The 57,671-nt window shown below is 41.1% G+C and carries 51 protein-coding genes, 4 tRNA genes, 1 other RNA gene and 1 pseudogene (1 of these 57 running past the window's edge); 29 read left to right on the top strand and 28 right to left on the bottom strand.

Annotation, left to right across the window (positions count from 1 at the left end; all coding sequences use genetic code 11):
- On the bottom strand, positions 1–817 hold the 5' portion of the coding sequence (locus HLH16_RS05755; RefSeq protein ID WP_171528613.1) for a diguanylate cyclase. The gene continues 443 nt to the left of window position 1, outside the view; only the first 817 of its 1,260 coding nucleotides appear in the window; the start codon lies at positions 815–817; the stop codon falls past the left edge of the window.
- Between the two features lie 154 nt (positions 818–971).
- On the opposite strand from HLH16_RS05755, the gene pyrC reads away from it, so the two are divergent.
- The 9 genes from pyrC to HLH16_RS05710 all read left to right on the top strand — a co-directional run bounded on the left by pyrC (position 972) and on the right by HLH16_RS05710 (position 6,583).
- On the top strand, positions 972–2,006 hold the full coding sequence (gene pyrC / locus HLH16_RS05750; protein WP_171528612.1) for a dihydroorotase: 1,035 nt from the start codon (positions 972–974) through the stop codon (positions 2,004–2,006).
- Positions 1,991–2,650, top strand: coding sequence for a ribonuclease T (rnt, locus tag HLH16_RS05745; protein ID WP_131286586.1), 660 nt, complete (start codon positions 1,991–1,993; stop codon positions 2,648–2,650). The genes pyrC and rnt overlap by 16 nt, the downstream gene beginning before the upstream one ends.
- 20 nt (positions 2,651–2,670) lie before the next feature.
- A tRNA-Glu gene (locus HLH16_RS05740) sits at positions 2,671–2,746 on the top strand.
- Between the two features lie 396 nt (positions 2,747–3,142).
- The gene (locus tag HLH16_RS05735; protein WP_171528611.1) at positions 3,143–3,307 is read left to right on the top strand and encodes a hypothetical protein; all 165 of its coding nucleotides are present in this window, start codon (positions 3,143–3,145) and stop codon (positions 3,305–3,307) included.
- Between the two features lie 404 nt (positions 3,308–3,711).
- Positions 3,712–3,787 (top strand) — tRNA-Glu (locus tag HLH16_RS05730).
- A gap of 112 nt (positions 3,788–3,899) precedes the next feature.
- Positions 3,900–5,318, top strand: a complete 1,419-nt coding sequence (locus tag HLH16_RS05725; RefSeq protein ID WP_131286588.1) for an amino acid permease — start codon at positions 3,900–3,902, stop codon at positions 5,316–5,318.
- An 80-nt stretch (positions 5,319–5,398) separates the two neighbouring features.
- Complete coding sequence (locus tag HLH16_RS05720) at positions 5,399–6,292, top strand: hypothetical protein (RefSeq protein WP_171528610.1); 894 nt, start codon at positions 5,399–5,401, stop codon at positions 6,290–6,292.
- Between the two features lie 127 nt (positions 6,293–6,419).
- A tRNA-Glu gene (locus tag HLH16_RS05715) sits at positions 6,420–6,495 on the top strand.
- A 12-nt stretch (positions 6,496–6,507) separates the two neighbouring features.
- A tRNA-Glu gene (locus HLH16_RS05710) sits at positions 6,508–6,583 on the top strand.
- A gap of 234 nt (positions 6,584–6,817) precedes the next feature.
- On the opposite strand, the gene HLH16_RS05705 is transcribed toward HLH16_RS05710, so the two are convergent.
- The 6 genes from HLH16_RS05705 to HLH16_RS05680 all read right to left on the bottom strand — a co-directional run bounded on the left by HLH16_RS05705 (position 6,818) and on the right by HLH16_RS05680 (position 16,997).
- On the bottom strand, positions 6,818–8,062 hold the full coding sequence (locus tag HLH16_RS05705) for an NADH:flavin oxidoreductase/NADH oxidase family protein (protein ID WP_171528609.1): 1,245 nt from the start codon (positions 8,060–8,062) through the stop codon (positions 6,818–6,820).
- Positions 8,063–8,161: 99 nt separating this feature from the next.
- Positions 8,162–9,751 carry an ABC transporter ATP-binding protein gene (locus HLH16_RS05700; protein ID WP_171528608.1) on the bottom strand — a complete coding sequence of 530 codons (1,590 nt, stop codon included), beginning with the start codon at positions 9,749–9,751 and terminating at the stop codon, positions 8,162–8,164.
- On the bottom strand, positions 9,726–10,739 hold the full coding sequence (locus HLH16_RS05695; RefSeq protein WP_171528607.1) for an ABC transporter permease: 1,014 nt from the start codon (positions 10,737–10,739) through the stop codon (positions 9,726–9,728). Before HLH16_RS05695 ends, HLH16_RS05700 begins: the two co-directional genes overlap by 26 nt.
- The gene (locus tag HLH16_RS05690) at positions 10,739–11,803 is read right to left on the bottom strand and encodes a microcin C ABC transporter permease YejB (RefSeq protein WP_171528606.1); all 1,065 of its coding nucleotides are present in this window, start codon (positions 11,801–11,803) and stop codon (positions 10,739–10,741) included. The genes HLH16_RS05695 and HLH16_RS05690 overlap by 1 nt, the downstream gene beginning before the upstream one ends.
- A 32-nt stretch (positions 11,804–11,835) precedes the next feature.
- Positions 11,836–13,674 (bottom strand): extracellular solute-binding protein, encoded by a 1,839-nt coding sequence (locus HLH16_RS05685; RefSeq protein ID WP_171528605.1) that lies wholly within the window; start codon positions 13,672–13,674, stop codon positions 11,836–11,838.
- A gap of 29 nt (positions 13,675–13,703) precedes the next feature.
- Positions 13,704–16,997, bottom strand: a complete 3,294-nt coding sequence (locus tag HLH16_RS05680) for a LysM peptidoglycan-binding domain-containing protein (RefSeq protein ID WP_171528604.1) — start codon at positions 16,995–16,997, stop codon at positions 13,704–13,706.
- A gap of 218 nt (positions 16,998–17,215) precedes the next feature.
- On the opposite strand from HLH16_RS05680, the gene dnaQ reads away from it, so the two are divergent.
- The 3 genes from dnaQ (at position 17,216) to nudC (ending at position 21,171) form a co-directional block, all read left to right on the top strand.
- Entirely contained in the window at positions 17,216–18,628 is a 1,413-nt protein-coding gene (gene dnaQ / locus HLH16_RS05675) for a DNA polymerase III subunit epsilon (RefSeq protein ID WP_171528603.1), read from the top strand.
- A 126-nt stretch (positions 18,629–18,754) separates the two neighbouring features.
- Positions 18,755–20,398 (top strand): chemotaxis protein, encoded by a 1,644-nt coding sequence (locus HLH16_RS05670; RefSeq protein WP_171528602.1) that lies wholly within the window; start codon positions 18,755–18,757, stop codon positions 20,396–20,398.
- On the top strand, positions 20,398–21,171 hold the full coding sequence (gene nudC, locus HLH16_RS05665) for an NAD(+) diphosphatase (protein ID WP_171528601.1): 774 nt from the start codon (positions 20,398–20,400) through the stop codon (positions 21,169–21,171). The genes HLH16_RS05670 and nudC overlap by 1 nt, the downstream gene beginning before the upstream one ends.
- Before the next feature lies 1 nt (position 21,172).
- On the opposite strand, the gene HLH16_RS05660 is transcribed toward nudC, so the two are convergent.
- From HLH16_RS05660 to HLH16_RS05645, 4 genes are all read right to left on the bottom strand, one after another.
- Positions 21,173–22,060 (bottom strand): alpha/beta hydrolase, encoded by an 888-nt coding sequence (locus tag HLH16_RS05660; RefSeq protein ID WP_171528600.1) that lies wholly within the window; start codon positions 22,058–22,060, stop codon positions 21,173–21,175.
- Positions 22,050–22,733 carry a BON domain-containing protein gene (locus HLH16_RS05655; protein ID WP_171528599.1) on the bottom strand — a complete coding sequence of 228 codons (684 nt, stop codon included), beginning with the start codon at positions 22,731–22,733 and terminating at the stop codon, positions 22,050–22,052. The genes HLH16_RS05660 and HLH16_RS05655 overlap by 11 nt, the downstream gene beginning before the upstream one ends.
- 65 nt (positions 22,734–22,798) lie before the next feature.
- Entirely contained in the window at positions 22,799–23,230 is a 432-nt protein-coding gene (locus tag HLH16_RS05650) for a YraN family protein (RefSeq protein ID WP_502707639.1), read from the bottom strand.
- Positions 23,230–24,165, bottom strand: a complete 936-nt coding sequence (locus HLH16_RS05645; protein WP_171528598.1) for a penicillin-binding protein activator — start codon at positions 24,163–24,165, stop codon at positions 23,230–23,232. The genes HLH16_RS05650 and HLH16_RS05645 overlap by 1 nt, the downstream gene beginning before the upstream one ends.
- Positions 24,166–24,177: 12 nt before the next feature.
- Between HLH16_RS05645 and rsmI the strand changes: the two genes are divergently transcribed.
- Complete coding sequence (gene rsmI / locus HLH16_RS05640; RefSeq protein WP_171528597.1) at positions 24,178–25,017, top strand: 16S rRNA (cytidine(1402)-2'-O)-methyltransferase; 840 nt, start codon at positions 24,178–24,180, stop codon at positions 25,015–25,017.
- Between the two features lie 81 nt (positions 25,018–25,098).
- Here rsmI and HLH16_RS05635 read toward each other — a convergent pair whose 3' ends face one another.
- The 6 genes from HLH16_RS05635 to HLH16_RS05610 all read right to left on the bottom strand — a co-directional run bounded on the left by HLH16_RS05635 (position 25,099) and on the right by HLH16_RS05610 (position 30,972).
- Entirely contained in the window at positions 25,099–25,347 is a 249-nt protein-coding gene (locus tag HLH16_RS05635; RefSeq protein ID WP_171528596.1) for a hypothetical protein, read from the bottom strand.
- A 176-nt stretch (positions 25,348–25,523) separates the two neighbouring features.
- Entirely contained in the window at positions 25,524–26,768 is a 1,245-nt protein-coding gene (locus tag HLH16_RS05630; protein WP_171528595.1) for an FAD-dependent monooxygenase, read from the bottom strand.
- Positions 26,765–27,973, bottom strand: coding sequence for a 2-octaprenyl-6-methoxyphenyl hydroxylase (gene ubiH, locus HLH16_RS05625; RefSeq protein WP_171528594.1), 1,209 nt, complete (start codon positions 27,971–27,973; stop codon positions 26,765–26,767). Before ubiH ends, HLH16_RS05630 begins: the two co-directional genes overlap by 4 nt.
- 334 nt (positions 27,974–28,307) lie before the next feature.
- A complete protein-coding gene (locus HLH16_RS05620; RefSeq protein WP_171528593.1) occupies positions 28,308–28,544 on the bottom strand; it encodes a DUF378 domain-containing protein in 237 nt (78 codons plus the stop codon).
- 387 nt (positions 28,545–28,931) lie between these two features.
- The gene (gene pepP, locus HLH16_RS05615) at positions 28,932–30,263 is read right to left on the bottom strand and encodes a Xaa-Pro aminopeptidase (RefSeq protein WP_171528660.1); all 1,332 of its coding nucleotides are present in this window, start codon (positions 30,261–30,263) and stop codon (positions 28,932–28,934) included.
- A 79-nt stretch (positions 30,264–30,342) separates the two neighbouring features.
- The gene (locus HLH16_RS05610) at positions 30,343–30,972 is read right to left on the bottom strand and encodes a UPF0149 family protein (protein ID WP_171528592.1); all 630 of its coding nucleotides are present in this window, start codon (positions 30,970–30,972) and stop codon (positions 30,343–30,345) included.
- Positions 30,973–31,036: 64 nt separating this feature from the next.
- On the opposite strand from HLH16_RS05610, the gene HLH16_RS05605 reads away from it, so the two are divergent.
- From HLH16_RS05605 to ssrS, 3 genes are all read left to right on the top strand, one after another.
- Positions 31,037–31,588 carry a hypothetical protein gene (locus HLH16_RS05605; RefSeq protein WP_171528591.1) on the top strand — a complete coding sequence of 184 codons (552 nt, stop codon included), beginning with the start codon at positions 31,037–31,039 and terminating at the stop codon, positions 31,586–31,588.
- A 2-nt stretch (positions 31,589–31,590) separates the two neighbouring features.
- The gene (locus HLH16_RS05600; protein WP_067724073.1) at positions 31,591–31,875 is read left to right on the top strand and encodes a cell division protein ZapA; all 285 of its coding nucleotides are present in this window, start codon (positions 31,591–31,593) and stop codon (positions 31,873–31,875) included.
- A 100-nt stretch (positions 31,876–31,975) separates the two neighbouring features.
- A non-coding RNA gene (ssrS, locus tag HLH16_RS05595) (6S RNA) lies at positions 31,976–32,159 on the top strand.
- A 167-nt stretch (positions 32,160–32,326) separates the two neighbouring features.
- On the opposite strand, the gene HLH16_RS05590 is transcribed toward ssrS, so the two are convergent.
- On the bottom strand, positions 32,327–35,419 hold the full coding sequence (locus tag HLH16_RS05590; RefSeq protein ID WP_171528590.1) for a heavy metal translocating P-type ATPase: 3,093 nt from the start codon (positions 35,417–35,419) through the stop codon (positions 32,327–32,329).
- Between the two features lie 82 nt (positions 35,420–35,501).
- Here HLH16_RS05590 and HLH16_RS05585 point away from each other — a divergent pair, with 82 nt between their 5' ends.
- The 3 genes from HLH16_RS05585 to lon all read left to right on the top strand — a co-directional run bounded on the left by HLH16_RS05585 (position 35,502) and on the right by lon (position 39,091).
- Complete coding sequence (locus HLH16_RS05585; protein WP_171528589.1) at positions 35,502–35,882, top strand: MerR family transcriptional regulator; 381 nt, start codon at positions 35,502–35,504, stop codon at positions 35,880–35,882.
- Positions 35,883–35,930: 48 nt separating this feature from the next.
- Entirely contained in the window at positions 35,931–36,518 is a 588-nt protein-coding gene (locus HLH16_RS05580) for a 5-formyltetrahydrofolate cyclo-ligase (RefSeq protein WP_171528659.1), read from the top strand.
- Between the two features lie 146 nt (positions 36,519–36,664).
- A complete protein-coding gene (lon, locus tag HLH16_RS05575) occupies positions 36,665–39,091 on the top strand; it encodes an endopeptidase La (protein WP_171528588.1) in 2,427 nt (808 codons plus the stop codon).
- A gap of 246 nt (positions 39,092–39,337) precedes the next feature.
- Here the strand turns inward: lon and HLH16_RS05570 are convergent, their stop codons facing one another.
- Positions 39,338–40,294, bottom strand: coding sequence for a M28 family peptidase (locus tag HLH16_RS05570; RefSeq protein ID WP_171528587.1), 957 nt, complete (start codon positions 40,292–40,294; stop codon positions 39,338–39,340).
- Positions 40,295–40,452: 158 nt separating this feature from the next.
- Between HLH16_RS05570 and rlmH the strand changes: the two genes are divergently transcribed.
- From rlmH to HLH16_RS05555, 3 genes are all read left to right on the top strand, one after another.
- Positions 40,453–40,935: a 23S rRNA (pseudouridine(1915)-N(3))-methyltransferase RlmH gene (rlmH, locus tag HLH16_RS05565; protein WP_131213799.1), complete on the top strand. Its 483-nt coding sequence runs from the start codon at positions 40,453–40,455 to the stop codon at positions 40,933–40,935.
- A 215-nt stretch (positions 40,936–41,150) separates the two neighbouring features.
- Positions 41,151–41,927 (top strand): DODA-type extradiol aromatic ring-opening family dioxygenase, encoded by a 777-nt coding sequence (locus HLH16_RS05560; protein ID WP_171528586.1) that lies wholly within the window; start codon positions 41,151–41,153, stop codon positions 41,925–41,927.
- A 139-nt stretch (positions 41,928–42,066) separates the two neighbouring features.
- Positions 42,067–42,834 (top strand): DUF4377 domain-containing protein, encoded by a 768-nt coding sequence (locus HLH16_RS05555; protein ID WP_171528585.1) that lies wholly within the window; start codon positions 42,067–42,069, stop codon positions 42,832–42,834.
- A 70-nt stretch (positions 42,835–42,904) separates the two neighbouring features.
- Here HLH16_RS05555 and gdhA read toward each other — a convergent pair whose 3' ends face one another.
- Positions 42,905–44,251: an NADP-specific glutamate dehydrogenase gene (gene gdhA / locus HLH16_RS05550; protein ID WP_252151755.1), complete on the bottom strand. Its 1,347-nt coding sequence runs from the start codon at positions 44,249–44,251 to the stop codon at positions 42,905–42,907.
- A gap of 345 nt (positions 44,252–44,596) precedes the next feature.
- On the opposite strand from gdhA, the gene HLH16_RS05545 reads away from it, so the two are divergent.
- Together HLH16_RS05545 and nth are read left to right on the top strand one after the other, a co-directional pair.
- Positions 44,597–45,391: an RnfABCDGE type electron transport complex subunit B gene (locus HLH16_RS05545; RefSeq protein WP_171528584.1), complete on the top strand. Its 795-nt coding sequence runs from the start codon at positions 44,597–44,599 to the stop codon at positions 45,389–45,391.
- A 3-nt stretch (positions 45,392–45,394) separates the two neighbouring features.
- On the top strand, positions 45,395–46,090 hold the full coding sequence (gene nth, locus HLH16_RS05540; protein ID WP_214646621.1) for an endonuclease III: 696 nt from the start codon (positions 45,395–45,397) through the stop codon (positions 46,088–46,090).
- A gap of 2 nt (positions 46,091–46,092) precedes the next feature.
- Here the strand turns inward: nth and HLH16_RS05535 are convergent, their stop codons facing one another.
- From HLH16_RS05535 to HLH16_RS05520, 4 genes are all read right to left on the bottom strand, one after another.
- Positions 46,093–46,275, bottom strand: a complete 183-nt coding sequence (locus HLH16_RS05535; RefSeq protein ID WP_171528583.1) for a hypothetical protein — start codon at positions 46,273–46,275, stop codon at positions 46,093–46,095.
- A 96-nt stretch (positions 46,276–46,371) separates the two neighbouring features.
- Positions 46,372–47,031, bottom strand: a complete 660-nt coding sequence (gene adk, locus HLH16_RS05530; protein WP_171528582.1) for an adenylate kinase — start codon at positions 47,029–47,031, stop codon at positions 46,372–46,374.
- An 82-nt stretch (positions 47,032–47,113) separates the two neighbouring features.
- Positions 47,114–48,430, bottom strand: coding sequence for a DUF445 domain-containing protein (locus tag HLH16_RS05525; RefSeq protein WP_171528581.1), 1,317 nt, complete (start codon positions 48,428–48,430; stop codon positions 47,114–47,116).
- Positions 48,431–48,493: 63 nt separating this feature from the next.
- Positions 48,494–49,012 carry a hypothetical protein gene (locus tag HLH16_RS05520; RefSeq protein WP_171528657.1) on the bottom strand — a complete coding sequence of 173 codons (519 nt, stop codon included), beginning with the start codon at positions 49,010–49,012 and terminating at the stop codon, positions 48,494–48,496.
- 233 nt (positions 49,013–49,245) lie between these two features.
- On the opposite strand from HLH16_RS05520, the gene mrdA reads away from it, so the two are divergent.
- Positions 49,246–51,276 (top strand): penicillin-binding protein 2, encoded by a 2,031-nt coding sequence (gene mrdA, locus HLH16_RS05515; RefSeq protein WP_171528580.1) that lies wholly within the window; start codon positions 49,246–49,248, stop codon positions 51,274–51,276.
- Between the two features lie 3 nt (positions 51,277–51,279).
- A complete protein-coding gene (gene rsmD / locus HLH16_RS05510; protein ID WP_171528579.1) occupies positions 51,280–51,837 on the top strand; it encodes a 16S rRNA (guanine(966)-N(2))-methyltransferase RsmD in 558 nt (185 codons plus the stop codon).
- Positions 51,838–51,923: 86 nt separating this feature from the next.
- Here rsmD and HLH16_RS05505 read toward each other — a convergent pair whose 3' ends face one another.
- A complete protein-coding gene (locus tag HLH16_RS05505; RefSeq protein ID WP_171528578.1) occupies positions 51,924–52,118 on the bottom strand; it encodes a hypothetical protein in 195 nt (64 codons plus the stop codon).
- A gap of 244 nt (positions 52,119–52,362) precedes the next feature.
- Here HLH16_RS05505 and HLH16_RS05500 point away from each other — a divergent pair, with 244 nt between their 5' ends.
- Together HLH16_RS05500 and HLH16_RS05495 are read left to right on the top strand one after the other, a co-directional pair.
- Positions 52,363–53,097, top strand: a complete 735-nt coding sequence (locus HLH16_RS05500; protein ID WP_171528656.1) for a sulfite exporter TauE/SafE family protein — start codon at positions 52,363–52,365, stop codon at positions 53,095–53,097.
- Between the two features lie 199 nt (positions 53,098–53,296).
- A complete protein-coding gene (locus HLH16_RS05495) occupies positions 53,297–53,632 on the top strand; it encodes a hypothetical protein (protein ID WP_171528577.1) in 336 nt (111 codons plus the stop codon).
- Positions 53,633–53,808: 176 nt separating this feature from the next.
- Here HLH16_RS05495 and HLH16_RS05490 read toward each other — a convergent pair whose 3' ends face one another.
- The gene (locus HLH16_RS05490) at positions 53,809–54,396 is read right to left on the bottom strand and encodes a 1-acyl-sn-glycerol-3-phosphate acyltransferase (protein ID WP_171528576.1); all 588 of its coding nucleotides are present in this window, start codon (positions 54,394–54,396) and stop codon (positions 53,809–53,811) included.
- A gap of 337 nt (positions 54,397–54,733) precedes the next feature.
- On the opposite strand from HLH16_RS05490, the pseudogene HLH16_RS15910 reads away from it, so the two are divergent.
- Positions 54,734–54,997: pseudogene (locus HLH16_RS15910) on the top strand (copper resistance protein NlpE N-terminal domain-containing protein); the annotation flags it as partial.
- 212 nt (positions 54,998–55,209) lie between these two features.
- Here the strand turns inward: HLH16_RS15910 and gmtX are convergent.
- Together gmtX and HLH16_RS05475 are read right to left on the bottom strand one after the other, a co-directional pair.
- Positions 55,210–55,860, bottom strand: a complete 651-nt coding sequence (gmtX, locus tag HLH16_RS05480; protein WP_171528574.1) for a gamma-mobile-trio protein GmtX — start codon at positions 55,858–55,860, stop codon at positions 55,210–55,212.
- Between the two features lie 2 nt (positions 55,861–55,862).
- Positions 55,863–57,578, bottom strand: a complete 1,716-nt coding sequence (locus tag HLH16_RS05475; protein ID WP_171528573.1) for a VPA1269 family protein — start codon at positions 57,576–57,578, stop codon at positions 55,863–55,865.
- Positions 57,579–57,671 lie beyond the last annotated feature (93 nt).

The raw sequence follows: 57,671 nt of genomic DNA, 5'->3' as shown, positions 1-57,671 counted from the left end.
GAGTTTGCTGATAAAAAACTTCCATCATTTCATCGAAAGTACGACGATTTGAAATTTTCGTCAGTTGATCATTCTGACTCAAATGCAGTAATTCTGAATTATGAATGCGGTGAATTTTTTCACTAATCCTGGCTCGCATCGAATACAAATAAATCATCCGTTCACGTGCAAAAATCATATGACTAATGACATAACCCAGTACACAGCTGCCAGTAAGAATACGCCCCAGCACCATCGCATCAAAAGCAACATGCAACCCTAAAAATAATACAATGGTGAACATTGCTGCTGACAGGCCTGTCATCAACATGTGAAATGGTTTTACCCCAGTAAGAATATAGCCAAGAATATAAATAATACATAAGATAGCCATGGCTTGATGCTGTAGCGCAACCGTTTCAACCGTCACGGTCAACCATGACATGGAAACAATGGCCCAAAATTTAACCACCATCGCAGCATGGGCAAAATATGGACGCAGTTTAGGGAAATAAGCAAAGAAAAATAAAGCCAGTAAACATAAACCACCGTTCACCAGTGCCAACATGGTTTGCACGAAATCATGGACGAAATATTGCTGGTCGATAATCCAGTAGTCACTTGGAATCATGACCACCATAAAAACAAAATAGCTTAAAACACCTCCCCAGAGGTATTTTTCAATATGTTTACGCGCGCGTTCTAAATTTTTAGACCAAAATTCCTGTTCTAATTTTTTTGGAAAAACTTGCCCTACACGGCGACTTTGCTGCGTAATCAGTTCTTCTACTTTTTCTTTATCGTACTGTAATTTAGCCAGATTATACTTGTATTCCATTCGCAAGCATTATGTAGTTATTTTTTAGTTACTTAAAAGTAACACAATTTTATTATTAATATTTAAATATATATCGCCATTTGTCTTTAATTCTCGTTACCATTTTCACACTTTATAGATTATCATTTGTTTTATTTCTTTGATTGAAATGGCCTTGAATACAATCACTCTTCTCCAGCCAGATGATTGGCATGCTCACCTTCGTGATGGTCTTGCTTTAAAACGTACGGTTCCCGATTTAGCCAACCAGTTTGCACGCGCAATCTGTATGCCAAACACTGTTCCCCCTGTGAAAACAGTTGAAGAAGCGATTGCTTATCGTGAACGTATTTTGGCACATGTACCTGAAGGTGTTTCATTTGATCCACGTATGGTGCTTTACTTTACAGACTTCACCCAACCTGACGAAGTTAAAAAAATAAAAGAATCTGAACATGTCAATGCCATCAAGCTATACCCTGCTGGTGCAACCACAAATTCAGACAATGGTGTCAGCGATATTCGTAAAGTTTATGCTGTAATCGAACAGCTTGAAGAGCATCAAGTCCCTTTACTGCTTCATGGTGAAGTCACTCATAACCATGTTGATATTTTCGATCGTGAAAAACGCTTCCTGGATGAAGTCCTTTCTCCGCTCTTAAAACAGTTCCCTAAGCTTAAACTGATACTAGAACATATCACCACCAGTGAAGCTGCGCATTTTGTACTCGAACAAGACCGCAATGTTGCTGCGACCATTACCCCGCAGCATTTATTGTTTAATCGTAATGATATGCTTGTGGGTGGCGTGAAGCCGCACTTCTATTGTTTGCCGATTTTGAAACGTCAAACTCATCAGCAAACTTTACTTGAAGTGGCGACCAGCTCGAATCCTAAATTTTTCCTGGGTACAGACAGCGCACCGCATTCAAAAAATGCCAAAGAAAATGCATGTGGCTGTGCGGGTTGCTATAGTGCGCCTACCGCAATTGAATTATATGCTCAAGCTTTTGACCAAGTCGGTAAAATTGACCGTCTGGAAGGTTTTGCCAGCCACTTCGGTGCTGACTTCTATGGTCTGCCGCGTAATACCAACACCATTACTTTGGTTAAAGAAGAGCAAGTTATTCCGACAAGTTTAGACTACTTGGATGGTGAAAAAATTATCCCCCTATATGCGGGTAATACCATCCAATGGAGAAAAGTGTGACAGATGAAACCCAACCAATAATTGGTCAGCGTTTCCGTGGATTTTTACCTGTTGTTGTCGATGTCGAGACAGCAGGTTTTAACTCACAGACCGATGCCTTATTGGAAATTGCAGCAATCCCGATCATCTATAATGAAGAAGGTCTATTTGTGCCAGGCGAAGCCCATCACGCACATATCAATCCTTTTGAAGGGGCTAACTTAGACCGTCGCTCACTCGATTTTATTGGGGTTGATCCATTTAATCCGATGCGTATGGCCATGGCTGAAGATGAAAAAAGTGCCTTAAAACGTATTTTTAAATCTGTAAATGAAGTTCGTCGCCAGCAGAATTGTACCCATGCAGTTTTAGTCGGTCATAATGCGCATTTCGATCTCGGTTTTGTACAAGCAGCCATTGCGCGTACCGGAACTAAAAATCAAAATCCATTCCACAGTTTTTCGGTGTTCGATACCGTGACCTTGAGTGCAGTCATGTTTGGTCAAACCGTACTGGCAAAATCATGTATTCACGCTGGGATTGAGTTCGATGGTAAGGAAGCACACTCTGCTTTATACGATACTCAAAAGACTGCGGAACTGTTTTGCTATATTTTGAACAAACTCGCACCTCACCTACTTGACACTCTGGTGGCGGATCAATAAGATACCGCCATCTTCTAAACGTCCCTATCGTCTAGAGGCCTAGGACATCGCCCTTTCACGGCGGTAACCGGGGTTCGAATCCCCGTAGGGACGCCATCTATTATTTATCCTCGCTTTAATCCAATTTCTTAAAAGCATTCTATTCTTTAGATTTCGCTATATTGCTTAATACCCTATCTATGCTATGGATTATTTTAATTTCTATTAAAATATTTGATTAAAATAGCTTTCATTTTATTTTAATTCCCGAAGCCATATTCCAATTGCTAAAAACTTGACTGGCATATTCAAGCGGATAGTCAATAGTGTGAAAAACTGGCATAACGTGTAAATAATGATGAAACATTAGTTCTGAAATCGGTCGTCAATTTATGACTGATCTTACTTTTAAGTTCCAATCTTAAAAGTTTAACTCCTGAGCAGGTCGGTGCTCTTTTTTTATGTCAGTTTGCATGCTAACGTTACCGCCTCCCCATCAATACTGCCTCGATTATGTTGAAAAAAGTTTTTATTGTTTTAATGATTCTGCTCCCTTCGGCTGTATATATTTATCTTGCCAGCAAAGATGCAGAGCATGCCCAAGAATCCTCTTCTACAGCACCTAAACAAGCACCTGCACAAGAACAATCGCAAAAATACCAGACCCCAGATCATTAGAGGATGGTTTAAGTTGTTCTTTTGATTCATCTAGTTTTCTTATTAGATTTAGCAATGAGTCAGAAAAACGATTTATGTGAATATTCACCCAATCAACAATTAAAATAATTCTTTCAACTCTTTTTCTAAATTATGCAATCTCCTATACAACCTTCGCAGCATTCAGCTGCTGAGGGGCAAATCAGCTCGTTAAAAAGAGCCATGACCAAACGTCATCTCATTATGCTCTCCTTGGGTAGTGCAATCGATACCGGTTTATTTCTGAATGAAGTGCAGTTTTAAACTGCACTTTTTTTATGTCGATTTGTCATTTTTTATGCAATCAATTCAATATTTTAAAAATAATGCAATTACAGGTTTGACAGCCCCATTAAAAATCCATAATATACGCATCACCTCCTAACGACCCTATCGTCTAGAGGCCTAGGACATCGCCCTTTCACGGCGGTAACCGGGGTTCGAATCCCCGTAGGGTCGCCATATATATCGTGCTATACGATCATTCAAGCTTCAATACTTCTCATTATTGCATTGCAGATTTGTAGTTTTTCACTACAATAGCTCGCTTCATTTCTTTTTTTATTTTTCTCTTATGCAGTCATCTCATACTCCGAATGATGCTTCGCATCAGGGCAATTCTGCGCCTTTAAAACGCGCTATGAGTACTCGACATCTGGTTATGATTTCGCTTGGTGGCGCAATCGGAACAGGTTTATTTTTAGGTTCGGGTGAAGTCATTGCACAAACGGGGCCTGTAGGTGCCATCATCTCCTATGTATTAGGCGGTTTAATTGCCTATGCTGTAATGCTTTGCTTGGGCGAACTTGCGGTGCATATGCCCGAATCGGGTTCTTTTGGTACGTATGCACGCAGATACATTGGTCCGGGTACGGGCTATATGGTTACCTGGCTATATTGGCTCACCTGGACCGCCACCCTGGGAACCGAATTTACTGCCGCAGCCTTGCTGATGCAGGAATGGTTTCCGCAAATTTCGGTCTGGATCTGGACTATTGTTTTTGCAGCGATTGTTTTTGGACTCAATATGAGTTCAACCAAACTCTTTGCTGAATCTGAATTTTGGCTATCCTTGGTCAAAGTCGTGACCGTGATTAGCTTCATTATTCTAGGCTTATTGGCGATCTTCGGGATTCTCTCTTTCCAAGGTCACACCTCTGCGCCTTTATTCAGCAACCTGACCGCTCAAGGCTGGTTCCCTCAAGGCTTGTTTCCTATTTTTGCAACCATGCTGATTGTGAACTTTGCCTTCTCGGGTACAGAACTGATTGGTGTTGCTGCCGGTGAAACCAAAGACCCAGCCAAAAATGTCCCTAAAGCCATCAATGCCGCGATCTGGCGATTATTAATCTTCTTTGTCGGTACCATTGTGGTGATTAGTGCGCTGTTGCCACATCAGATGGCAGGATTAGGTGCTGAAGGTGTCAGTAGCAGTCCATTCGTGACGGTATTTACCTATATTGGTATTCCGCATGCAGAAGATATTATTCGCTTTGTGATTATCACTGCGCTTTTGTCAGCAGCCAACTCCGGTTTATATGCCGCTTCACGTATGATGTGGTCTTTATCTGACAAAAAACAATTACCGGCTGTATTCTCCAAAGTGAACCATCGCGGCATTCCATTTATCGCGATTATGGTTACCATGCTAGGTGCCTTACCGGGTTTACTGTCAGAACAGTTTGCACCTGAAACCATCTTCAAAAACTTGCTAGGTGTGGCTGCATTTACCATGGTTGTGGTTTGGATGAGCATTTGCTTGAGCCAGTTCAATTTCCGCCGTCAGTGGTATAAAGCAGGTCATACTGCAAAAGAATTGGGCTTTGCCGCACCCCTGTTTCCAATTGTGCCGATCTTAGGTTTTGTATTCTGTTTTATTACCTGTATCAGTATGGCAACTGACCCTGAAATGCTACCGGGCTTTATCGGCTGTTTAATCTTTATTGCAGCGTGTTATCTCAGTTACTATGTTTTCTATCGAAAGCAAAACTAACACATAAAAAGAGTGGTCAAGTACCACTCTTTTTTTTAAGCTAAATAAAGACAATGACATCTATAAAAATCTGATCCGGCATGAAAATCATTTTTATTCACGGTATGAATCAACAGAATTATGATCAAGCTTCATTAAAACAACATTGGTTAACTGCATTTCAGTCCGGTTTAAATCATTCACATCTCGATATTGACCTAAAATCTCTGGAGATCCGGTTTCCCTTTTATGGTGATTTACTCAGCAAACATCACTTATATAACAGCTTGGACTTAGAAACATTTTTACCAAAATCAATCTCACACCTGCATCTTCCCTTTCACTTGGGACAGAGCAGCTGTATTGTCCAAGAACATCAACCTTGCATCCATGCATTGCCTACATTTAATCCAGAACACTCTGAATCGTTTACTCAGCGCTTATCTGTTATTTCGGCACTCACCAAAGACCATGCATTCAGGGAATTATCCCTGTTCCTAAATCATTATCCCAAATTGCATGAAACCCTAATTCATAAATTTCTAATCGAAACTTACTTATACCTCTCCAATCCTGATTTTATGCATGAAGTTCATCACAGAATCATGTCTTACCTTCATCCGGAACCAGATCACATTATCGTGGCGCATTCATTAGGGTCTGTGATTACTTACAACCTGCTGCATCAATTCACAAATTTTAGAATCCAGCGCTTTATTACATTAGGTTCCCCCCTGGCATTTAAAGTCATCCAGGAAAAACTCATCCCCCCTATTTCCAGACCACCCCAGCTCCAAGGCGATTGGTACAACTTCTATTCACCTGAAGACTTTTTAACAGCTTTCCCCTTATCCGAACCCCCTTTTGATTTTGATCCCCCCATTATTAACCAAATGATTACGACGCTCATTCATAATCCCCACAGTATTACCGGCTATTTACAACATCCCGCTGTCATCAAAAGCATCGTGGATGTCTTAGCGTGTAAAAAATAGAGCATTTCAAAGTATATTTCACATATTTGTTTTATTTTTATTCACTTGACTGGGTTTTTAAAGATTATCGCTGAAAAAGGTTTGACAGGGTATCATATCCACCCTATTATACGCCCACCTCTGAAACGTCCCCATCGTCTAGAGGCCTAGGACATCGCCCTTTCACGGCGGTAACCGGGGTTCGAATCCCCGTGGGGACGCCAATTCATATAGATGACCCTATCGTCTAGAGGCCTAGGACATCGCCCTTTCACGGCGGTAACCGGGGTTCGAATCCCCGTAGGGTCGCCATATTCGAGATTGAAAAATCTCAACAAAAAAGCCTGATCATCATGAATCAGGCTTTTTTGTTTTTTAACACCATTAAATCTAAAATAGCCTTCTATCTTTTAATTTGAAAAATAATAATCTCTCAAAATATCTACATATAAAAAGCAGACCCGCCTTTCAAGCTATATTAGAGAAAGCACAATGGTCTGCTATAGAGTTTTTCAATCTTATTGAGCTAAAGCGTGGTAATAAAAGCTATGCACTACGACGTGAATTAATCCGTCCTTTAATCATTGCAGTAATATTGCCTTTGGCATACTTAAAGAAAACTTTCAGCGGTGACAGTTTCGGATTTGGACGTTTGCCTTGCGCAATATCTTTAAACTGCGCGGCATACCAGATAATTTCCATAATCGCCATTTTATCGACCATCGGGATACCGGTTTTAATTTTATCCACTGCGTAACGCACATCATGCCCAGCAATCAGTCGATCGGTTAAATCCGTTTCCACTGCCAATGGACGGGCGATCCCAATAAAATCACATGCGCCACTGTCCAGTGCCGCATTCATCCCTGCAACCGTACGAAAGCCTCCTGTCACCATTAAATGGCATTTCACCTGTTGACGAATCTGCTCGGCAAAATCAAGGAAATAGGCTTCACGAGCAATGGTACTGACTTTACGTTTATCTGCTTTAGCACCCGCCATTGCAGGGGCTTCATAAGTACCACCAGAAATCTCGATCAGATCGATTCCTGCTGCATCAATTGCTTTAAAGACTACAACCACTTCATCTTCAGTAATGCCACCACGTTGGAAATCAGCTGAATTGAGTTTGACTGAAATGATAAATTGATCCGAAGTGACCGCACGTACCGCTTTATAAATTTCCAACAGGAAGCGCATGCGATTTTCAATCGGGCCACCCCATTGATCCTGACGTTTATTGGTCAAGGGCGATAAAAACTGACTGATGAGATAACCATGCGCACCATGTAATTGCACGCCTTCAAAACCGGCTTTTTCACAGATTTGGGCAGAAGTGGCAAAACGCTGGATAATGTCAAGGATTTCATCTTCACGTAATTCACGCGGAGTACCAAAAGTGGTGGCAAGCATCGGGCTAAAAGGCACCGCTGAAGGTGCAACGGTTTCCTTGTTTAAGCCTTTAGGACACTGACGCCCCGGATGAGACAATTGAATCAGTTGCACCATGCCATATTGTTTACCGACATCTGCCCATTGTTTCAACTGAGCCAAATCACGCTCTGATTCAATCACGACCACGCCTGGTTCATTTTTGGCGCGGAAATCCACCATCACATTACCGCTAATGGCACAGCCCAATCCACCTTTGGCCCAGGCTTCATAGAGATTAAAATGTAACTGGCTCGGCTGACCGGCATCATTTGCCAAGGCTTCACTCATCGCAGCTTTGATAATTCTATTTTTAAAGGGGGTATTTCGAATCGTGGTCGCTTCAGCAAGATGGCTCATATTTCAATCCTGATTTATTTGTATTATTTAGCTTTAATACCCTAAACTTATTCTGCAATCCGTCAATGACTATTCTGACAATATAACGTGTCAGTAAATTTAAACGTACTGACTGGCTTCGATCAGTTGCCGGGTATATTCAGTTTGTGGATTTAAAAACAGCTGTTCAGTGCTTTGAAATTCCATCACCTGTGCATGACGTAACACCAGCACTTTCTGACACAGGGCTTTAACCACCTGTAAATCATGGCTGATAAACAAATAACTGATCTGATGTTCCTGCTGTAATCGTCTTAACAGTTTCACAATCGCCCGTTGCGTGGTGCGATCCAGTGCCGAGGTCGGTTCATCAAGTATCAGTAACTTCGGTCGTAATACCAGTGCACGTGCCAATGCGACACGCTGACGCTGTCCACCCGAAAGTTCATGCGGATAACGCGTTCTAAAGCTGATCGGCAATTCGACCTTTTCCAGAGCTTCATCAATCCGCTGTGATATTTCTGCGATTGACAGTTTTTTTAAGCCCAATCCTTCACCAATGGTTTGTTCAACATTCAAGCGTGGATTTAAACTGCTAAATGGGTCTTGAAATACAATCTGAAATTCGGCACGCAACGGGCGTAACTGCTTTTCATTGCACTGGTTTAAATCTGTGCCAAGCAGAACAATTTCACCGTCACTTTTAATCAAGCGGGTAATCGCCAAAGCCAGTGAGCTTTTGCCCGAACCACTTTCGCCGACGATGCCAATGGATTCACCTTGTGCCAACTGTAAATCCAAAGGCTCTACTGCCACAAAGTAGTCTTTGACCCGATTTAACAATCCTTGCTTGATTGGAAACTTCACCGCGACCTTGTGTAAAGCCAATAGATTGGGAGCTTCTGCAATTTGAATGGCTTCACCAAAATCATGATTCAGTAAATTGCGAGTATAGGCTTGTTTCGGGTTTTTAAAAATTTCCGCAACACTGCCCTGTTCTTCCACCATGCCTTTGTTCATCACAATCACCTGATCGGCATAGCGACGCACCAGATTCAAGTCATGACTGATCAGAATCATCGCCATCTTTCGGCTTTGCTGTAATGATTTAAGCAGATGCAAGATTTGCGCCTGTAAAGTGACATCCAAAGCTGTGGTTGGCTCATCAGCAATCAGAATGTCCGGATCCAAGGCCAATGCCATGGCGATCATCACCCGTTGCCGCTGTCCACCGGAAAGCTCATGTGGATAACGGCGTAATTTATCTTCCGGGTCTGTAATACCAACATCTTGCAGCAATTCGATAATACGTGCTTGAGTCTTTTGTTTAGACCAACCTTGCAGCAATAAAGTTTCGCCGATAATTTTCTCGACCCGATGCAAGGGATTTAAAGCCGTCATCGGTTCCTGGAAAATCATGGCAATTTTATGGCCACGATTTTTTTGCAGTTGTTCAGTTTTAAGCGACAACAGATCTTGCTGCCCGAGCCAAGCCTGACCTTTTATTTTTAAGGTGCTCGGTAAAAGCCCCAACACAGCCAGACTACTAATCGATTTACCGGAACCACTTTCACCGACAATGGCAATGGTTTCACCTGCATGCAGCTTAAAGTTCAGGTCATCCACCAAAACCTGTTGTTGATGCTGAATATTAAGATGTTCTACAGTTAATACCGCTTGTGGATTATTGGCGTCTTGGATCGAATGCATCGCGTGTCGCCTCCCCAATATAAATCAATAAAGATAGGACAATCGCCAAGGTAAAGAAGCCAGAGAGTGCCAACCACGGTGAATTCAGGTTGGATTTACCTTGTAATAATAATTCACCCAAAGATGCCGCATCCGGTGGTAAACCATAACCCAAGAAATCCAATGCAGTCAGCGCGGTGATATTGGCGGTTAACATAAACGGTAACTGCGACAAACTGGAACTCATGGCATTCGGCAAGATATGACGCGACATAATGGTTCGATCTTCCACACCCAGACTGCGCGCAGCCCGGACATAATCCAGATTGCGTGCCTTTAAAAATTCTGCGCGCACCAGACCCACCAAGGTCGTCCAGCCGAATAACAGCATAATCAGAAACAGCCAGTACACATTGGGAGTAAACATGCTGACCAGAATCATCACCATGAATAGCATCGGTAAACCGCCCCACACTTCCAGGATGCGCTGACCGAGCAGATCAATCCATCCACCATAATAGCCCTGAATCGCCCCTACAGCGATTCCAAGAATGGCCGAAGCAATGGTTAATGCAAAACCAAACAATAGCGATACGCGCAAACCATAGAGTATACGTGCCAACACATCACGCCCCTGATCATCCGTGCCTAACCAGTTTTGGGAAGTCGGTGCAGAAGGTACCGGAACCGCCAGTTCCAGATTAGGCGTTTGGTAGGAATATTTGATCAGCGGCCAGACTGCCCAGCCTTTTTCATTGATCAGTTGCTGTACCACCGGATCTTTATAATCGGCTTCGGTTTCAAAGACACCGCCAAAAGTGGTTTCCGGATAGGATTTTAAAACGGGTACATAGAGTGAATGATCATATTTCACTAGCAGCGGTTTATCATTGGCAATCAATTCAGAAGCCAGCGACAACACAAAAATGACAGTGAAAACAATTAAACAGGCAAAACCGAGCTTATTTTCCTGAAAGCGTTTCAGGCGTGCATGCATTAAAGGTGACATTATTCAGCACCTCGCGAATCAAAATTAATACGCGGGTCAATCACCTGATACAACACATCACTGATTAAACGCAGAATCAAACCCAGCAAGGTAAACAGGAACAAGGTTCCGAAAATCACCGGATAATCACGCTGTTGAATGGCTTCAAAACCAAGCAGTCCCAGACCATCCAGATTAAAGATGATTTCAATAAACAGGTTGCCAACAAAGAAAATTCCAATCAGAGCTTCAGGCAAACCGGCAATCACAATCAGCATGGCATTACGAAAGACATGACCATAGAGCACCCGCGATTCGGTTAAGCCTTTAGAACGCGCCGCCAAGACATACTGCTTGTTTAACTCTTCCATAAAGGAATACTTAGTGAGATAGGTCAGTCCGGCAAAACCGCCAATCACCATCGCCAGCAAAGGCAAAGTCATATGCCAAAAATAATCTTTAATTTTCCCCAATACACTCAGTTCACTAAAGTTTTCTGAAACCAGTCCCTGTAGCGGGAACCACTGAAAATAGGAACCACCAGCAAAGAACACAATCAGCAAAACTGCAAAGACAAAAGAAGGTACGGCATAACCAACAGCCAGCAACATGGAAGTAGATTTATCAAACAACATGCCATGTTGGCGGGCTTTTTTAATGCCTAAAGGAATCGAGACCAGATAAATCAGCAAAGTGCTCCATAGTCCTAATGACAAGGATACCGGCATTTTTTCCCACAGCAGTTGGGTCACAGGCTTATCTTTAAAAAAACTGGTGCCAAAATCGAAAGTCACATAACTTTTCAGCATCATCCAGAAGCGTTCAGTTGCAGGTTGATCAAAACCATATTGTGCTTTGATCTTCTTGACCATTTCTTCGCTCAAGCCTTTTGCGCCCTGATAATTGCTTTTGGCCGTCGCGGTTTCACCACCAGTTGCACCTAGTCCCTGAAAAGCTTCTGCCTGTTGAATGGCTTGCTCGACTGGACCTCCGGGTGCAATTTGAATGACCACAAAGTTAATCAATAAAATGAAAAACAGTGTTGGAATAATCAGCAGCAGTCTTTTTAGTATATATATGCCCATCGAAACGACGTTCCTTGTGCCTGTGCTATTGCTTATTGTTGACCTAAATAATGGGTGACTTTTTTCGCTTCTGCAGCATCACTCCACCAATAGTCAATCCCTGTTGAAAGCTTTGGTTTAACCTTGGGCTGATGATACATGTTCCAATAGGCAAACCAGTTTTCACCTTTACCATAGGTCGGAATTTGATAATATCCGGCACGCAATAAACGATCCAGCACCTTGGTTCTGACCACCAATTGTTCACGATCAGGTGCACGGATGAGCTGCTGAATCACTTCATCAATCACCGGATTTTTGATGCCGGCATAATTATAATTTCCCGGCTGATCTGCCGATGCACTGCCCCAGAACTGTGCCTGTTCGTTGCCCGGATTCAAAGACTGTGGCATCACATTGGTGGTCATGTCAAAGTCCTTGCTACGCATGCGTTCAATGTACTGCGGCACATCGACATGACGAATGGCCACATCGACACCCAGACGTTTCATGTTGCGTATAAACGGCATCAGCGTACGTTGTAAACCATCTTGATGAATCAGAAATTCAATCCGAATCGGCTTGCCTTTGGTATCAAGCAAACGGCCATTCTTAAAGGTATAACCTGCTTTGATAAGTAACTGGCGTGCAGTCAGCAAATTATTGCGGTTAAAACCACTGGCATCAGAAACCGGATATTTCCAATCCTTCAAAACACCCTGACGTTGAATCGGATTTAATTTAGATAAATATGGTTTTAAAATCGCCAGTTCTGCACTGCTTGGAACACCTTTCGCTTCCAGTTCACTATTGGCAAAATAACTCTGTAATCTTCGATATTGTCCATAAAATAGCGCCTTGTTTTGCCATTCAAAATCGTAGGCATAAGTGATGGCTTGGCGAAATTTGATATCTTGAAAAGGTGTACGGCGGGTATTAAACACAAAACTTTGTGTCGGAATGGGATTCTGATGCTTGAATCTGTATTTCACCACCATCCCTGTTTTGACCGCAGGGAAATGATATTCCGTGACCCATTTACGCGCGGTAAACTCTTCATGCAGGGTATATTGTCCCGACTTAAAACCTTCAAAAGCAATGTCCAAACTACGGTAATAAACATACTTCAAACGATCAAAGTTATAACGCCCTTTATTGACCGGTAAATCTTTGCCCCAATAATTCGGGTTACGTTTATAGCTAATACTGCGACCGGCATCAATTCGATCAATCAGATACGGTCCTGAACCTAGAATCGGCTGCATGGTGACCCGGGTGAAATCTTTGTTCTGCCAATCTTTTTTAGAATAAATCGGCATTTGCGATAGTATCAGCGGCATTTCAGCATTATTGTCAGACTTGAAACTCATTTTTACTGCAGATTTGGATAACACTTCGGTTTTATCCAGATCTGCCAGATACATCTGCAAACCCGGATTAGACTTGGTCCGATAAGCATCAAAACTGAATTTAACATCTTCGGCAGTTACTGCACTGCCATCACTAAAGCATGCTTTGGGATTTAAATGGAAAATGACATATTTGGTTTGCTTGGGATCATAAGTCACTTTCTCCGCCAGCAAGGGATACATCACTCCCGGCTCATCCAGTGAATTCGACATCAGCGAGTCAAACAGATATTCCACGCCATCGGTTGAGCTGCCTTTACCATTCATACTATTCAGGTTATCGAATGTGCCATTGCTTGCAGTACTTAAATACCCCCCTTTGGGGGCATTGGCATTTGCATAAGGCATGACAGCTAAGCCAGCGTATTTCGGCTGGCTATGTACCGCAATATAAGGCGTGGTCTGCACAGCGGCCCACAACCCTTGCGTCAAAAGACTAACCCCGCAGGCAAAACTCAAGCATTTTGCTAAAGCAAATGACATCTAAAATGACTCCCTGTCTTTGCCTATAATTATAAGTTCGGCACTTTAATGACATCGCCAATACGCAATTGGGTATTCGGTTGAATCGCATTCATTTCCGCCAGTTTATCCGTATCCAGTCCATAACGGTTGGCCAAGCCAATCAAGGTATCACCGCGTTTGATTTTGTACTCTGTGACTGTTTTAGGCACCATGATCTGCTGACCGACACGTAAACCTGCACGTGTATTTAGATCATTTAATGATGCCAGTTCAGCCACCGATACACCTACCCGATTCGCAATCGCATTTAAAGACTCACCCGGTTTCACTGTATAGGTATCAGTACTTGTAGATGAAGATTTAGTTTTTAGCGGACTTGCAACGACAGGGCGAATACTGTTGGCTCTCGCTTCAATTTCAGGCGGCAAACCAATTTTTAGCTGCTGTCCGATACGTACAGTGCTTTTAGTACTGATTTGATTGAGATCGGCCAAATACTGAAGCTGCAAGTAATACTGACGTGCAATCGAACTTAAAGTTTCACCCGATTTCACAACATGCACAGTTGGCTTCACGCCTTTGACTGCTTTTTCAGTTTTGTCCATGACTGTTTCATTTACAGACTGAACCGCAGGTGCAGCTTCACCACTGAGTTTTAAGCGCTGTCCAACACGCAAGCCTGTATTACGGTTAATGCCGTTAATATTGGCAATATAATCCATGCCTAAATTATATTTAGCTGAAATAGCCGACAAACTATCGCCTGATTGCACTGTATAACTTTCAGGAACAGTTGAACCTGCAGGAATTTTAATGGTCTGACCGACTTGCAAACCGCTGCTATTGGATAATTTATTGAGTTGAGCTAATTCAGTTAAAGAGATTTTCGAATGTGCAGCAATACTGGATAACGTGTCACCCCGTTGAATACGATAGCTTTCAGTTTTATACGCGAGTTCTGAAACGTCTCTCACTGGAATCGTTTTTTCTTCCTGCTTAATCTCTACCTTGCTTTCAACTTCATTTAATGGAACATTGATTTTTTGCCCCACCCTTAAGCTACTGCCCGCAGTTAAACCCGTGGTTAAATCTGCCAGCTCCTGATTAGACAAGGCATAACGGTCAGCGATCAGTTTTAAATATTCGCCACGTTTGACCACATAAGACTTGGTTTTCACTTTAGCAGTGGATTTTGAATTATTGGTCCTGGTTTCCACAGGGTCGGAATTGCTTTGAGCCGTTTCTTTTAACGACAATTTTTGCCCAACACGCAAACCACTGCTGACGGATAAATTATTGTAGTCCGCAAGTTGTTTAACCGACATGCCAAACTGGCTAGCGACTCCAGTCAAACTGTCATTGGCTTGAACCACATAGCTTTCAGGCTGTGTTTTTGCCCTGCCTTGAGCAGGTGTTTCTGTACTTTGCGGTTTCGCATCGTAGAGATAAATACTGGTTCCCACGTACAGCGGTGAATTTGGATCAATCTGATTCCACTTCGCCACATCACGCCAGTTCAAGCCATTTTTCATCGCAATAACGGCTAAGGTATCTCCAGGAAGAACGGTATAGGTACTGCGTTTTCCTTTAGGTGCAACCACCACAATTTCTGAATCAGTCTTAACGTAGTTTTTACCTTGGTTACGTTTTGCTTCGTCAGAATCAATTTTGGTATTTTCCGCTACCCCTTTAGGATAAGCAAAGCCTTTAGTCAACTCCTTGCCTTGCTGCTCTGCCACAGACTGACTGGTTTGAATCGCAGTGAGTTTAATTTTACCGTCAAATGGATCGGTAATTTCTGTGCCTTGCGGTGCAATGGCTTTAAGTTCTGCAACCACTATCTCTTGTTCAGCTTTGCTGGCTACAGGCTGTAGCACTTGCTCAACTGTTTTATTTGCACCTTCAGCTTTTACTGCAGCCAAAATTTGTTCACGTTCAGCCGCAGATAATGGTGGCTCAACAGTCACAGGTTTAACATTGGCCACTGGAGTTACCGCAACAGGAATACGTGGTGCACTTGGAATATCGCTATTCGACGCAAACAATGCCAACGCTTCCGAACCTTGAGGCGTAGAGATACGCCGTGTATTTGAGGCTTGAGTTGTGGTCACAGGATTCGCAGCTTTAACCGCTGTCGCTGCAACGGGTTGAGCGGTTTTTGTAGTCGTCGTGGCTAATACTGGAGGTGCTTTTTTTACCGGATTAATCACTTGAGTATTGAGTTCAGGCGGATTAGATCTTTCTGGCGTAAAGGGTTGTGCAGTGCTGGCCCATAAACCACTAGAATTAGAAGATAATTTTTTAAGTCGGGCATCAATAGCAGGACTTAAATCCGCAGGAATAATAATCTTCATTGGGCTTTGACTATCCACCCAATCTCCACGATGTCCTGGATTTAATTGATATAGCTCGGCACGGCTTAAACCTGTAATAGAGGCAACTTCATTTAAATTCACTGTCCCTACAGGCACTTCTCTAAAGTGTGGGCGGTTGGCAATTGGAGGTAAAGACACTCCATACGCCCCCGGATTTTTAATAATTTGTGCAACCGCCAAGAAACGTGGCACATAGTTCATGGTTTCTTGTGGCAGTTTGAGTGACCAGTAATCGGTGGGCAAACCTGCCGCCTTATTGCGGTTAATCGCTTGCTGGATACGTCCCGGGCCTGCATTGTATGCCGCCAAAGCCAGTTCCCATGAACCGAACTGATTGTACAAACCACCTAAAAACTCATACGCTGCACGCGTCGATTCGACGACATCACGGCGACCATCATATAAACTGGTTTGTTTCAGGCCATAAATACGGCCAGTACTTGGAATGAATTGCCACATGCCTGCTGCTGCTGCACTACTGGTTGCTGCAGGGTCATACGAACTCTCAATAATCGGCAATAAAGCCAGTTCAGTCGGCAAGCCACGACGCTCTGCTTCTTTTACGGTGTGATAAAGATAACGTGAAGCACGTGCACTCAAACGGTCTAAATACGGTTGACGTGAAATAAACCAGCCACGCTGTGCTTCAATACGAGAGTCCCAATGGGTTTGATCCATTTTAAAACCCACGGTCATACGCTTCCAAACATCACCGTGTTTTAAAATGAGTAGACGATCCCCTTCTACCGCACGCATATCTGTTGCAGAGAGTAGATCTTCCAAAGAGTCCAAGCTGTCGGCATCCAGATATGCAGAACCCACCAGTTTCGATTTTGATCCTTGCGTTGCACTTTGGCTCGAGGAACACCCCGTCAGACCTAGCGCAGCTAAAGCTGAACCCAATACTGTAATTTTAAAAAAATTGGGTAATAAAGGCTGCCACAAAATCGCGGTTGGTTTATACATAAAAAAATCCAGACAACTCGTATAAAATTTATTTTTTAGATATGCCATTGTAGTGAAGCATGTCTTAGACACAAGGCAATAATTTAGCGCGATTTCACTATAAATGTTACAAGAAATTAAAAAATAAGCATGTTATACAGTTCAAATGTGCAATTGCGTTATACAATATGCCATTCACACAGTTCAATTTGACTTTTACTCGTTCGGATTTGGTTTATATGACTCAAACAATCACACTCTATGTCGATGGCGCTTGCCGCGGCAATCCAGGTTTAGGCGGTTGGGGTGCATATGTCATTACTGAAACTGAAAAGCATAAACTGTATGGCGGTGTTCCTGAAACCACCAATAACCGCATGGAACTCACTGCGGCGATTGAAGGCATTAAATCCTGCCCAACTGATGCCAAACTGATTATCTGGACAGATTCCAATTACGTGAAACAAGGCATTACCGAGTGGATTCATGGCTGGAAAAAGAAAAACTGGAAAGATGTTAAAAATCCAGACCTGTGGAAACTTCTGGATGCAACCTGCCAAGGCCGCGAAATTGAATGGAACTGGATTAGAGGTCATTCTGGACATCCGGGCAATGAAATGGCAGATCAACTTGCCAACCTGGGTGCAGACCAAACCTTAGCCAACATGAAAAATCCATCATCAAAAGCAGAAAACCCATTAGAAGAAGCTGTAATTTTAGATAAAAAAAAAGTGGAAAAGGATTGGTTGTTAGATGATCCTTTTGGTTTCGATTTAATGGAATCAGATGTACAGGATGACACGGAAGCTTTAGAGAATTTAGCACAAGAAATGATTCAGTCTGAAGAGATGAATGACGAAGCTGAAGTTCAAGATGAAATTGTAGAAAATGTTGCGCCTGATCTATTAAATGTAGAGCATCCACATATTGTGATTACACCACGAACCAAACAGGTTCATGGTCCGCGCCAATTGATTCTGGATACCGAAACCACCGGTTTCTATTTCCAGGACACTGACCGCATTATCGAGGTCGGTGCGATTGAAATGGTCAATCGCAAATTGACCGGTAGCTCCATTCACATTTATATCAATCCGAAAAAACCGGTCGGTGATTCTGAAAATATCCACGGTATTTCAGATGATTTCTTAAAAGATAAACCGGTGTATGCAGAAATTGCTGATGTCCTTTTTGAGTATTTAAAAGGCGCAGAGATTATTGCGCATAACGCCACCTTCGACATGAACTTCTTAAACATGGAGTTCAAACGTGCGGGCTTTGTGGCTTTATCCGATGTGTGTGAGGTTACCGACACCTTGGCCATGGCGAAAAGCAAACATCCAGGACAGAAAAACTCCCTTGATGCTCTGGTGCGCCGTTATGAAATTCCACAACGAGACCGTACTTTCCACGGTGCATTACTCGATGCTGAAATTCTGGCAGATGTCTATTTAGCCATGACCGGTGGTCAAGTTTCCTTTGACATGGATACCTTGACCGAGAGTGAGCAACAAGAGGCACAGACTGCACGTTTAAGTGTACAAATCGAGCTTCCTGTCATCTTGCCTTCAGAGCAGGAACTTAAAGCACATGAGACCTGGGTCAAAGAATTTGAAGAAAAACATGGCACAGCTTGTCTTTTTGCAAAATAAAATCTACATTTCTAGTGGTTTTTTGTATTTAAACATTTAACAGTTAAGTTATAGTTGAATGTAAAGAAGTTTCGCCTTTAACGGGCTGCTCATAAACAGATAAAACACTAGGAAAGGTGCAGATACATGTCTTACCAAACCTCTATTCATTTTGACCCAACTGCATTGCTGATAATAAAAAATGAGGTTGATAACTCAATTAAACTAGTCGAATCAGCGGTTAGCAGCTTAGCAGAAGATCAAACTTTACCTTTTGGTATTGATGATGCACTGAATCAATTTGAGCAATGTGCCCAGGTACTGGTGCTGATTGATATGCCCACCTTGGCTAAAATCGCTCAATATTCTGCTGAGTTAATGCGCAAAATCATGGGGAATCCTGCGCAAATTAACACCCAAGAGGTGATCGCCTTAAGCGAAGGCACCACCATGATGAAGCGCTATATCGAATTCATTTGCTTGCGTGAAGTTAAAATTCCGCAATTCTTGCTCGATACACTCAATCGTCTGGAAATTGTATTGGGTAAACCTGTTACCCATGAAGGTCAACATATTGAGTCTTTACTTGACTCTATCACTCCTGATTTCCAGCTTCCTAAAGCACCAAGCTTAGAGAAATCTAAATATGTGCATCGCTTGTACAAATTATCCTTAAACAAGCTGATTAAACAGGAAGAAACCGAATTTGATCTACAAGCGATCAAACTGGTCGGTGCATATTTAGCCGGTCTTGCCGAAAATACGCCAAGTAAGCAATATTGGAATTTGGTGCATGTCGCATTTGAGCAGATTGATCACTTGCTTTTGAATGATCCGCGTTTGCGTACCTTGGTCAGCATTGAGCGCAATATGGCGCAGTACTTCAGCACCCCGGATCGTTTCAAGCCAAGCTTGGCCGATTTAGCCAATATTTTAAGTTTGTGTATTAGCCAAGAAGATCAGACTGCCGAGCATATCCGCAACCAGCTTAATCTGGGTGAAGACCATCTGACCGATACACAATTACAAGTATTCAGCCGTCATCTTTATGGCCCCGATTTTGATACCATGCATACGATTAGCGAACTTGTGACCACTGAAATGACACAAATTCGTAACGATATCGAATACAACTATCAAAATATGACCCCGGAAAAAACACAAGAGTTACAAGATAAATTAAGCAGTCTTGCTAATATTTTCAAAGTGCTCAATCTTAATGAAGCCTTTAATGACTTATCACGCCAAGCAAGTTTGCTCAACAGTGCTGAAGTGCTGAAAGATGAAGGTTTTGCACAACAATTGATGAATTGCATTCTATCTGCAATGAATTCAATTGGCGTACTGGAACGTCATCACACCTCCAGCCGTTTACAGCTTCGTGTGCACAACATGAATATCTCTTTAGACCGTTTAGACGAAGCACATGCTGCTTTGCTCAATGAATCTAAAGCGGTGATTGAGCTTGCTAGCCAAACCCTAATGCAGTATTTACAAGACAGTAATTTGGCAACTGTAGAAAATCTGCCGACCCAATTGCGTGAAATTGGTGGTGCACTGTTGTTCTTAAATGCTGAAGCTGGTCAAACCGCGTTAAAAACAGCAGCAGAATTTATTCAGCAGCAAATTGAAAGTTCAACAGTGATTAATGCTGAACAAATCAATCACACCCTCGATACTTTAGCCAGTGCCGATATGATGATTGACAATTTAAAATACAAACAACCTGTATTGCAGTCGATGTTTAATGTAGCATTGCAAAGTAGCGAAAAACTGAAAACTGTTGCCTAATGTCTGAATTATCACTTGCTTATATCTTTCATCAACATCAACTGTTAGTGGATGAAAATTTTCAACTTCCTCAAGTAGAACGTTTGGCAAGTGATCTTCACTTCAACACGGGCGATCAAGTGATTGCCCGTGATCTTCTCGAACACGAGCCTATTCCTCAAGGCTTACAATTGGTTCCTATCCGTCAGTTATTGACGCTTTGGGATACAAGACAATTCGAACAGGCCAGTCGCGCAATTCAACTTTTAGAATGGCGTCGAAACCATAAATTCTGTAGTCACTGTGGGCATCTGACAGAAGTACATCCAACTGAATATGCCATGATTTGCCCTGCTTGCCATTATCACCAATATCCGCGAGTACAACCTTGCGTGATTACGGTCATTACCCGTGGTGATGATGAAATTTTGCTGGCTAAAAATGCAAAAAACAAAAGCAATATGTATGGACTGATTGCCGGTTTTGTCGAAGTTGGAGAAACCTTAGAAGAAGCGGTACGCCGTGAAACTTTTGAGGAAGTCGGATTAAAAGTAAAAAATGTGCAATATCTTGCCAGCCAACCCTGGCCTTTTCCAAGCAATTTAATGCTCGCTTTTCGCGCTGAATATGCTTCTGGAGAGATCAAACTTCAAGAAGAAGAAATCAGCGATGCGCAATTTTTTAAATTGGATCAACTGCCCGAAATTCCGTTTAAAGGCAGTATTGCTTATGCCATGATTAAACACATTACCGAAGGTCATCCTGTTGCAGATGACACCCGTGAATGGTTATAAGCTAAGGTTTTAGGGCTTCATCCAAAGCCGCTAAAATTTGTTTCTTGGTCTGGAAATAGCGACTGAACAAACTCGAAACCGAACCCATAATGGAAACATGCCCTGTCCCCGGGATGGTAATGATTTGGCTATGATTGCCCTTTTCCTGCAAAATACGATGCAAATCAGTTGAATTATTATGACCTACCACTTGATCATTCGATGCCAAAAACAGGTAATGCTTCACCGTGTTCGATTCAATAAAATAATAAGGCATCACCTGTTGATAAGGTACACTCTGATCAAACGCCTCGGCACATAGTGGATCATCTTTATAATCAAAATGATAAGGTCCAGACAATCCAATAATCGCTTGAATTTGGGCACGGCAGTGCAAGGTATACGGCTTCGGATGATACAGTGCCGACATGACATTGAATGCACCGGCTGAATGCCCCATCAACACCAGTTTTTCAGTGCGAATATTCAGTTTGGATTGATGCTGGGTCAGATAGTTTAATGCCAGACTCAGGTCATCAATATAACTGGGAAACACATGTTCAGGTGCTAAATGATAATTGATCACCGCAACGTCATAACCCTCTTTCGCAAAGGCTTCACCAACAAAGCGATAATCTTTTTTATCTCCATGTAACCACGCCCCGCCATGTACAAATACAATTAAGGGACGTTGTTCACGTGGTGCTTCGGCAGTAAAAATATCTAAGCGTTGTCGTGCTCTTAAGCCATAAGCAATGTTTTCAACGACCGAATAACCTTTTTTAGGGGTTAAACGATTCAGTGCATAACTACCAAAATCGTAAAGGCGAAAATCCTTGTAAAACATTTTCACCAATGCGACATTTTGTTCCAGTTTCTTTTTAACCACTTCAGTTACATTATTGAGCATTCGTAGGTTCAGCTTGGTCAGGATCAATGGCTACAGGCGTTTGTTCAATCGGTTGTGCATACACCACAGGACTGCTAAAACTTGAAGTCACTGCACGTGATTGTTCAACATTATCAATCAGGGTAATGATTTTAGTTACATTACCCACTTGCTCAAGCACCTGATTCAAATCCGTGATCTCGGCACTATTTAAACGTCCCATCACATATAAAATGCCATCTTCAGTATGAATGCGGACTTTACTATCGGATACCACAACGGCTTTCATAATCAGTCCACGCGTGTTCGCGGTGACCGTGGTGTCTTGCATAATGGTGGCATAACCAATTTGGTTGCCCACTTTAATATAATTATGTACAGTTTTGACATCGCTCATGGCACGTACATTATCTTCAGCCAATTGCTTTAAATGGGTATCTGGTACTTGGCCAGTCAATAAGACGTTGCCATGAAAACTTTCAATATTTACACGAGATTGTTTAAATCGTGCATCTAATTTATATAAATTAATTTTAGCGGTACGCTCTATAGAAGAGTCAATAAATACCTGTCCAAGTGAACGGGCCCCACTCTCTGTTCCGACTGGGGCTGTTCCTGTGCCACCAGAGATGAAACTTGCACAACCAGATAAACTTGCTACACACAGTAACGTCATTGCAATACGGTTAAACACTCAGCAAGACTCCTAATCGTTAATTTCAATTCTATTTTATTTCAGCATTTATGCTCTGATTTTGTTCAAAGATTAATAAACTCTTGATCAAAAGTAAAAGCATTTTCAATCCATTGTTGATCATAAGTGAATTTGGAAAAATCTTGCTGTATTGTTTTTGCAAATTGTTGAAAAAAATCAAAACAAAACACATCAAAACGACAATAAAACTGTTGGAATTGTGGATGAGTGTTTAAAAAGCATAAGGCAGATTTCATAATCTTCTTTTGTTTAGAGAGTGAAATTGTTTCACATGATTGTGCATATTGAGTCGCAGAGCGTGCTTTCACCTCCACAAATATCAATTCTTGATCCTTTTGCACAATCAGATCGATTTCCCCATATCGACAATGATAATTCGTGACAATGAGCGCAAAACCTTGAGCTTGTAAAAGTGCTAAGGCCTGTTGTTCCGCCCATTGTCCTAAATTTAAATTGGCTTGCATATTCGTTGCCATTACAAGGTCTTAATGCCTTTTCTGGTATTTTCATAGCAATGTGGAATACGCTGAATATGATTATTGCTGATTTTAATCAACCCTGTACGCCCCTCAAATTCAATACTTTTTAAATTCGGTTCATCTAAATATTGTTGCGCAATATGCCAGGTATCACTACCAAAGGCCAATAGTCGTTGATACGGCATGGAAACAGGATGGTGTTGATAGGCTTTAATTACATCTGACCATCCCGGATCGTATAAAGCAGGCACATCACAAAACCTCGCACCTTTGGGAATCGGTTGATGCTGTTCAATGGCATTCGCCAATACATAGAGATTTTTATTCGGCAGCTTAGCCAGAGTATTGAGCCATTCATTATTTCCGAGCAGTAATAAACTGCTTTGCTTATTCAACTTCTTCGGTATTTCCTCGACAACAGTTAAGGGATAATCAATTTGTGAAACTAAACACATGAGAAAAAGTTCACTGTCGATTTCTGTTCCCGGTTGGCGAAAAACATAAAGTTGCTTAATTTTATCTTTCTGCAATATCTGATTCAGCGCATAAGCATCATCTTTCTTGGATAGACTGAATTGCCAGACATTATCCGCTTGATCAGTGACTTCATTTAAAGCCAAAACACGAACTTTGGGTTTGCTCTTGATTAACCCTTCCACCTCATTGCGTGCTAAAGGCCCAATCACCATTTGAGTTTTTTTATTCACGTTATTTTTTAACAGCTGGGCAATTTGTTTTTGATCCGAGTTTACAAATTTAATCGGAGTTTTCTGACCTGATGCTTGATAAGCACTCATAAAACCCTGTTTGACACTCAATCCGGCTCGCGCCATAGGACCCGATTCAGGTAAAATGACCAATACCTCGGCTTGTGCGTGGGTAAAAATGCAATACAGCATGAAGCCTATCAAATTATTTTTATTATTCAACATTGGAGAAACCTTATGAGTGCTCAGTTATTTGTTGTAGCGACCCCAATTGGGCACTTAGATGACATCACTTATCGTGCAATTCATGTTTTGAAGTCTGTAAGTATTATCGCGGCAGAAGATACGCGTACTTCCGCTCAATTGTTAAAGCACCATAATATATCAACTCCACTGACTGCGTGTCATGAGCATAATGAAAGTAACAAAATTGATATATTGATCCAAAGATTGCTGAATGGCGAAGACATGGCCTTGATTAGTGATGCAGGTACGCCGCTCATTAGTGACCCGGGTTTTAAACTGGTTCGTGCCGCACAAGAGCATAATATTCGCGTGGTTCCTATACCAGGTGCTTGTGCTGCGATTGCCGCACTCAGTTCTGTTGGTTTGCCGAGTGACCGTTTTAGCTTTCAAGGCTTTTTGCCTTCGCGTCAATCTCAGCGTCGAATTCAGTTAGAAAAGTTAAAAGATGAAACTCAAACTTTAATTTTTTATGAAGCCCCGCATCGTATTTTAGAGTCAGTGAAAGATATGGCTGATATTTTTGGTGCAGAGCGTCCGGTTGGTTTTGCCCGTGAAATCACGAAAACATTTGAAACCATCAAAAAAATGACTTTGGCGGAGTTGATTCAATTGATTGAATCTGACCATAACCAGCAAAAAGGCGAAATTGTGCTGGTTATTGGTGGTGCAACAGCAGAAAAAGATTTGGATCAGGAAAAACTGGATCAATTATTGACGCGTTTATTGCAAGATTTATCGGTCAAAGCTGCTTCACAATTGGCAGCCGATTTGACTGGAATCAAAAAGAAAGTAGCGTATCAACGTGCTTTGGAACTCACCAATCAAGATTAAAAATGAGCCAGTAAAACTAAAAAAGCATCACGTCTGTGATGCTTTTTTTATATCCCTTACAAAAACCAAGTAAAGGACCAATTAATCTTTTGCAGATTCATCCGCAGGGACTTCAGTAATGCGACCACCACGTGCAAGGAACGCAGCAACTTCATCTTCCAAGGCTTGACGCTGTTTGAGTTTAGCAGTCACGGTTAAAGTTTCTGCTTCAGCCACATCGCCATCAGTTAGCGTAGGTTCACTGTCAGATGCCCCTTTTTCAGCAGCCTTCGCTTCATCCTCATCTACTGCAGTTTCTTCTACTTCATCGTAGTCATTCATATCTGTCATCTCTCTTTCTCCCCACAAATGACTTCCATAGTTCCAATGTGAATTGGTTTTGAATTAGGAAGAAATTTAGCAATCTCTGATCGTTTCGCATAGAGTCAAATACAAAAAAATCGTATCTTTTTTAGTCAAAAAAGTAAACTTATATGAATATTTGTACAAAAAGCAGCTTTTCAGTCTCAAACTGCATAACACGTGTCTTTTAAGACCTGTAATCCATTGGCTTGAGACATAAAGACATCTTTTAAGGCTGCATGTTGCTCCACCTGTTTTAAGCCGAAATTTCGCGCCCAAACCACAGGGAAAAGTTGTGTTGTTTCCATCCAGCCAATCGCAGACATGCTATGCATCATTGCATCATTTTGTCCTTTGCGACGGTGTTGGTAGCGCTGCAAAGTTTGTTCATGTGCCCATACGCCACGCTTTTTGTCATGCAGTAATGCATCACATAAAATGGCAGCATCTAAACAACCAATATTAACCCCTTGCCCGGCGAGTGGATGAATCACATGCGCGGCATCGCCAATCAGGGCTAAGCCGGCTTTCACATATTGCTGTGCAGCACGTGCTTTAAGCGGGAATTGTGCCCGTGGTGTAGCTTCCAATACTTCACCCAGCATGTGATGACTTTCACGGGTTAGCAGCGCAGTAAAATCGGCATCATTCAAAGCTGCATATTGCTCTGCATAATCATCTGGTAGTGTCCAAACAATCGATTGCCAATAGCCATCTTGTTCCGGCTTTAAACTGGCCATAGGTAAAAATGCCAATGGTCCGGTTTCAAGGAAAATCTGACGTGCCACATGTTGATGTGACTGGGTTGTTCGAATAGCGCAAGTTAAACCGGCTTGCTTGTAATCGAGGATATCTAGGTCAATAAAGGCTTGTTCACGGACAAATGAATTTGCGCCATCAGCCCCAATCACCAATTTAGTACTAAGTTTCGTACCATCTGCCAAGTGAATATGCCAGACGCCCACACCTTGTTCTACGCGTATGACTTTGACTTGAGTATGGTAATCTTGCAGCTGTTCCAGCATTTTTTGCTGAATGGCCAGATTCAGTACACTCGGCTCAACCATCGACCCTAAAGTCTGTTCAGCACTGGGTGTGTTTTGGCTGGATTGTCCAAAATTAATCTCACCATAGCCATTTTTATTCCACACCTGCATGCCGCTATAAGGCATCTGACGGGCAAGCTTTTCCCACACATGCACCGTTTTGAGCAAATGGATGGTGGCTTGGCTAAGTGCCAAAACACGTGGATTAGCTACGCCTAGCACTTTAGTTTCATCTAAGATGGGTGCAGCATCGAGTACCGTCGCCTGAACACCACCTTGCGCAAGCAACAATGCGGTTAAACCACCGACTAGGCCACCACCGATAATGACGACATCTAGCACATCTGACTGATTTAAACTCATGCTTTTAGCCCCATTGCGTAATTTGCCACCAATGGCTTCACGCCCGGAATCATATCAAAAACCAGTAATCCGGTATTGCGGATTAGTTTGAGCACAGGGTTTTGGTTACTAAAGCCACGTACCACAGTGTCACAGAACTTGATCACACGCTGTTGATCGGTCAAGCGTGCCTGCTCGTAAGCCAGTAACATGCTTGGCTCGCCAATATCTTCAGATTTGGATAATTTTTCTGTCAGAGAACGCACCAATACATACGCATCACGCATGCACAGATTAAAACCCTGCCCTGCAACGGGGTGAATGGTATGTGCCGCATTACCCATCAGCACCACACGCCCTACTGCCTGTTTTTCGGCAAGGACTTGGGACAATGGGAAACTAAAACGGCGACCAGTTTTTTGGAACTTGCCTGCCCGGTCGCCATAAGTTTCTTGTAAGGCATCTAGGAAATGTTGATCATTTTCTTCACCTAACCATTCACCTTCAGTTCCTTTTTTCACCGGCCAAACCACTGAACGACGATATTCACCCGGTAATGGCAATAGCGCCAAAGGTCCAAGCGGACTAAAACGCTCAAAACCAACATGATTGTGTTGTTTTGAGGTTTGCACTGTAGTGACAATAGCGACTTGATCATAATCATGTTCATCTACACCAATGCCTAAAGCTTTACGACAGAATGAATCACGACCATCAGCAGCAATCACTAGTTTGGATTGTAAAGATAAGATTTCTTCACCGCGTACAGCTTCAATATAAGCTTGATCAGCATCTTGCGTTAGTGAAGTGACTTGCACACCATCAATCAACTCAATAAGCGGCTGTTTTCTAACTTCCGTGAGAAGTACGCGACCGAGCCAGGCATTTTCAATGACTTGTCCAAAGCTTTCGACTTTTTCTTGTTCAGCTTTTAGTCGTGCCTTACCAAAACTGCCTTGCTCTGTAATATGTACCTCAAGAATTGGCGTTGCATGTTCTTGCAAGGCATTCCACAAACCGAGTTCTTGATAGATTTGAACACTGCGACGTGACAAGGCACTATTTCGTGCATCAAAACTGGAGTGATAAGGTGCAAGATTGGCATCATCATAATTTGGATATTTGATGGCTTCGAGCAGCTTCACCCCAATGTTTGCCTTAGCTAACATTAAGGCTAAACTTAGCCCGACCATACCACCGCCTATGATGATTACTTCTTGCTGCATGCTTTGATCCTTTTATGTCGTATCTACAAGGTTTAGATACTTATAATCATGATGGATTTTATATTACATCAAAGATTTTCATTTTTATAATGAATTAGCACTTCGCTTGCGGGTGAGAATAAAGTGTGGGTAAATTTCGACTATATAGCTTTAGCTCTCGAGATAAAATGATCAACAGAAATATATAAGTTTCACCCCTTCTCATAAAAAACGGAGCTTAAGCTCCGTTTTTTCTAGGATCAACCAGCTCATCAAAATTAAGTCCATGATATAAATCACGCAACAATTGACTTAATTAGGATTCAAGTTGGTCTTTGTATTCGGTCGTTATCTTTTAACGCACAACTCTGATCTGAGGCTCATGCTGTACTGATTTACCTAACTTAGTTCCTGTATAAATTAAATAAAGTGCAGATAAACCAACCAAGACATAAACAATTCGAGATAGAGGGCTCATTTCACCAAAGATTGCAGCGACCAAATTGAAGTCAAATGCACCAATTAAGCCCCAGTTGATGCCACCAATAATGGTTAAAGCATAAGCAATCCAGTCTATAGTATTTAATCTCATCATTTTTCTCCCGCTCTTGTTTAAGTTTATTTGAGGATCAGGGAAAGTATGAGAAGGAAAGCAGATTTAATATGTTGCTTTGATGCTAAAAACCGATTTTATATGTTGAATTAGTGTCTATTTATAGAACTTAAATTTTAATTCGGTTAGTTTTATTTGAATTATTCGCGATAAACGTAAATTAACTCGCCTCTCGATTTCAATGAGTATCAAACCAACTATATTTGTTAGGAAAATCGTTATGACGAGTAACAGGTGTACCCTATTCATTCACCCCATGAATCATGGTTAATTCTTCATAAAATATCTCAATGCCTTACCCCCAAGGATATTGTATCTTTAATAAAAAAGCCGATCATCTGACCGGCTTTTGACTTCGATACTTGCTTAAGATACTTTCACTTTTGCCATCAACGCTTCAATATCCTCTACTGTTTTCACCACATCTTTAGTAAGCACTAGAGGCCCATTTTCGGTAGCGACCACATCATCTTCAATACGTATACCAATACCACGCCATTTCGCATCCACTGTTTCATCATCTGGTGCAATGTACAAACCTGGCTCAACGGTAACGACCATACCTTCTTCATAGGCACGCCATTCACCGTCAATTTTATATGAACCGACATCATGTACATCCATACCCAACCAGTGACCAGTGCCATGCATATAGAACTGACGGAAGGTTTCTTTTTGAATAATTTCTTCAATGTCGCCTTTCATCAAGCCAAGTTCAAGCAGACCTTCAACCATAATGCGGACAGCAACATTATGCGGTTCTTTGTATGAATTTCCGATACGTACCGCATCAATCGCTGCAAGTTGTGCTTTTAAAATAAGTTCATATAACGCTTTTTGTTCAGGGCTAAATTTACCATTGACTGGGAAAGTACGGGTAATATCCGATGCATACAATTGATATTCACATGCTGCATCAATCAGGACTAAATCACCGTCGTTCAGCTCTTTGTCATTTTCCACATAATGCAGAATGCAGGCGTTTGCTCCGCCACCGACAATACTGTTATAGGCAGGCACACATCCATTTTTACCGAAGATATAATCGATTTCTGCTTCAAGTGCATATTCCATCATGCCCGGACGCACAGTTTGCATGGCACGGGTATGCGCTTCACTACTGATGTTTGATGCAAGTTGCATCAACTTGATTTCTTTTTCGGATTTGTGCAAACGCATTTCATCTAAAATACGATCCAGCTGAATCACACTTGCAGGTGCAGAGGTACCTCGACGTGATTCACCGTTGGCCTCAGCAATCCACTTTGCTACACGCGCATCAAAATCAGCTTGCTGACCAATACGATAGAACAATTTCTGTTTATCGAGCAATTTTTCGATAATTTCTTCATCTAACAAATCAATCGCGTAGGCTTCATCAGCCTCATAATCATCTACTGCACCATCTACACCGGCACGGTAACCGTTCCATATTTCCATTTCACGGTTACGTTCACGGCAGAACAAGCTATAGGTATAACCTTCATCAATCGACTCAAACGTCTCAATGACAGCGACTGCTTCAGGTTCTGCAAATCCCGTCAGGTAAAAAAAGCTGCTGTCCGCACGAAATTTATAATCTGCATCACGGTTACGCATAGCAACCGGACTGGTGGCAATAATCGCAATACTGTGCGGACCCATTTCTTCTGCCAGGCGGTCGCGACGTTCCTGAAAATCTGCTTGAGTCAGTTTCATCATTAAGTTTACTTTTGTCTTTTATGAGTGGAGGTTATAACTTTTTAAATAGCCTGTTGTTGAACCAGAATCGCCCGAATTAGCTCGGACGATGTGGGGTAAACATTTCTACAACACTGCTTGCATCTGTTGAAGCTGCGCGTTTCAATTGAGGCTGAAGCTTTTTCAGCAATGGTGTTTCTGCAATTTCTACTTTTTTGCGTCCTAACGACAGACTCACAGGAATCAAGCGCACAAATTCATACAGTTCTTGATAGCTTGCTTCGCCTTCTTCGTCATCATCAGATTCTTCGAATTCAACTGCTGCAACATCTTGAAGATGTTCAATCCATTCGACTTCATCTTGACGGATATGACCTGAAGCCAAACCAAAACCGAGCACAACCCCGGCACACCAGTCTGCCAACGCTTGTACACGATCAGCAAGAACGTGTTCGTCATCTGGAAGCAGAGGTAAATAATCCAGTTCATCGTCCGATAAAGCATGAGAAATATCTTCTGCTTCATCTGTGAGCAAATTCAGCACTTGTTCATCCAATGCTGGAATTTCAAGGGTTGCTAAAATTTGTTGCCATTCATCGCTAGTTGGTGCCTGAGTAACACAAATAATACCCGTAAGTAACCCATGTAACTCACTAGGGCTTGAAATCTCTTCAATTTTTGAAAAATTGTGGTGCCATTCCGACCAACCTGAAATATCGTCTTGCATTCGTTTATCCAATCTCTATACTTCGTATATATTACCTTTGTTTGCAATACTGTGCGACTACCATATGTTAGAAGAATTACAGCGTCTACAGGCGCATATTGGCGTTTTAAAAACGCGACTTACGCATTATGAAAGTGAAAATAGTGCACTCACCGCGGCAAAAGAAAATTCTGCCGAACATCATCATGCCCAAATTGTGCAAAAGAACGGCATCATCACCAAGAAACAAGAAGAAATAGACGATCTTAGCGAGCAATTAAGTGATGCACGCTCCCAGTTCAAGCAATTGAACACGGATGCGACTTCTTTAGCTGATCGTTATAGCCGTTTGGAAAAAAGTTGTACCGATCTTAAAAATCGTTTTCAGGAAATTCTTGCTGAACGTAATGAATTACGTGTCATTAAAGAAAAAATGCAAAATGAACAACGTCTTGCTCAACAGGAAATTCAAGCTTTGCAGCAAGAACGAGAAAGATTGTTACAAAAAAATGAACATGCCAAGGCCAAGGTTGAAGCGATTATTCAGCGCTTGTCTATTTTAGGGACTGCTCAAGATCAGCACGCGCAAGAAATTCAACAACTTGCTCACCCAACAGAAGTCAATGAGGACATTTAGTCATGAGTGAACAAATTGCTGTTGAATTGCGGGTATTGGGACATAATTTTCGTTTAGCTACCACTGAAACTGAAAAGGCTGATCTGGAACGTGCGGCTGAATTGTTAAATGAAAAATATGATGATTTTCGTCGCAAAGCCCCACGTCTAGAGCCAACTAAACTGATTATTATGGTGGCTTTGGAGCTGATGCAAGAGGTGCTGGCGATGAATAAATCATTGCAAGAATATGCCCACTGCGAGCGCTTGTTGGCGACCATTTTAGAAGATGTGGATGATTTGGCTTAATTTTTCTTAAAATTGGGTAAAGTATCGGCAGTTGAAATCTAAGTTTACAGTTCCTGCACACGGATGATTTGCCAATACGTGATTATTGGTTATACTTACTCTATCTCTGAGGTGTTCGCCAGCGCGTCTATATCCCTGCCGATACTTAAATCTACGGATTGTGTTCTGCATATTTAGAGTGTATGCCCATCTTCGGATGGGAAACCCAGCAAGTATGCGTCGCGTCCACCTTGAACTTCTTCGGGTTCAGGGTAATGACATGCAGCGGCATCTTCGGAGTGTTTTTTATTATTCTCAGCATTATTTATTACAATATTTCTTCATACATTTTATATTTTAAATAATTTTATTATTCAATCTCATTGTCTTTAAGCTATTTTCATTGATATTTTATGCAAAAAAATACCCAAGACTTGCATCTTGGGTACATGACTTTACTTTACAGATTCTGTTATTCAGACTTTTGCAAACGAAGTGCATTTATCACCACAGACAAAGAACTGAGTGACATAGCCACCGCAGCAAGCATCGGGGTCAACAACAAACCTGTTAATGGATAAAAAATCCCCGCAGCCACTGGCACACCTAAACCATTATAGACAAAAGAAAATGCCAGGTTCTGCTTCATGTTTTTCACGCCCAGTTTCGCCATATGAATGGCATCCGCCACACCACGAATATCCCCTTTAACCAAAGTCACTTGGGCTGTTTGCTTGGCAATATCGGTACCATTGCCCATTGCAATCCCGACATTCGCTTGTGCAAGCGCAGGTGCATCGTTAATACCATCACCGGCCATTGCCACAACTTTCCCTTGAGCCTGATATTTTTTTACGATGTCTAATTTTTCAGTCGGGGTACAGTTGCCATAGACCTGCTGAATTCCCAGCTCAGCTGCAACCATTTTTGCATTTTGTTCATGGTCACCTGTAGCCATTACCACTTCAACGCCGTCGGCAATCAGTTGGTCGATCACTTGATGCGCATTGTGTTTAATCGCGTCATGAATCGAGATATAGGCCAAAACTTCTTGCTCATTGACTAAGAAACTAATTACGTTGCCTTTAGATCGTTGCTGATCAAGTTGTGCTTGAATAGTCTCATTTAACTTTAAGCCCAGTTGATCGATCAGTTTTTGGCTGCCCACATACAATATTTGATTTTCAATCTGCCCTTTCACCCCAAAGCCTGCAACATCTTCAAAATCCCTGACTTTTAGCAGTTGCTCATGGGGAACTAGCTTGGTTAAAGTCTGGGCAATTGGATGAGTTGAATACTGTTCAATCGAGGCAATCCATTGTTCCACTTGCACTTGCTGAACATGATCTGAAAGCAGTTTAATCTCTTTGAGGCTCGGTTTACCCTCGGTCAAGGTCCCGGTTTTATCGACAATTAAAGTAGTGACTTTGCTTAAGGCTTCAATCGCTTCTGCATCTTTAAACAGCACACCTTTTTGCGCTGCCCGACCTGTCGTTGCCATGACTGACATTGGCGTTGCCAAACCTAAAGCACATGGACAGGCAATAATGAGTACAGCCACTGCACACATCAGCGCCAGATCGAATTGGGCTTTGCCAAACACCATCCAGGCAATAAAGGTCAGCACACTAATAGCTAAAACAATCACCACAAAATATTTGGCAAATACATCGGCGAGTCTTTGTAACGGCGCTTTGGAGCGCTGTGCTTCGGCTACGGTTTGAATCATTTTGGCTAAAGTCGTATTAGCACCGACTGCCGTGGTTTGAATACGTATACTGCCCTGCTGATTCACCGTACCGCCAATCACCCGGTCATCAAGTTCTTTTTTTACCGGAACTGGTTCACCCGTCATCATCGCTTCATCAACATAGGTCTTTCCTTCCACGACCATGCCATCGAGTGGAATCTGATCCCCTGAAGAAATCTGCAAGATATCGCCCTGTTTCACCATGCCAACATCCACTTCCACCACCTGATCATGCTGCACCAGTTTTGCGGTATGCGGCTGTAGTTTCAGCAATGATTTTAACGCATCTGCGGTTTTGGCACGGGCTTTCAGCTCCATGATTTGTCCGAGCAGACTTAAGGACACAATCATACAAGCTGCTTCATAATACACGGCAACCCCATGACCAGTTTTGGCCTGCATGGGAATCAGTGATGGAAAAACTGTTGCCACAACACTGTAAATAAATGCAGCCAGCACCCCAACACCAATCAAACTCCACATGTTCAGGTTGCGGGTTCTATAAGATATCCAACAACGCTCGATGAATGGCTTACCTGCCCAAAGGATGACTGGAATTGAAAGCACCAGTTCAATCCACAGCTGAATATGCTGCGGAATAAAGGCATGAATATGCGAACCCATGGCCAATACAAATACGATTAAAGTCAGTGGCAATGTCATCCAGAAACGGTGACTGAAATCGACAAGTTCAGGATTGGGTGCATCATTTAAGGTCGGTTGCATCGGCTCTAAAGCCATACCACAGATCGGACAGGTTCCCGGTCCTTTCTGCACAATTTCAGGGTCCATCGGACAGGTATAATCCATATCCTCCGCACCTTCCGGTACTGGACGCTGATCGGCTGGAATAAGATAAAACTCCGGGTCGCCTTTAAATTTTTCCAGGCAGGACGGATTACAGAAATAATAAGTTTTAGCTTGATACTCTGTTTTTAAATCGGTTGCAGTATCCACCGACATGCCACAAACAGGGTCAATTTCCGAACCATGTGATGATGAAGGATGCGCTCCGCCACAACAACTGGATTTCTTTTCTTCAACTGCTGCTTTTGCTGTTGAACCACAGCAAGAGGATGCTTTTTGATGAGTTTGCAGATATTGTTCAGGCTGTTGAGTAAATTTATTCAAACAGCGTTCTGAACAGAAATAATAGTCTTGCGATTCAAACTGAGTGTGAAACTTAGAATCCGTTTTAACCTGCATGCCACAGACTGGATCAACAGTTGTTTCACTCACCTGTTCTGCAGTTTGCGCTTTATTTCCCGCACAACAGCCTGATGATTGCGCTACTGGTGGTTGATTTTGAGAACCAAAGCAAGATTTTTTTTCATCTGCTTTTGATTTAGATCCACAACCACATCCCGAGACTTTAGGTTGATCCTTTTCTAAATACTGTTCTGGATTGGCCTGAAATTTATTCAAACAGCCCTGACAGCAAAAATAATAATTCTGTCCCAAATATTCAGTATGCGGTTTGGACAAATCTGTCACGGTCATGCCACAGACAGGATCAACATATTGCTGCTGTTGTGTTTTCTCACTACCACAACATGAAGATGATGGCGCTGCCACTTTGGCTTTATTTACACAGCCACAGCCTGATATAGACTTGGTTTCTTTAAGGTAAGCTTCAGGATTTTTAATAAACTTTTGTTTGCAGCCATCACAACAGAATAAATATTTTTTCCCTAGATATTCAAAATAATGTTCTGAATTTTCAGAAACATTCATTCCACAGACTGGATCAACTTTCATTAATTCAAGGACTGAATCCTGTTTTGCACAGCAGGAAGATTTTTGTTGCTCATTCATCCGACTCACCTGTTTTATTCTTGCATTGTGTTAGCATAAAGTCTGTACCCAGGTACAGAGTCAAGTCATTTGAGGATATTTTATGCTCACCATCGGAAAACTGGCCCAACAGTGTCATGTTAATGTTGAAACCATTCGCTATTATCAACGCATTGGTTTAATGCGCGTGCCTGAAACCACGCAGAGTTATCGTTATTACAATGACAAAGACATTGAAACCTTAAGCTTTATTCAAAAAGGCAAAGATGCAGGTTTACAACTCAGTGAAATACAGGAGTTACTGCAACTTCAACTTGATGATCGGGAACAGGTAAGACATGTCATTGAACAACGCCTGGAAAAAATTGATCAAAGGATTCAGGAATTGCAGGCGCTTAAAACCCGTTTAAGTAGCTGGGTGGATGAATGTAAAACCACCAATGAAAGCAGTTGTCCGATTTTGAAAGAACTTAAAAACAGGTAAACTCCATTTTCGATGAATATTTTTGTATTTTTTGGGGACAAATAAGTGATGTCAGTGGATTTAAAAATTTTACGCAAACAACTTCGACATCAACGTAGAGCCGTTTCCAGCTTTCAACACAAACAATCTCAACAAAAAATACTCCAGCAACTTATCCGTCTAAAATATTTTCAGCATGCAAAAAAAATTGGCATTTATCTGCATGCCTTTGGTGAAATTCAGACCAGACAAATCATTGAATACTGTTTTAAACAGCATAAAGATGTTTATCTGCCGATGATTTGCAACATGAATAAACAATTGCACTGGGTCAAAATCACGCAACACCAATACCGAAACAATCGATTTTCATATCACCCCCTTGGCATGAAAGAACCGGCGGCGAGTCGTGGCTTACATGTCTCTAAACTCGACCTGTTAATCATACCTTTACTCGCATGTGACATTTATGGCACACGTATAGGCATGGGGGGCGGCTTCTACGACAGAACCCTAGCCAGTGCAGAAAAAATCCCTTTTCGTTTAGGGATTGCCCATGACTTTCAACTTATTCAACAACGCTTACACCGGGAAATCTGGGATCAACCGCTGGATGCCTTGATTACACCCTCAAAATATTTACGTTTCAAACGCTAAACTGGTATTTTTGACGACTAGGAACACTTTAAAATCACATATTTACTCATTTTTTATACATTTTCATTGTCCCTACCCTTGTAATTTTTGAAATACACTTCACTATAAAAATATGGCAACACCGTTGTTACTCATTAGGAGTGCCCATGTCTGAAATTATTATGAATCAAGAAACCTTAGCTACACAGGTTCCAAGCGTACTACCGCTTTTAGCGCTACGAGATGTGGTGGTTTATCCTCACATGCAAATTGCGTTATTTGTAGGTCGTGAAAAATCGATCAAAGCAGTTGACGTGGCTCGTAACAGTGACAATCTCGTATTTGTAGTTGCACAACAAGATTCTCTTACAGAAGAAATTGATCACGACAACTTATATCAATACGGTACTGTCGCGAAGATTGTGCAAGTTGTGAATCATGAAAATGATGAAAACTGTATAAAAGTACTCATTGAAGGTTTACAGCGTTCTAAACTGGTAAAAATCATCGACAACGATGAATATTTATCGGCCGAACATGCGATTAGCCCGATGACAGTTAATGTTGAAGCTGCGTCTCAAGAAACACGTGTGCAAGAACTGCGTGCTTTATTTGCACAATATGCAGAGGCAAAATTACGTAATGCACGTGAATTGATTACTGCTGCAAATAAAATCGATGATTTATTGCAACTGTTGTTCTTCGTGGCCACTCGTGTCCCGTTGAATATCGATGTAAAACAAAAGTTCCTGGAACAGGATAACTTTGAAGCACATTTGACTGAGCTCATGACTTATTTGTTACAACAATCTGAAGAACAACAGATTGAACAAACCTTGCATGACTCGGTAAAACGCCAAATGGAGAAAAACCAGCGCGAATATTTCCTGAATGAAAAAATGAAGGTGATTCAGCGTGAACTTTCCGACATGAATGGCGGTGCTGAAGATGATGTTGCTGAAATTGAACGTCGTCTTGAAGAAGCTGATTTACCGGAACACGTGCGTAAAAAAGCCGAATCTGAATTCCGCAAGCTAAAAGCAATGCAACCTGCTTCAAGTGAAGCTGCTGTGGTGCGCAATTATATTGAGGCGATTTTAGATACGCCTTGGAATAAAGCCAGCAAAGTCAGCATTAACCTGAACAAAGCACAAGAAATATTGGATGCAGATCATTACGGTCTGGATGAAGTTAAACAACGCATTGTTGAATACCTGGCTGTTCAATCACGCGTTAAAAAACTTAAAGGTCCAATTCTTTGCCTGGTTGGTCCTCCTGGGGTAGGTAAAACTTCACTGGGTGAATCGATTGCCAAAGCCACAGGTCGTGAATTTGTGCGTATGGCTTTAGGTGGCGTGCGTGATGAAGCGGAAATCCGTGGTCACCGTCGTACCTACATCGGTGCGATGCCAGGTAAAATTGTACAGTCTTTGACAAAAGTAGGCGTAAAGAACCCACTGTTCTTACTCGATGAAATTGACAAGATGGCGCAAGACTACCGTGGTGACCCTGCTTCTGCTTTGCTTGAAGTACTTGATCCATCACAAAACAGCAAGTTTAACGATCACTATTTAGATCTTGATCTGGACCTTTCTGAAGTGATGTTCATCTGTACTGCAAACAGCATGAATATTCCTGAAGCCTTGCTTGACCGTATGGAAGTGATTCGTCTACCGGGTTATACCGAAGAGGAAAAAGTCAATATTGCTGAACGTTACCTGGTTCCGAAAGCCATTAAGGACAACGGTTTACGTGCTAAAGAATTGACTATTCATGAAGAAGCCATTCGTGACATCGTGCGTCGTTATACTCGCGAAGCGGGTGTACGTAGCCTTGAACGTGAAGTGTCAAAAATTGCGCGTAAAGTCGTGAAAGAAGCGGTGAGCAAAAAAGCCAAGAACTTGCATATCGATGTGACTGCTGAAAACCTGTCTGATTACCTGGGCGTACACAAGTTCGACTTCGGTATGGCAGAAGAAGAAGCGCAAGTGGGTCGTGTCAATGGCTTGGCTTGGACATCAGTCGGTGGTGAATTACTTAGCATTGAAGTTGCTGCGGTAAAAGGTAAGGGTAAATTCATTACCACCGGTTCACTCGGTGATGTCATGAAAGAGTCCATTACCGCTGCAATGACTGTGGTTCGTACCCGTGCAGATGCACTCGGTATTGAGGCTTCAAGATTTGAAGAAACCGATATCCATGTGCATTTACCTGAAGGTGCAACCCCGAAAGATGGTCCATCTGCAGGTTTGGCATTAACCACTGCCTTGATTTCTGCCTTCACTGGCATTCCAGTTCGCGCTGATATCGCCATGACCGGTGAAACCAACCTGAGTGGTCGTGCAATGCGTATTGGTGGCTTAAAAGAGAAACTTTTAGCTGCACATCGCGGTGGCATTAAACTGGTGTTTATCCCTCAAGAAAACGTCCGTGACTTGGTGGAAATTCCAGATAACGTGAAAGCAGGTCTTGAAATTAAAGCAGTGAAAAGTATCGATGAGATCTTGCCATTTGCCTTAATTGAAACACCGAAACCTTTGCCAAAAAATCCGATTGTAAAACCGGTTGCAGAAAGCAAAGCTGCACGTCATTAATCGCATTTCGATACAAAAAAGAGAGCTTCGGCTCTCTTTTTTTATGATGAAAAGTTTTACTATATTAGTAAAGCATAAGCTTGAAAAATCTACATCTGACCCTCATTTATTATTATAGATACACAGATGCGCTGTAAGTTTCTGATTAACAAGTTATGTGAATGGTCATCTACATCTCCAGGTGGATGACCTTTTGATCGCAGTCCCAGTATCCATTAAGGGGCTGCGTTTTTTATGCGGTCTTTATCAGTCAGATTGAACCATTAAACTATAAGCCAACCCGTCTACCACATTGGCCATTTTTCCAATATTCAGTGTTTTCAAACTATCGCCATGAGTATGGTAATGCTTATTTCGAAAAGAAGCGGTATCGGTAATCATCATGGCTGGAATCCCAAATTTCCAATAATTCACATGATCAGAAAATTCCATTGCTGACACAAAAGACGGTGCAGCTACTCTCTGACATTCTAAACGATTAAATATCAGCATCGATTCACAGTAATTTGTCCCCAACTCATAGGACTGTAGATTACTCACTGCCGCAATAAAATTACCATGCCTTGGATAAACCCACTTCAAACCCACGGGATATTGCTGCACAAGATTTTCATTATAGTAGCCAATCATCTCCAAGATATAGACCCCTCGAATCTGATCCTTTTGTGCCTGTACCGATTTGGCATGCACATAACTTCCCATCTGCTCGGTTTTGAAAAATGGCGGTTCTTGCAGGGTGTAAAATACAAATTCTACATTATGGGCCAACTGCGATTTTTGCTGTGCCAAAATGCGTGCCGTTTCAATCACCCCTGCAACACCGGAAGCATTGTCATCTGCGCCCTGAGTTTCCCCAAACACATCATAATGCGCACCGACAATCACTTTGTCAGAATGACCGGCCGTTAAGGTACATACGACATTTCGATAACCCAAACCGTTCACCGAATAATTTTGATACTGGCATGGAACACCAAACAAGCGCATTTGTTCTTTAATCCATGCAGAAACGCGTTGTAATTCTGCTGTATTTTTATAATTGCGATGTCCCTGCTCGCCTATAATTTGCTCCAGATAGACCTTTAAATTATCGGTACTGGCGGGTGTGATGCTCGGTAATGCCCATGTCGAAGTCGTTAAAAAAAGAGTGCCAAGAAAAGTGCTCAACCATAAGCATAAATTTCGATTATTTTTGAATCGCATTTATTATCATTCCTCTCTTATTATTTATTCATCTTTAATCCATTGCTGAAGATTAAAGCAGCATCTCGCTCGACTTTTCAATTGCAATTTGTTGCGCAAAATAAGTAAAACCAGTTTTAGTGTTTATAATAAAGATGACTTTCAAATCATCGAATCTTATGAAAATCCGTATTATTACCATCGGTCAAAAAATGCCAGCCTGGGTACTCACTGGTTTTGAAGATTACTTCAAACGTATTCAGCCTTTTGTGCAGACTCAGATTATTGAATTACCCATGGCAAAACGCGGTAAAAATGATTCGGAAGCGGATATTTTAAAATATCGCCAGATTGAAGGTGACAGCATTCTGAATGCACTGAAGCACAATGAAACCCTGATTGCTCTTGAAGTCGGTGGCAAAGAATTCAGTACGGAGAAACTGGCGGAAACCATGAAAGGATGGATGCTGGAAGGCAACGATGTGGTTTTAGCGATTGGTGGTCCAGATGGTCACTCTGAAGCGGTGCGTAAAGCCGCTGCATGGCACTGGTCGCTGTCCAAGCTGACCTTGCCCCACCCGATGGTTCGAGTGATGCTGATTGAGCAGCTGTACCGCGCAATGAGTATTAACCATAATCATCCTTACCATCGGGCAGGTTAAATCAACAGATTGAATCATTCATTCTAGTTTTTTAGAGAGCTGAAATAGCGTCATTGTTAACTTTTTGTCTTGATGTGAAAATTATAGAGTTCGTTTTCGCATCGTTTCATTTATGCAACAACATGTTGAAATGAACTCTATTTATTCCCTATCTTCTTTTTGGCATCATAACCATTACAACCCCAAACGATATTATTTGAATTAGGCGCATCGTCATGAATTTACAAACTTTACCCGGTTTATTTATTTCACATGGATCACCCATGCTTGCGCTTAATCCAGAGCAAGTTGGTCCAGCGTTACAGCGTTTAAGTTTAAACTTGCCTAAACCTGAAGCGATTATTGTGATGTCGGCACACTGGGAAAGTAATGCCCTGGAAGTCAGTAGCAGTGTCCGTCCTGAAACCTGGCATGACTTTCGTGGCTTTCCCGCTGAACTTTATGAAATGCGCTACCCTGCGCCCGGACAGCCCGAACTGGCTGAAGAAATCCTGCATCTTTTAGCCAATGCAGGCTTGGCTGCGCATGCCAATAGCACCCGCCCTCGTGATCATGGGGTATGGATGCCGTTGCTGCATATGTATCCTGAGGCAGATATTCCTGTGGTTGAGATCTCATTGCCAATGAACATGTCTGCTGAAGATATTTATAAAATTGGTCAAACACTGGCTCCACTGCGTGAAAAACAGGTATTGATGATTGGTTCGGGTAGCATTACCCACAACTTGGCTGAGCTTGCTTGGCGTGGTGAACCTGCTGATGTACCCGAATGGGCTTCTACTTTCCGTAATTATGTGGTCAACAAACTGAACCATGACGATTATGAGGCAGTACTGGATTGGCAAAAAATTCCCTATGTCCAACGTAATCATCCGACCTTAGAACACTTTGCACCACTCTTCTTTGCAATGGGAACAGGTCATCGTTTTAGTATTGTACATAGTAGCTTCAGTATGGGTTCACTCGGTATGGATATCTATCGTTTTGATTGATTCATAGCTTTTTATTAACAAACAACAAAATTTTAGTTATGGATACATTTTGATACTCAATTCATCAGAATGTATCCATATTTTTTGAATAACAATACGATATCCTCATAAAAATTCTTCAAAACCAAGTACTTTTCAAATGAAACTTAAATTTTTAGCAATTGCCCTTTTCCCACTTACGCTTGCAGCTTGTCAATCTGGTGAGATTCAAAAAGTTGGAGATGTGGCCGTGTCTGTATTACAACAACAAAATGCAGATAAAACCCTTGCTTCGTATCAATGGAGCACCACTACAGGGAGCGTACCTAAGCCTCTCATACTAAATTTTGATGACAAAGGTCGTCTTGGTATTTCTACCAGCTGTAATGGCATGGGAAGCAGCTGGAAAATAGAAAATAATCAGATTGTGACTGATCATTTAATGGCAACTCAAATGGCCTGTGAACCCAAAGCCATGCAACAAGAAAGTGTCGCTAAAGATTTATTTGACAATCGTAAAGTTCCTTTTGTTTTGGATTTAAAAGATCCGCAAAACCCAACGTTAACGGTCATTTCTGCAAGCGGTCAAAAATATGTTTTCACGGGGAAAATGACACCTGAAACAAAATATAACGCTCAGGCTGAAATCATTTTCCTGGAAATTTCACCTGAAACTAAACCCTGTACAGGTGTAGGCCCGCAAACCTGTTTACAGGTACGTGAAATCAAATACAACGATAGTGGGGTCAAAACCCAAGTCGATAAAGACTGGACTTTATTCTATGACCAGATTGAAGGATTTTCCCATAACCCGAATGAGCGCCAGATCATTCGTATAAAACGTTATGAAATTAAAAATCCAGCCGCCGATCAGTCTAAATATGCATATATCCATGACATGACCGTTGAACGCTCAACAATGAAGTAAATAGCGTATTCAAGACATAAAAAAACCGAGGCAAATGCCTCGGTTTTTTAAAGCTTAAACCAAGTCAGACTTAGAATACGCCTTGAGCCAACATCGCATCGGCAACTTTTACGAAGCCAGCAATGTTTGCACCATCAACATAGTTTACAGAACCATCTTCTTTAGTACCGTATTTAACGCAGTTGCGGTGAATTTCTTTCATGATTGCATGTAGACGTTCGTCAACTTCTTCAAAAGTCCAGCCTAAACGAATCGCGTTTTGAGACATTTCAAGACCAGAAGTTGCAACACCACCGGCATTCGATGCTTTACCGGGTGCATAAAGAATTTTCGCTTCAACGAATTTCTCTACAGCCGCCAAAGTAGAAGGCATGTTTGCACCTTCAGCAACACAGATTACACCGTTTGCAAGAAGAGCAGCAGCATCGTCAGCATCCAACTCATTTTGAGTTGCACATGGAAGCGCGATATCACATTTGATACCCCATGGACGTTGACCTTCTAAGTATTCAAAGCCATGTTTAGACGCAAATTCAGAAATACGACCACGTTTAACGTTTTTAAGTTCCATTACTTCAGCAAGAAGTGCATCAGTGAAACCATCTTTAACGTGAACTGTACCCGCAGAGTCAGAAAGTGAAACTACTTTCGCACCCAAGTACATTGCTTTTTCAGCAGCATATTGTGCAACGTTACCAGAACCTGAAATCGTTACTACTTTATCTTTGAAGCAGTCGCCACGAGTTTTCAGCATTTCCTCAGCAAAATAAACTGTACCGAAGCCGGTTGCTTCTGGACGAGCCAATGAACCACCGAAAGTCAGACCTTTACCTGTGAATACACAAGCAGTGTCATTACTTAATTTCTTCATCATGCCAGCCATGTAGCCAACTTCACGGCCGCCTACACCGATATCACCCGCTGGGATATCTGTGTTTGAACCTAAGTGACGATAAAGCTCGATCATCAATGCTTGGCAGAAACGCATGATTTCGCCTTCAGACTTACCTTTAGGGTCAAAGTCTGAACCACCTTTACCACCACCCATAGGGAGTGTAGTTAAGGCATTTTTAAACGTCTGTTCAAAACCTAAGAATTTAAGAATTGAAAGGTTCACAGATGGATGGAAACGCATTCCACCTTTGAATGGACCGATTGCTGAATTGTACTGTACACGGAATGCACGGTTGACATGTGTTTGACCTTTGTCATCAACCCAAGAAACACGGAATTGAATTGCACGTTCTGGCTCAACTAAGCGTTCAAGTAGACCATGATCAGCATACTCTGGGTTCTTTTCAATGAACGGCCAAAGGCTAGTCATTACTTCTTCTACAGCTTGTAGAAATTCAGGTTGATGTGCATCACGTGATTTAACGTAATCTAGGAAGTCGTTAAGGCTGTTATATTTCAACACTTAATCCTCAGCAGAAAGATGGATCAAAATTGGTCAAATTTTCAAAAAATGATAATTTTTGGCGCAAAATATTAAATAGCTTTTGTAACCATAGTACAATACTTTTTTTAAAAAAAACGTAAATAATATTTAATAACATATATTTATTTTAATTATAACTATTTTTTATCTTGTCGCCAAAGCGACGCTGTCTTACTGTTTTTGTTATCTTTTCGCCCAATAATAATGCGCCTATAGCGCCATTTTCGCGCATAAGATTAAAGGCTTAAATCATGCTAAAATCATCCTCTTCGTTTTAATCTTCTTTCGGTATGCTGCTATTTCTCCAGCAGTCGTGGTTTATACATGAATTCGCAAATTGTTCTCATCCAAAATATTGATGCCCTCCTCCCTCAAACCCAATGTGGCTTATGTGGTCATCGGGATGGATGTTTACCGTATGCAAAAGCCATCAGCGAGGGGGAAGAAGCCAATAAATGTGTTCCAGGGGGTCAACCTGTTGCCGATGCCCTAGCTCATTTACTCGGTCGTGCACAACTGCAAGCCGAAGAAAGTGTTTGGCCGATTCAAAGTGATGGTCGTCCACAACGCATGAAAGCCATTATTCGCGAAGATGAATGTATTGGTTGTACCAAATGTATCAGTGCCTGCCCGGTGGATGCCATTATCGGCTCGGGTAAACTCATGCACAGTATTTTGACGGACCTGTGTACCGGCTGTGAACTGTGTATTCCCCCTTGTCCGGTCGACTGTATTGATTTGATTGAAGATCATCACGCAGTGCCCGATGAAAGCATGCGAATTGCGGAACAAAATGATTTGCGAAACCGCTATTACTCACATATTCAACGTGAGGAAAAACGACGTTTAAACCGTAAAGGGCCTGTGGTTCGTGCCCATATTGATACTGCCTTATTTGCTCAATTTTCAGCACAAAATGACAGTGTTCCAGACATTGTTATTACCCAAAACAAAGCCAAACCAGCAGTCCATTTAGATGCCAAATCAACCATCGAACTTGCAAAAACTCGTACACAAATCAAAAAATTAGAAAAACAACTCAGTGTGCGTGAGGATACAAAAAAACGTCTGCAATTAGATGAACTTAATAAACAACTCAATGCTTTGCAAGGAGCATAAACAATGCCTGTAAAGAATATGACTAAAAAACAAATTCAGGTATTTTTTGAGCGATTACGTGAGCAAAGACCCCATCCAAAAACCGAACTGAATTACTCCAGTCCTTTTGAACTTTTAGTGGCTGTAACGCTTTCTGCACAAGCCACCGATGTCAGCGTGAATAAAGCCACGGACAAACTGTTTCCTGTTGCCAATACACCTGAAGCCATTTATGCACTCGGAGTCGAGGGGCTGAAGGAATATATTAAAACCATTGGCCTATATAACGCCAAAGCTGAAAACGTCATCAAGGCCTGTAAAATACTGATTGAGAAGCACAACAGCATCGTACCGAATAACCGTGCAGATCTGGAAGCTTTACCCGGTGTGGGACGTAAAACCGCGAATGTGGTGTTGAATACTGCCTTTGGTCATCACACCATGGCTGTCGATACCCATATTTTTCGCGTAGGCAATCGTACCGGTCTGGCAATTGGAAAAAATGTGTTAGAAGTTGAACATCGACTGGTTAAAGTCATTCCCAAAGAATTTATGCTCGATGCCCACCATTGGCTGATTTTACATGGTCGTTATTGTTGTATTGCACGTAAGCCGAAATGTGATGAATGCGTAGTGTCTGATGTCTGCCAGTGGCCAGATCGTTTTGAATTTGGTGCAGTGAAAAGTATTCCAGTGAAAATGATTGAAGATAAAATCTAAATTCAGTCTTTATCTTTATTTTTTTGTTGTAATTTCGGGTGCAGCTGACGTTCGGGTTGGCTAATTTTCTTTTCTTCAGCTTCTTGCTTTTGTACGCGACGCAAGAATTTGAAACTTTGAACCATTAAAGCCAATACCCCAATACCCAAAAAAATCATCAATACAATTAAGCCAATTTTTAGCAAGGGATCATCCTCAAAATAGCGTACAAATTAAAAGAGCCCTAATATGACTTAGGACTCTTTTAATGTCAAAACATTCACCGCACTAAGGCAGGTCAATTATTTTGATTGATCTAAAATCGCGAACAAATCGGCTTGAACTTCTTCAATCGGACGAAGACCATTCAATTTGTCATAAGTCGGTGCATTTTCGCCAGAAGCAGCACGACCTTGATAGAAACCGACCAATTGTTCAGTTTCAGTATGATATGAACCCAAACGTTTACGAATCGTTTCTTCCTGGTCATCTGGACGCTGAACTAAATCTTCGCCAGTTTCATCATCTTTACCTTCCACTTTAGGTGGATTGTAAACAACATGATAAACACGACCAGAAGCCGCATGCTGACGACGGCCTGAAAGACGCTGTACGATTTCTTCGTCAGGAACATCAATTTCGATTACGTGATCGATATTAATGCCTTCATTTTCCAAAGCTTCTGCTTGAGGAATCGTGCGCGGGAAACCATCAAAAATGCAACCGTTTACACAATCAGGTTGAGCAATACGTTCTTTCACAAGACCGATGATGAGTTCGTCTGATACCAGACCACCGCTTTCCATCACGCTTTTAGCTTTAAGACCTAATTCAGTTCCTTCACGAATTGCAGCACGGAGCATATCACCGGTTGAAATTTGTGGGACATTGTAGCGCTTACAGATCAACTGAGCCTGTGTACCTTTACCTGCTCCAGGTGGTCCGAGTAATATAATGCGCATAAAAAAACATCCTCATTTAACAATGTATATGACGCCTTGTTCATGCCGAATTTGTTGATTCGTCATGTATTCCAGCATCTAATTATAAGAAAGCCACAAACAAATGTATTGTACCCGCTATAAATCCAGTTACGCCACCCAGAACAATCAAAATCCATTCATCTTCCTGAAAAGCAGGACGTAACAGATTCTGAAACTCTCTCGGGGTCAACTCTAGAATACGGTCTCTAAACATCTGATAGATTTTCTGTGCACGGCTCGCATTGAACGCAGGGTCGCATACAGGCACCATCGTAATTTCAATCGAGCGATCGATCAAGTCCGTCTTGAGTTTTGCGTACTCTTTTGGCCCTAATGAGATCTGTAATGAGGTTCTCACCAGAGGTGTTTCCATAATTTCATTAATATGACGTTTAACAATACGGCGAGTTTTGTGTTTCTTCCCGCCATACATCATCTCGGTCATGATCGATTTTAAGGTAATCAGGTCTTCTGTGACGACTCGGGCAAAAACGTCTGACACTTCTTCCTGACGTTTCATAAACGCACCCTGAATATTATAGGTACCCATACGTGGAATCACCGGCTTTACCCAAGGGAATTTACGATTTTTAGTTAATTCAAAGAACTGCGGATAACGTACATAGTGGGGTTCAAGCGGATTAAACACCATCCAGATCGCAATCCAGTTGGTCAGAAAACCCCAAACCGCTGCCCAGAAAGGAACCGTCCAATGCCAGGGTACAACGAACCAGACAATCATCTGGAAGATACCAAAGAACATCCCGATTAACGCGCTAATATGCCAAATAAAGTTGATTTCTTTTTGACCCACTTTAAGAAACATATTGACCATTAAACGGCGATCACCTTCCATTTGGCGAACCACCATTTCACGCATATCCACGAGTGACTCGACGTTCATGGTCAGTTCAGTCACAAGTTCTCTTAAGATTCCTGGCAACTGTTTATGTGCCTGAGCATAAATACGGCGCTTAATCGAATAAGGTAAATTTTCCCACAGCACTGCATTCCGTTCAATCATCATCTCATCAATCAGATGTTCAAGTTCAAAACCGACCTGCTCACCAATGATCCGGGCCATATCTTCCGGATCCATCGCATCCAGGAATTCACGCAATGAACCCAGTTTTGACAGGGTATTATCGGTAATAATCCCTGAAATACGGCCGGCTTTACGCGGCACAATGCCTTGCCAGCCAACCGGTAATGGACCTAAATGGAATCCCCAGAAAGTAATCGGATAAAAGACCATTTTAAGCGCCATCCACACATGCGCCCAAGTGACAAAAGCAGTGACAGGAATAATGCTAAGTACTGCCCAGAAATCTGGGCGTTTCAAGAAGGCTTGCCACAATTCGTTGACGTACTCAAGCATGCATAATATCCATTTTAATTTTTAATCACCAAATACTAAATCGTATAAAACTGAATATTTTTACTATAAACCAATACTTAGAGTATAGGAAAATTGTATTCTCGGCTCTGTTTCAGCGACCACATTGCCATTTCTATCTTCTAACTTTTCACCCGCACCAATCCCGATACTAAAACTACTAATCCGTTCCTTGCTTAACAAGACATAGGCTAAATCTACGCCAGCACCAAGCTGTGCTTTGAGTTCATTGTCTACACTTTTACTATCAATATGTCCGGCATAAACCCCAACATAATAACCATTTTTATCTTTACCGGTCAGATGATAGGGATAGCGAAATCCAACCTGACCGCCAGCTGTATAATCATCATCTATGAATATCCCTGCTTTTGCATAAGCGATGCCATACGGATTCACCCATTCGGCATTCACATGAATCATTTCCTGGGTAAATCCAGCCCCAACATTCCATGCTTTTGCACTTTCGGGTGTTAATTTCGCTTCTGGTAAATACGGATTGTCTTGTGCATGAGCCACATTTGCTAGCGCAAAAAATGCCAACAAAGAATACACCTTTGTGATTATTTTCATGGTTGTCCCTAATTTTATTTTTAATACAGTCCTTTTTTCAATTTTGACTTTAGCAGAATTATCAGAACTCTTATATACTGCACTCTACAATTTTAATGTCTGTAAAGTCAAAGTTTAAGCTAAACAAGTCCATCTGTTCACCTGAACAAATATCAAAAAATGATGACATGCGTTAGAATACCTCACCGGTTTTTCCCACTCTCCTGTATGTAAGTCGATCGCGTATGAAGCAGCACTTTCCTTTAAAAAATGTCCAACAAGAAAAGCGCATTTATCGCAATCGGGTGTTTATCGCGGTCGGGATTGTTGTATTCTTTCTGTTATTACTCGTTTCCCGTTATGCGTATTTGCAAATTGCAAATTACGACGAGTTTTCAACCGCCTCAGATCAGAACCGAATTCGACTGCAACCCTTAGCGCCTGCACGTGGTTATATCTATGACCGTAATGGCGTTTTACTTGCAGACAATTATCCGGTGTTTTCAGCGACCATTTCACGTGCTGATGTTAAAGATATTGATGATACAGTTAAACGTTTAATCCCTATTTTAGCGTTGACTCAAGAAGATATAGAGCGTTTTAGTAGCCGAATTAAAACCTCAAAAAAAACCGAGCGTGTGGCACTCAAATTAAATTTAACTGAAACCGATATCGCCAAATTTAGTGAAGTTAAATTTCAGTTCCCTGGGGTCAATATAGAAACCCAAATGACTCGCTATTACCCGCATGGTGAATTGTTTGCGCATGTGATTGGTTATGTCGGTCGGATTAATGACAAAGAATTAAAATCGATTGATAAAGATTTATATGCAGGCACCAACCTGATTGGGAAAATTGGGGTCGAAAAATCCTATGAAGACCTTTTGCACGGTGTGCCGGGTAATGAATCTGTTGAAGCCGATGCACATGGTAATGTGCTGCGTAATTTAGGTCGTAAAGATCCTGTTCGCGGCAATGACCTATACCTGTCGATTGATTATGGCTTACAGGTTGTTGCGACAGAACAGCTCGCTGGTCGTCGGGGTGCAATTGTGGCACTAAATCCCAAAACCGGGGAAATTTTAGCGCTGGTTTCAAGTCCAAGCTTCAACCCGAATCTGTTTGTGACCGGGATTAGTAATACTGACTATAGTGCGCTCAGAGACAATCTTGACCAACCGCTTTATAACCGTGCAGTTCAGGGGGCTTACCCTCCCGGCTCCACCATTAAACCGATGTTTGGTTTAGGAGGCATTCATTACGGTTATGTCGACTGGGCGACGGCGATCTCTGACCCTGGCTATTTTACCTTGCCGGGTGACAGCCACCGCTTCCGTGACCATAAAAAATCCGGTCATGGTGCGGTAAATATGCATAAAGCCCAAGTGGTGTCTTGCGATACTTACTTTTATGTCCTGTCTTACCGTATGGGCATTGAGAAAATGAATGCCTGGATGCGCCAATTTGGTTTTAGTAAAAAAACTGGCGTGGATTTACCGAGTGAAAGTACCGGTTTATACCCAAACCCGGACTGGAAAATGCGCACCCGTAAAAGCAAATGGATGAAAGGTGAAACCATTTCGGTGAGTATTGGCCAAGGTGCATTTACTGCTACCCCATTACAACTGGCGATGGCCACCGCGATTACTGCAAATCAGGGCTCACATATTACCCCCCACGTATTACGTGAAAGTCACGGTGCCAAGCCTTATAAAGTGCATAATGCACCCGATGGAAAAATTCAGTTTAACGGTCAGCCTGAAGACTGGATCAAAATGCGCGATGCCATGGTGGATGTGATCGAAAGTGGTACCGGTCGTGGTATTCGCACCCCAATGTATCAAATTGCAGGAAAAACAGGGACAGCACAGGTTAAAAGTATTGCCCAAGGTAAGAAATATAACGAAGCATTATTAACCGAACGTCAACTTGACCATGGTCTATTTGTCGGTTTTGCTCCTGCTGAAAACCCTGAAATTGCCATTGCCGTAGTATGGGAAAATGGTAAACACGGTGGTTCAGCAGCACAATTGGCTCGCCCTATGTTTGATTATTGGTTATTGACACGTAAAAAGAATCCAATCCGCCCAGCCACTCATCAAATCAGTGGTGGCTTAATGACTGCAGGCATTAAGCCGGGTGAATTGCCAAGTAGTATTAATCCAGTGACAGCTGATGCTAACGCGACCAACCAACCTCAATCAGCACAGTCTGCAACTCAAACTGTGCCAAGTACAGCACCATCAACAAGCTCACAACCCGTAGAGAGTGAATGATCTATGAAAAATCAACTCCGCATTATTGGTGGTGAATGGAAACGCCGCCAACTTGCTTTTGCCAGTATTGAGGGTTTACGTCCTACACCGGATCGTGTGCGTGAAACCTTGTTCAACTGGTTAATGTGGGACATTCAAAATTCGAATGTTCTAGATTTATGTGCGGGTTCAGGTGCCTTAAGTTTTGAGGCTTTGTCACGTGGCGCGTCACAAGTGGTGATGATTGAACCAAATCGAACTCAAGCTGAATTTTTAACAGATAATTTGCAATTGCTGAAAGTGACCAGCCAACATGCAAAATTAAAAGTCGCTACCGCTCAACAAGTATTGCCTACGCTTAAAGAACAATTTGATCTGGTGTTTTTAGATCCACCTTATAGTTTAGATTTATGGGAAGAACTGGCACAACTTGCCGATCCTTTCATTAAGGATGAGGCTTTTATCTATGTTGAAGCCGATCGGGATTTAAACCAGCTCAAACTTCCATCTTCATGGCAACAAATTAAACAGACCAAAGCAGGAACCGTTCGCGCTGGGTTATATCAAAAAAATATGGCTTAATTAGAAGCAATAAAAAAGGATTCCATTTAGGAATCCTTTTTTTGTCAAATGTAGTTTGCCAATTTAAGGTCCGGTTTATAGACCTGTTAACGATTGTAGTGTCGATCGTGATCGTTTCTGTCATGATGACGGTCTTTGTTATCCCAATCTCGGTCACCATGTTGTCGATCATAATGTCCATTGCGGTCTCGATGACCACCATAATCGTCATCCCAAGGATCAACAACACAGCCAGTTAATGACACTGCCAATACAGAAAGTAATATCACTTTTTTCATCATGTTCATCACCTCTTTACTGCACCATGCCAGTATTAAAGGATTTAATGGAGAGTGAACGGAGCCATTGTTGCTCTCTTGTAGTGATTTATTTATTTTTTATTCATGGTCAAAATATTCAATACATATCTTATTAAATCCTTTTATTCAAAGTTCTACTTAGATTTGCAGAAATACAGCTAAATATAAGCTTGGTTTTTTTCGCTATCTTTTGAATACTACTGACTTTTCATCTGTACTGATTCCTATGACCTGGTTGTTATTTATTGTTGGCGCAATGGTCGCAGGTTTCGTACAAGGGCTTACCGGCTTTGCCTTTGCCCTCATTGCCATGTCTTTCTGGGTTTGGGTACTCTCTCCGCAAATTGCTGCACCTTTGGTGGTCTTTGCTTCGGTATGGAGCCATCTCATTTCATTATCGAATGAGCAAAAGCATCCTCATTTAAATAAATCACTGATTTTCCCGTATTTAATTGCAGGACTTATCGGTGTTCCTTTAGGCACGTATTTACTGCATATTATTCAGCCAGAAACCTTTAAATTGATTCTAGGCTTATTTTTAGTGTTGTGGTGCCCGATCATGTTCTTCAATCCGCAATTTCCACGACTGCAGCAATCAGGGAAATTTGCAGATAGTCTGGTGGGGTTTATCGGGGGAATACTGGGTGGTTTAGGCGGATTTTGTGGTTCACTGCCTTCTGCATGGGTCATGCTGAAAAACCTGTCCAAACAAGAGCAACGCTATATTTTACGGCATTTTAATTTTGCTATTCAGTTATTCACTTTACTGGCCTATTTGCTACAAGGTACACTCGAAATACAACTGCTACCTTATATGGCCCTCTTGCTTGTCAGTGTCAGTTTCCCTGCTATCTTGGGGGCAAAATTATTTTATAAAATTTCAGAGCGGCAATTTAAACATACCGTATTAAGTCTATTATTTACATCGGGTTGTTTTTTAATTTTCAGCACTCTGCTCTAAATTTATTGATTATGAAAATATTTAAAAATCATTTAAAAAATCAAATGCCGAGAGGTGAAATAATCTCCCCTAAAAAGATGATCCAAAAAATGAGATAAATCTCATTTAATCAAAAAACATGCAGTTGATATTCTACATTCCATGAATGTTAAAGAAAACTTTATACAATAACTGATCCTCTCCACTAGTTTTTCTAAAAATGAAAACCTTGATTTTGTTAGCAGGGATGATTCTGCTAACAGGCTGTAGCTTAGGCACATCTCGCGATGTCAAACATGCTGAAAAAATGCTTGCATACTTTCAATGCAATAAAATTGAAAGTACACAAATGACGCATAGTTCCATTACCTCATTTCACGAACAATCACTCGCTTCTAGCCGCCAAAAAGCCGAATCTTATGTGCAAAGCTATAAAGAGGGTGAAGAATTATTTGATGTTCCATTAAGCGATGTGATTAAGGAACAATATGCCATTTATCAGGAGGCTTGCCAGCATTTAGGTGGAATCAGTCCAACACCAAAAATAAATGAATAAACTTATTTTATCTCGTTAAGTGAATACCCTACAGATTTGATCGTCACTAAAAAGTGCTCAACCCTATGCTGACTGGCAGCCGGGCGAATACTGAAACGTCTAGGCATGGTTTTATCATTGGTAAATCTGACTGATATTTTAAAAGGACAAGGATACGTTCCCTGTCCTTTTAAAAACTATGCTTCAGTATAATAACGCTTATCAACGCTAAAATTTTCTGGAAATTTCGCATTGATTTGTGAATAGAAATCCATAATTTCGGCCATATCCTTTTCATAATCCCCTGTAGGATATACAATTTTCCCTACACCGGTTTTTTTCTTAGCATAATCCATATAGGCCAAAGCAATAGGAACACCTGCACCCGTTGCCACATGATAAAATCCAGTTTTCCATTGTTCTTGTTTTGCACGTGTTGCTTCAGGTGTCACCAGCATCACTAACTTTGGATGGTCTTTGAATAAATCGGTCATCACCTGAACCATACTTGGGCGTGGCTCCCCTTCTGCTTTTGGTGTGCGGTCAATACCGATACCACCCAAAGCACGTACAAATGACCCAAATGGAAACTTCATATAACTGTCTTTAATGGTTAAACGGACATTCACCCCTAAAGCTTTTAGGGCTAAACGGGCATATAAAGCATCCCAATTACTGGTGTGTGGTGCTGCAATCATCACGCACTGATCCAAATCAAGTGGCCAATGATTATCAATTTCCCAGCCCATCATTTTTAAACTTTGTTCAGCTAACTTTTCGAACACAAAAACACCGCAACCTAATAAAGTGCGCAGATTTTAACAAGGTCACTGAAATAAGATAGCTCAATATGAGTAATTAATAATCAATTAATATATAAATGTATAACTTATAATTTAAATGAAATATATATATTTGTTTTTACCGTTATATACCGCAAAAAAAATTATTACTTTCTTAGGCAAGAATTGAATTTATACAGAAAAAGTTAAATAAAAACAGTAATATTTATCCTAAAAACCCATGCGATCAATAACAAAGCACAAACAATATCACTCTTTAAACAACCTCCTTTTCCACGTAATTTTAAATGTTTCATTGCCATATAAAAGGAAATAAATTGTGAAAAAAACAATATTGATCCTATCACTGAGCACAATCGCTTTAACTGCATGTAGCAAACCGAATACCGATACGCATGAAACTAATCAAACACCTGAAAATACTGCCACTCAAACTCAATCTATGCAGCCTACCAATACTCAACCTGCAACCCCGATGGGTGATACTGTAGAAACTTCACTGGATTGGGCCGGTGAATATAAAGGTGTTTTTCCATGTGCCGATTGTGAAGGAATTGAAACAGATCTCGAGTTAAAATCCAATGTATTATCTAGCGTATAAATCATATAATAAGTAAATATTTCTATATTTTTCAAAAAACTAAATAAATTTAAATAAAAAAAACATATAAAAATGATATATAAATCAATTTCTATAAGAATGTAGTCATAACAATCTGACAATTATCTTAATAAGTACACTGACCAAAATGTAACAAAAAATATCCTGAAAGCACTTAACCTATAACTTTACACCTAAGTTTCATTTTCCAAAATTTTTTTCACAGCATTTATAAATCCAGCTTTAAACAGTTGTTCGCCTTCTTCATTATCGACAGAACCATTCTCATGAATAGTCCAATATTTTCTTAAAAAATTACTGTTATTATCTAAAACATCTTTTAAAGCTTTGACTTCTAATGGAGTTAGTACTTTAGTTTCTTTAATCTTAGTGCTATTGGAATCTTCTAGTGAAATTAGATAATTATTTTTCAAAGAATTTTTTAAATTTTGTATTTCTTTACGCAATCTATTCCGCTCAGAAATAACTGAGAATATGTAACTTCGGGCAAGTACATTACTTACATTATCTTTAATAAGCTCTATTTCTTTCTGAGTTACATCTTTTAATTCACTTACAGGCTTTTTTTGAAAATCATCTTCGGCTCTATTTTTCCAATATTGGATAAGTTGTTGATAATGTTTTCCAGATTGATTACGTATACTTACTTCACCAATACCACCTGAAGCTTTTGATAATCTCCCAATATGGGCAATTGAATATTCTGTTTCACCAGATTCATAATGGTTTTTTAAGAGTCCATTAAGTTTATTTAGAGATTTAGCCGTTCTAGAGTCCTTACCCTCAAGAAGCTCTTGTAAATACTCTTCATATTGATCATTCATATTTAAACATCCTCCTCTACGTTAAACTCTACTTTTAGAACTGTATCCACAATATTTTTAGTATCAGGAAAGAAAAAATTTTCAATTTCAAAAGAATTTGATTCCAGTTGATCAATAACAGCCCTATAACTCTCAACTTTTGACTGTTTATCAGTTAATTTAACCATATTTCTCAATATCTCATTAATAGTATAAAGTTGTTGATCTTCATCTAAATCTAAAATATTTGGAAAAAATCCTTTTTTCATTAATATTTGACTTAATAACCGAGTTCTCTTTTCTATAGCAGGAGTTTTATTAATTTGATTTTTTAATTCTGGATAAATCTCAGCATCATCACAAATTAAACAAAGTTGTAACAGTTCAGAATATGTCTCTTCAAAAACAAATCGAATATCCTCTTCACTACCAACAGAAACAATTTTTTGAGATTGATCTTCAGAACCTCTGCTTTTTTCAATTTTTGTTATTTTATTAATCAAATCAATTGTTGCTACAATATCTTTACAATATTCATCTGCTTCACATAATTCAGTTTTATTTTCGACCATTAATCGATCTAAATCATTAAATTTATTAAAAGTAATTCCATTTTTTTCACAATTGTATTGTTCTTCTTCAAGTAACTTAATTTTGTCACTAGCTTTTCTAGCTGCTTGTGCGCATAAAGTAGCTTTATAACTAAGGATATTAAAATGTGCTACTAATTGAGGCAAATAATGAGCATTCGTAATAAACCATCTGCAACGAACACAATTTTCAGCTCCATGGGGTACTTGTTGATAATTTTTAGTTCCTAATTTTTCATAATCATCAATTAGATCACCACCATTCCAACAGCCCGCAATATTTCTATTCTCGATACCTTCTGTAGTTGGAATCCTATTTCCTGCTGCTAAACATATCCCATAACTTTTTAGCTCCCAACTTAATGGATTTTTAACTTTTAATATTGCACTAATTGCATTTGTATCTCTAAATGCTGTACTTTCAACAATATCTTTTATTTCATGATCCCGCAAAAAAAGGGCAAGATTTTTATCACTAGAAGCCTCAATTAGCTCCTCAGCCTCAGATATTTTTTCCTGCATGACCATAGGAGTTAATTTAGCATAATACATTGTCATCAAAAGACTGGAATGTCCTGCAAGCAATTTTGAAATGATCGGTAATGGAATATTACCTTCCATTAAGTAGCTTGTGATAAGAGAGACGCGTAGACTATGTAGTGGAAATAATACTTTTAGCCTAAATCTATCTTCAGTTTGAATAACCTCAACGAAGTTGATTTTTTTACCATCTTTAAAAGTATGACCTGAAGAGTATAAATCTTCCTCAAAATCTTTTAAAAGTTTAGTCCATAGTGTGTTGAGAGTGCTATCAAAAATAGGTTTTTTTCTATCTTCTAAATTATCAGCAGCTGCATGACGAAATAAAAAACAAACATCACCCATCTTCTCTAAAGCATATTCTGATTTTTTCTGGCCTATATGTTTTATTTCTAGACTTTTACAAGGTGTAGGCTCTTGTATTGGATTGTACTTTTCTTGCCAATTTCTTAATTTTTCTAACCAAAATAGAACAACCCTATTTTCCCAAGGAATTGTATATCCTGACTTACCCTTATTTTTTCGCATATCAGCAGTTTTATTTGTATTTATATAAAAACCAGTAGAAATATCATCAGACAGAGGTGGATCAGGAAATTTGAACAACACTTATAAGTGATATTTTGCTCCCCAAATGATGTTATAAACATCAATATATGGAGTATTTTATGGCACGTAGACCAAGAAGAAATCATTCAAATG

Source organism: Acinetobacter sp. ANC 5378, assembly GCF_013004315.1.
Lineage (GTDB): Bacteria > Pseudomonadota > Gammaproteobacteria > Pseudomonadales > Moraxellaceae > Acinetobacter.
The sequence above is the reverse complement of the archived record's forward strand: the minus strand, read 5'-3'. Positions and strand labels throughout refer to the sequence as shown.

Bases quoted from the DNA above. Each gene is read 5' to 3' on its own strand.
- rnt (WP_131286586.1), top strand. From the start codon at position 1,991: ATGGAGAAAAGTGTGACAGATGAAACCCAACCAATAATTGGTCAGCGT.
- HLH16_RS05735 (WP_171528611.1), top strand. From the start codon at position 3,143: ATGTTGAAAAAAGTTTTTATTGTTTTAATGATTCTGCTCCCTTCGGCT.
- HLH16_RS05725 (WP_131286588.1), top strand. From the start codon at position 3,900: ATGCAGTCATCTCATACTCCGAATGATGCTTCGCATCAGGGCAATTCT.
- HLH16_RS05720 (WP_171528610.1), top strand. From the start codon at position 5,399: ATGAAAATCATTTTTATTCACGGTATGAATCAACAGAATTATGATCAA.
- HLH16_RS05705 (WP_171528609.1), bottom strand. From the start codon at position 8,062: ATGAGCCATCTTGCTGAAGCGACCACGATTCGAAATACCCCCTTTAAA.
- HLH16_RS05700 (WP_171528608.1), bottom strand. From the start codon at position 9,751: ATGCATTCGATCCAAGACGCCAATAATCCACAAGCGGTATTAACTGTA.
- HLH16_RS05695 (WP_171528607.1), bottom strand. From the start codon at position 10,739: ATGTCACCTTTAATGCATGCACGCCTGAAACGCTTTCAGGAAAATAAG.
- HLH16_RS05690 (WP_171528606.1), bottom strand. From the start codon at position 11,803: ATGGGCATATATATACTAAAAAGACTGCTGCTGATTATTCCAACACTG.
- HLH16_RS05685 (WP_171528605.1), bottom strand. From the start codon at position 13,674: ATGTCATTTGCTTTAGCAAAATGCTTGAGTTTTGCCTGCGGGGTTAGT.
- HLH16_RS05680 (WP_171528604.1), bottom strand. From the start codon at position 16,997: ATGTATAAACCAACCGCGATTTTGTGGCAGCCTTTATTACCCAATTTT.
- dnaQ (WP_171528603.1), top strand. From the start codon at position 17,216: ATGACTCAAACAATCACACTCTATGTCGATGGCGCTTGCCGCGGCAAT.
- HLH16_RS05670 (WP_171528602.1), top strand. From the start codon at position 18,755: ATGTCTTACCAAACCTCTATTCATTTTGACCCAACTGCATTGCTGATA.
- nudC (WP_171528601.1), top strand. From the start codon at position 20,398: ATGTCTGAATTATCACTTGCTTATATCTTTCATCAACATCAACTGTTA.
- HLH16_RS05660 (WP_171528600.1), bottom strand. From the start codon at position 22,060: ATGCTCAATAATGTAACTGAAGTGGTTAAAAAGAAACTGGAACAAAAT.
- HLH16_RS05650 (WP_502707639.1), bottom strand. From the start codon at position 23,230: ATGGCAACGAATATGCAAGCCAATTTAAATTTAGGACAATGGGCGGAA.
- HLH16_RS05645 (WP_171528598.1), bottom strand. From the start codon at position 24,165: ATGTTGAATAATAAAAATAATTTGATAGGCTTCATGCTGTATTGCATT.
- rsmI (WP_171528597.1), top strand. From the start codon at position 24,178: ATGAGTGCTCAGTTATTTGTTGTAGCGACCCCAATTGGGCACTTAGAT.
- HLH16_RS05635 (WP_171528596.1), bottom strand. From the start codon at position 25,347: ATGACAGATATGAATGACTACGATGAAGTAGAAGAAACTGCAGTAGAT.
- HLH16_RS05630 (WP_171528595.1), bottom strand. From the start codon at position 26,768: ATGAGTTTAAATCAGTCAGATGTGCTAGATGTCGTCATTATCGGTGGT.
- ubiH (WP_171528594.1), bottom strand. From the start codon at position 27,973: ATGCAGCAAGAAGTAATCATCATAGGCGGTGGTATGGTCGGGCTAAGT.
- HLH16_RS05620 (WP_171528593.1), bottom strand. From the start codon at position 28,544: ATGAGATTAAATACTATAGACTGGATTGCTTATGCTTTAACCATTATT.
- pepP (WP_171528660.1), bottom strand. From the start codon at position 30,263: ATGAAACTGACTCAAGCAGATTTTCAGGAACGTCGCGACCGCCTGGCA.
- HLH16_RS05610 (WP_171528592.1), bottom strand. From the start codon at position 30,972: ATGCAAGACGATATTTCAGGTTGGTCGGAATGGCACCACAATTTTTCA.
- HLH16_RS05605 (WP_171528591.1), top strand. From the start codon at position 31,037: ATGTTAGAAGAATTACAGCGTCTACAGGCGCATATTGGCGTTTTAAAA.
- HLH16_RS05600 (WP_067724073.1), top strand. From the start codon at position 31,591: ATGAGTGAACAAATTGCTGTTGAATTGCGGGTATTGGGACATAATTTT.
- HLH16_RS05590 (WP_171528590.1), bottom strand. From the start codon at position 35,419: ATGAATGAGCAACAAAAATCTTCCTGCTGTGCAAAACAGGATTCAGTC.
- HLH16_RS05585 (WP_171528589.1), top strand. From the start codon at position 35,502: ATGCTCACCATCGGAAAACTGGCCCAACAGTGTCATGTTAATGTTGAA.
- HLH16_RS05580 (WP_171528659.1), top strand. From the start codon at position 35,931: ATGTCAGTGGATTTAAAAATTTTACGCAAACAACTTCGACATCAACGT.
- lon (WP_171528588.1), top strand. From the start codon at position 36,665: ATGTCTGAAATTATTATGAATCAAGAAACCTTAGCTACACAGGTTCCA.
- HLH16_RS05570 (WP_171528587.1), bottom strand. From the start codon at position 40,294: ATGCGATTCAAAAATAATCGAAATTTATGCTTATGGTTGAGCACTTTT.
- rlmH (WP_131213799.1), top strand. From the start codon at position 40,453: ATGAAAATCCGTATTATTACCATCGGTCAAAAAATGCCAGCCTGGGTA.
- HLH16_RS05560 (WP_171528586.1), top strand. From the start codon at position 41,151: ATGAATTTACAAACTTTACCCGGTTTATTTATTTCACATGGATCACCC.
- HLH16_RS05555 (WP_171528585.1), top strand. From the start codon at position 42,067: ATGAAACTTAAATTTTTAGCAATTGCCCTTTTCCCACTTACGCTTGCA.
- HLH16_RS05545 (WP_171528584.1), top strand. From the start codon at position 44,597: ATGAATTCGCAAATTGTTCTCATCCAAAATATTGATGCCCTCCTCCCT.
- nth (WP_214646621.1), top strand. From the start codon at position 45,395: ATGCCTGTAAAGAATATGACTAAAAAACAAATTCAGGTATTTTTTGAG.
- adk (WP_171528582.1), bottom strand. From the start codon at position 47,031: ATGCGCATTATATTACTCGGACCACCTGGAGCAGGTAAAGGTACACAG.
- HLH16_RS05525 (WP_171528581.1), bottom strand. From the start codon at position 48,430: ATGCTTGAGTACGTCAACGAATTGTGGCAAGCCTTCTTGAAACGCCCA.
- mrdA (WP_171528580.1), top strand. From the start codon at position 49,246: ATGAAGCAGCACTTTCCTTTAAAAAATGTCCAACAAGAAAAGCGCATT.
- rsmD (WP_171528579.1), top strand. From the start codon at position 51,280: ATGAAAAATCAACTCCGCATTATTGGTGGTGAATGGAAACGCCGCCAA.
- HLH16_RS05505 (WP_171528578.1), bottom strand. From the start codon at position 52,118: ATGATGAAAAAAGTGATATTACTTTCTGTATTGGCAGTGTCATTAACT.
- HLH16_RS05500 (WP_171528656.1), top strand. From the start codon at position 52,363: ATGACCTGGTTGTTATTTATTGTTGGCGCAATGGTCGCAGGTTTCGTA.
- HLH16_RS05495 (WP_171528577.1), top strand. From the start codon at position 53,297: ATGAAAACCTTGATTTTGTTAGCAGGGATGATTCTGCTAACAGGCTGT.
- gmtX (WP_171528574.1), bottom strand. From the start codon at position 55,860: ATGAATGATCAATATGAAGAGTATTTACAAGAGCTTCTTGAGGGTAAG.